This is a genomic window from Sphingomonas cellulosilytica (assembly GCF_052321755.1).
Lineage (GTDB): Bacteria > Pseudomonadota > Alphaproteobacteria > Sphingomonadales > Sphingomonadaceae > Sphingomonas.
Genome location: NZ_JBQRTT010000008.1, coordinates 57672 through 115342 on the forward strand (window position 1 = coordinate 57672; position 57671 = coordinate 115342).

41 protein-coding genes (2 of these 41 cut by a window edge) are annotated in these 57671 nt (G+C 69.3%); 19 read left to right on the plus strand and 22 right to left on the minus strand.

Going from position 1 to position 57671, the window contains the following annotated elements; all coding sequences use genetic code 11:
- Positions 1-73, minus strand: the beginning of a protein-coding gene (locus ACTZQ5_RS12385) for an enolase C-terminal domain-like protein (protein ID WP_443585493.1). Its footprint begins 1052 nt before the window's first position; 73 of the gene's 1125 nt are visible here — the first part of the coding sequence; the start codon lies at positions 71-73; its stop codon lies beyond the left edge, outside the window.
- Positions 74-129: 56 nt separating this feature from the next.
- Positions 130-858, minus strand: a complete 729-nt coding sequence (locus tag ACTZQ5_RS12390; protein WP_443585494.1) for a FadR/GntR family transcriptional regulator — start codon at positions 856-858, stop codon at positions 130-132.
- Between the two features lie 182 nt (positions 859-1040).
- Here ACTZQ5_RS12390 and ACTZQ5_RS12395 point away from each other — a divergent pair, with 182 nt between their 5' ends.
- The 4 genes from ACTZQ5_RS12395 to uxaC are packed head-to-tail and all read left to right on the plus strand — an operon-like array spanning position 1041 to position 5253.
- A complete protein-coding gene (locus ACTZQ5_RS12395; protein ID WP_443585495.1) occupies positions 1041-2384 on the plus strand; it encodes an MFS transporter in 1344 nt (447 codons plus the stop codon).
- The gene (locus ACTZQ5_RS12400; protein WP_443585496.1) at positions 2381-3034 is read left to right on the plus strand and encodes an RraA family protein; all 654 of its coding nucleotides are present in this window, start codon (positions 2381-2383) and stop codon (positions 3032-3034) included. Before ACTZQ5_RS12395 ends, ACTZQ5_RS12400 begins: the two co-directional genes overlap by 4 nt.
- Before the next feature lie 15 nt (positions 3035-3049).
- Positions 3050-3829 carry an SDR family NAD(P)-dependent oxidoreductase gene (locus tag ACTZQ5_RS12405; protein WP_443585497.1) on the plus strand — a complete coding sequence of 260 codons (780 nt, stop codon included), beginning with the start codon at positions 3050-3052 and terminating at the stop codon, positions 3827-3829.
- Between the two features lie 5 nt (positions 3830-3834).
- A complete protein-coding gene (gene uxaC, locus ACTZQ5_RS12410) occupies positions 3835-5253 on the plus strand; it encodes a glucuronate isomerase (RefSeq protein WP_443585498.1) in 1419 nt (472 codons plus the stop codon).
- Positions 5254-5531: 278 nt separating this feature from the next.
- Here uxaC and ACTZQ5_RS12415 read toward each other — a convergent pair whose 3' ends face one another.
- On the minus strand, positions 5532-6899 hold the full coding sequence (locus ACTZQ5_RS12415) for a glycoside hydrolase family 28 protein (RefSeq protein WP_443585499.1): 1368 nt from the start codon (positions 6897-6899) through the stop codon (positions 5532-5534).
- Positions 6900-7030: 131 nt separating this feature from the next.
- On the opposite strand from ACTZQ5_RS12415, the gene ACTZQ5_RS12420 reads away from it, so the two are divergent.
- A complete protein-coding gene (locus tag ACTZQ5_RS12420) occupies positions 7031-9943 on the plus strand; it encodes a TonB-dependent receptor (RefSeq protein ID WP_443585500.1) in 2913 nt (970 codons plus the stop codon).
- Between the two features lie 14 nt (positions 9944-9957).
- Here the strand turns inward: ACTZQ5_RS12420 and ACTZQ5_RS12425 are convergent, their stop codons facing one another.
- From ACTZQ5_RS12425 to ACTZQ5_RS12435, 3 genes are read right to left on the minus strand one after another with little or no spacing between them, the layout of a single operon-like run.
- Positions 9958-13044 carry an alpha-L-rhamnosidase gene (locus ACTZQ5_RS12425; protein WP_443585501.1) on the minus strand — a complete coding sequence of 1029 codons (3087 nt, stop codon included), beginning with the start codon at positions 13042-13044 and terminating at the stop codon, positions 9958-9960.
- Complete coding sequence (locus tag ACTZQ5_RS12430) at positions 13041-13904, minus strand: fumarylacetoacetate hydrolase family protein (protein ID WP_443585502.1); 864 nt, start codon at positions 13902-13904, stop codon at positions 13041-13043. The genes ACTZQ5_RS12425 and ACTZQ5_RS12430 overlap by 4 nt, the downstream gene beginning before the upstream one ends.
- A 15-nt stretch (positions 13905-13919) precedes the next feature.
- Complete coding sequence (locus tag ACTZQ5_RS12435; RefSeq protein ID WP_443585503.1) at positions 13920-14903, minus strand: sugar phosphate isomerase/epimerase family protein; 984 nt, start codon at positions 14901-14903, stop codon at positions 13920-13922.
- Between the two features lie 91 nt (positions 14904-14994).
- Between ACTZQ5_RS12435 and ACTZQ5_RS12440 the strand changes: the two genes are divergently transcribed.
- Genes ACTZQ5_RS12440 through ACTZQ5_RS12450 form a run of 3 tightly spaced genes read left to right on the plus strand, consistent with a single transcriptional unit; the run spans position 14995 to position 18259 of the window.
- Positions 14995-15849 carry a transketolase gene (locus ACTZQ5_RS12440; RefSeq protein ID WP_443585504.1) on the plus strand — a complete coding sequence of 285 codons (855 nt, stop codon included), beginning with the start codon at positions 14995-14997 and terminating at the stop codon, positions 15847-15849.
- Positions 15846-16799 carry a transketolase family protein gene (locus ACTZQ5_RS12445; RefSeq protein ID WP_443585505.1) on the plus strand — a complete coding sequence of 318 codons (954 nt, stop codon included), beginning with the start codon at positions 15846-15848 and terminating at the stop codon, positions 16797-16799. The genes ACTZQ5_RS12440 and ACTZQ5_RS12445 overlap by 4 nt, the downstream gene beginning before the upstream one ends.
- Positions 16796-18259: an FGGY-family carbohydrate kinase gene (locus ACTZQ5_RS12450; protein ID WP_443585506.1), complete on the plus strand. Its 1464-nt coding sequence runs from the start codon at positions 16796-16798 to the stop codon at positions 18257-18259. The genes ACTZQ5_RS12445 and ACTZQ5_RS12450 overlap by 4 nt, the downstream gene beginning before the upstream one ends.
- On the opposite strand, the gene ACTZQ5_RS12455 is transcribed toward ACTZQ5_RS12450, so the two are convergent.
- A complete protein-coding gene (locus tag ACTZQ5_RS12455) occupies positions 18256-19521 on the minus strand; it encodes an MFS transporter (protein WP_443585507.1) in 1266 nt (421 codons plus the stop codon). The genes ACTZQ5_RS12450 and ACTZQ5_RS12455 overlap by 4 nt on opposite strands.
- 111 nt (positions 19522-19632) lie before the next feature.
- On the opposite strand from ACTZQ5_RS12455, the gene ACTZQ5_RS12460 reads away from it, so the two are divergent.
- Positions 19633-21213, plus strand: a complete 1581-nt coding sequence (locus ACTZQ5_RS12460) for a DUF5060 domain-containing protein (protein WP_443585508.1) — start codon at positions 19633-19635, stop codon at positions 21211-21213.
- A gap of 32 nt (positions 21214-21245) precedes the next feature.
- Positions 21246-23288 (plus strand): right-handed parallel beta-helix repeat-containing protein, encoded by a 2043-nt coding sequence (locus tag ACTZQ5_RS12465; RefSeq protein WP_443585509.1) that lies wholly within the window; start codon positions 21246-21248, stop codon positions 23286-23288.
- 95 nt (positions 23289-23383) lie between these two features.
- On the opposite strand, the gene ACTZQ5_RS12470 is transcribed toward ACTZQ5_RS12465, so the two are convergent.
- Positions 23384-25714 carry a glycoside hydrolase family 95 protein gene (locus ACTZQ5_RS12470; protein WP_443585510.1) on the minus strand — a complete coding sequence of 777 codons (2331 nt, stop codon included), beginning with the start codon at positions 25712-25714 and terminating at the stop codon, positions 23384-23386.
- 72 nt (positions 25715-25786) lie between these two features.
- On the opposite strand from ACTZQ5_RS12470, the gene ACTZQ5_RS12475 reads away from it, so the two are divergent.
- The 4 genes from ACTZQ5_RS12475 (at position 25787) to ACTZQ5_RS12490 (ending at position 35971) form a co-directional block, all read left to right on the plus strand.
- Positions 25787-29266, plus strand: coding sequence for a malectin domain-containing carbohydrate-binding protein (locus tag ACTZQ5_RS12475; protein ID WP_443585511.1), 3480 nt, complete (start codon positions 25787-25789; stop codon positions 29264-29266).
- A gap of 107 nt (positions 29267-29373) precedes the next feature.
- Positions 29374-32034, plus strand: coding sequence for a TonB-dependent receptor (locus ACTZQ5_RS12480; RefSeq protein ID WP_443585512.1), 2661 nt, complete (start codon positions 29374-29376; stop codon positions 32032-32034).
- Positions 32034-33305, plus strand: coding sequence for an alpha/beta hydrolase family protein (locus tag ACTZQ5_RS12485; RefSeq protein WP_443585513.1), 1272 nt, complete (start codon positions 32034-32036; stop codon positions 33303-33305). The genes ACTZQ5_RS12480 and ACTZQ5_RS12485 overlap by 1 nt, the downstream gene beginning before the upstream one ends.
- A complete protein-coding gene (locus ACTZQ5_RS12490; RefSeq protein ID WP_443585514.1) occupies positions 33305-35971 on the plus strand; it encodes a glycoside hydrolase family 2 TIM barrel-domain containing protein in 2667 nt (888 codons plus the stop codon). Before ACTZQ5_RS12485 ends, ACTZQ5_RS12490 begins: the two co-directional genes overlap by 1 nt.
- Positions 35972-36023: 52 nt before the next feature.
- Here the strand turns inward: ACTZQ5_RS12490 and ACTZQ5_RS12495 are convergent, their stop codons facing one another.
- A complete protein-coding gene (locus ACTZQ5_RS12495; RefSeq protein WP_443585515.1) occupies positions 36024-36857 on the minus strand; it encodes an amidohydrolase family protein in 834 nt (277 codons plus the stop codon).
- A 4-nt stretch (positions 36858-36861) separates the two neighbouring features.
- Positions 36862-37575, minus strand: a complete 714-nt coding sequence (locus tag ACTZQ5_RS12500) for a GntR family transcriptional regulator (RefSeq protein WP_443585516.1) — start codon at positions 37573-37575, stop codon at positions 36862-36864.
- A 58-nt stretch (positions 37576-37633) separates the two neighbouring features.
- Here ACTZQ5_RS12500 and ACTZQ5_RS12505 point away from each other — a divergent pair, with 58 nt between their 5' ends.
- Positions 37634-38770, plus strand: a complete 1137-nt coding sequence (locus tag ACTZQ5_RS12505; RefSeq protein ID WP_443585517.1) for a mandelate racemase/muconate lactonizing enzyme family protein — start codon at positions 37634-37636, stop codon at positions 38768-38770.
- A 13-nt stretch (positions 38771-38783) separates the two neighbouring features.
- Positions 38784-40076, plus strand: coding sequence for an MFS transporter (locus ACTZQ5_RS12510; RefSeq protein ID WP_443585518.1), 1293 nt, complete (start codon positions 38784-38786; stop codon positions 40074-40076).
- 87 nt (positions 40077-40163) lie between these two features.
- On the opposite strand, the gene ACTZQ5_RS12515 is transcribed toward ACTZQ5_RS12510, so the two are convergent.
- From ACTZQ5_RS12515 to ACTZQ5_RS12550, 8 genes are all read right to left on the minus strand, one after another.
- A complete protein-coding gene (locus ACTZQ5_RS12515) occupies positions 40164-40934 on the minus strand; it encodes an enoyl-CoA hydratase/isomerase family protein (protein WP_443585519.1) in 771 nt (256 codons plus the stop codon).
- Between the two features lie 11 nt (positions 40935-40945).
- Positions 40946-42049, minus strand: coding sequence for a carbohydrate ABC transporter substrate-binding protein (locus tag ACTZQ5_RS12520; protein WP_443585520.1), 1104 nt, complete (start codon positions 42047-42049; stop codon positions 40946-40948).
- Positions 42049-43236, minus strand: coding sequence for a CaiB/BaiF CoA transferase family protein (locus ACTZQ5_RS12525; protein WP_443585521.1), 1188 nt, complete (start codon positions 43234-43236; stop codon positions 42049-42051). Before ACTZQ5_RS12525 ends, ACTZQ5_RS12520 begins: the two co-directional genes overlap by 1 nt.
- A 12-nt stretch (positions 43237-43248) precedes the next feature.
- A complete protein-coding gene (locus ACTZQ5_RS12530; RefSeq protein WP_443585522.1) occupies positions 43249-43995 on the minus strand; it encodes an SDR family NAD(P)-dependent oxidoreductase in 747 nt (248 codons plus the stop codon).
- A 2-nt stretch (positions 43996-43997) separates the two neighbouring features.
- Positions 43998-45173 (minus strand): aldose 1-epimerase family protein, encoded by a 1176-nt coding sequence (locus tag ACTZQ5_RS12535; protein ID WP_443585523.1) that lies wholly within the window; start codon positions 45171-45173, stop codon positions 43998-44000.
- A 70-nt stretch (positions 45174-45243) separates the two neighbouring features.
- Positions 45244-46023, minus strand: a complete 780-nt coding sequence (locus ACTZQ5_RS12540; protein ID WP_443585524.1) for a kinase — start codon at positions 46021-46023, stop codon at positions 45244-45246.
- Positions 46024-46025: 2 nt separating this feature from the next.
- Positions 46026-47000, minus strand: a complete 975-nt coding sequence (locus tag ACTZQ5_RS12545; RefSeq protein WP_443585525.1) for a 2-hydroxyacid dehydrogenase — start codon at positions 46998-47000, stop codon at positions 46026-46028.
- Positions 46997-48625 (minus strand): rhamnogalacturonidase, encoded by a 1629-nt coding sequence (locus ACTZQ5_RS12550; protein WP_443585526.1) that lies wholly within the window; start codon positions 48623-48625, stop codon positions 46997-46999. Before ACTZQ5_RS12550 ends, ACTZQ5_RS12545 begins: the two co-directional genes overlap by 4 nt.
- Positions 48626-48759: 134 nt before the next feature.
- Here ACTZQ5_RS12550 and ACTZQ5_RS12555 point away from each other — a divergent pair, with 134 nt between their 5' ends.
- Entirely contained in the window at positions 48760-51528 is a 2769-nt protein-coding gene (locus tag ACTZQ5_RS12555) for a TonB-dependent receptor (RefSeq protein WP_443585527.1), read from the plus strand.
- 64 nt (positions 51529-51592) lie between these two features.
- On the opposite strand, the gene ACTZQ5_RS12560 is transcribed toward ACTZQ5_RS12555, so the two are convergent.
- Positions 51593-51910 carry a DMT family transporter gene (locus tag ACTZQ5_RS12560; protein ID WP_443585528.1) on the minus strand — a complete coding sequence of 106 codons (318 nt, stop codon included), beginning with the start codon at positions 51908-51910 and terminating at the stop codon, positions 51593-51595.
- 73 nt (positions 51911-51983) lie between these two features.
- On the opposite strand from ACTZQ5_RS12560, the gene ACTZQ5_RS12565 reads away from it, so the two are divergent.
- The gene (locus ACTZQ5_RS12565) at positions 51984-52886 is read left to right on the plus strand and encodes a sialate O-acetylesterase (protein WP_443585529.1); all 903 of its coding nucleotides are present in this window, start codon (positions 51984-51986) and stop codon (positions 52884-52886) included.
- Between the two features lie 55 nt (positions 52887-52941).
- Here ACTZQ5_RS12565 and ACTZQ5_RS12570 read toward each other — a convergent pair whose 3' ends face one another.
- Positions 52942-53454 carry a Ros/MucR family transcriptional regulator gene (locus ACTZQ5_RS12570; protein WP_443585530.1) on the minus strand — a complete coding sequence of 171 codons (513 nt, stop codon included), beginning with the start codon at positions 53452-53454 and terminating at the stop codon, positions 52942-52944.
- A 259-nt stretch (positions 53455-53713) separates the two neighbouring features.
- Here ACTZQ5_RS12570 and nhaA point away from each other — a divergent pair, with 259 nt between their 5' ends.
- Positions 53714-55102 carry a Na+/H+ antiporter NhaA gene (gene nhaA, locus ACTZQ5_RS12575; protein WP_443585531.1) on the plus strand — a complete coding sequence of 463 codons (1389 nt, stop codon included), beginning with the start codon at positions 53714-53716 and terminating at the stop codon, positions 55100-55102.
- Here the strand turns inward: nhaA and cobA are convergent.
- Both cobA and ACTZQ5_RS12585 read right to left on the minus strand, forming a co-directional pair.
- On the minus strand, positions 55057-55845 hold the full coding sequence (gene cobA, locus ACTZQ5_RS12580; protein WP_443585532.1) for a uroporphyrinogen-III C-methyltransferase: 789 nt from the start codon (positions 55843-55845) through the stop codon (positions 55057-55059). The genes nhaA and cobA overlap by 46 nt on opposite strands.
- Positions 55835-57671 carry the 3' portion of a molybdopterin-dependent oxidoreductase gene (locus ACTZQ5_RS12585; RefSeq protein ID WP_443585533.1) on the minus strand. Its footprint extends 752 nt past the window's final position, so 1837 of the gene's 2589 nt are visible here — the last part of the coding sequence; its start codon lies off the right edge, out of view; it ends in the stop codon at positions 55835-55837. The genes cobA and ACTZQ5_RS12585 overlap by 11 nt, the downstream gene beginning before the upstream one ends.

Here is a 57671-nt window from a genome sequence, read left to right on the forward strand (position 1 = left end):
CGCCCTCGCGCGCCTCGTCGAACAGCCCCTTGGGCCGATCGCAGATCCAGGTTTCGAACGTCTCAATGCGCATGCTGCTCTCCTGGCCAACCTGTATGACAGGATTGCAGTGGAGGGCAACGGCGAATGTCAGTCGCTGTGGGGCGCCATGAGGACGGCAAGCGCATCGTCGAAGTGCCGGGTCATCGCGGCGGCGGCTTCCGGCGCGTCGCCGGCGACGACGGCATCGACGATCTGTTCGTGCAGTTCCTGCACGCGGTGGAGCTTGTCGACCTCCGACCAGCGGGTGCGGCCGGCGAGCATCGCCAGCAGGAACAGCTGGCGCAGGGCATCGACCAGCAGGGTGTAGAGCGGGTTGCCCGTCGCCTGCGCGAGCACCAGGTGGAGACGGAGATCGAGGTCGAGGTACCGTTCGCCGTCGTCGATGCATGCCGCCATCGCGACGACGATGTCCTGCAGTTCGGCGACCTGTGCCTCCGTGCGGCGTTCCGCGGCGAGCGCGACCATGGCGATCTCGACGCCGCGGCGCAGTTCCAGGATGTCGGTTTCGTCGGCCTGGCCGATCAGCACCGCATTCTCAAACACGCGCGAGATCATGTCGCCGTCGACCGGCACGATGGTCGCGCGCTTGCCCGCCGCCATCTCGATGAGGCCGGTCGCCGCGAGGGTGCGCATCGCCTCGCGCACCACCGGCCGGCTGACGCCCAGCTGCGTGCTGAGCGTCGTCTCGCTGGGCAGCCGCGCGCCCGGCCGCAGCCGCTCGGTGGCGACGTGATCGCGCAGGTGGGTGATGACCTGGTCGACGAGCCCGCCGCCTTTGAGGGGGGCGGTTACGAGGTCATCCGCAGTCACCGGCACATCATCGCTCCTCTCGCGCGGGTCGACCGACGACCCGGTCGGCCCGGATCCGACATAGCATCGACCCGTCGCACGCCCAGTAAAAACGCGCTTGCCATCGGATCGCAAGCCGCTATCAACCTGTCTTACAGGACAGGCGGACCAGAACCGTACGTCCGTAGCGTCGAGGGGAGGCGTCGGCCATGACCAGCATCATCGGTGCGCGCACCGACGCGGATGCCGCGGCTGCGGCGCCGGCCCCCGCGCCCCCGACCATCGCGCCCCCGACCATGGCGCCGCCGGCCGGGCGATACCGCTGGGTGATCGCGGCGCTGCTCTTCGCCTCCACCACCATCTGCTACATCGATCGCCAGATCTTCGGGCTGCTCAAGCCGACGCTGAGCGGCGAACTTGGCTGGTCGGAAACGGACTACGGCGACATCATCGCGGTGTTCTCGCTCACCTATGCGCTCGGCTATCTGCTGGGCGGGCGGATGATGGATGCGATCGGCGTGCGGCGCGGGCTGGGCCTCGCCGTCGCCGGCTGGAGCGTCAGCGCCGCGATCCACGGCCTGATGTCGAGCGTGATCGGCTTCAAGTTCGCCCGCGCCGCGCTGGGGCTGGCGGAGGGCGGCAATTTCCCGGCATCGATCAAGGCGGTGCGCGAATGGTTTCCGCCGCGCGAACGGGCGCTGGCGACGGGCGTGTTCAATGCGGGCAGCAACATCGGCGCGATCGTGACGCCGATCACGCTGCCGTTCGTCGTCGCCGCGTTCGGCTGGCGACCGGCGTTTCTGATCGCCGGGTCGCTGGGCCTTGCCTGGCTGGTGCTGTGGATCCGCTTCTACGAGGTGCCCGAACGGCAGCGCCGGCTGGCGGCGGAGGAGCTGGCCTATATCCGAAATGGCGAGGCGGCCGAGGCGGCGCCGGTGCGCTGGGCGTCGCTGCTGCGCTACCGCGGCACCTGGGCCTATGTGCTGGGCATGCTGATGACCAGCCCGGTGTGGTGGTTCTACCTCAACTGGGTGCCGGGTTTCCTGCACGACCGGTTCGGCACCGACATGATGGCATCGATCGCGCCGCTGGTGGCGATCTATCTGGTGGCCGACGTCGGCAGCGTCACCGGCGGCTGGATCTCGTCGCGACTGGTACGCGGCGGCATGCCCGCGGTACGGGCGCGGATCGTGGCGATGGCGTGCATGGCGTGCTGCACGCTGCCGGTCGTGCTGGTGTCGCAGGTGTCGGGGATGTGGGACGCGGTGCTGCTGATCGCGCTCGCCGCCGCCGGGCACCAGGGGCTGTCGGCCAACCTCTATACGATCGTCTCCGACACGCTGCCCGCCGGCGCGGTGAGTTCGGCGATCGGCGTCGGCGGCTTTGCGGCCGGCATCTGCGGCATGTTCGTCGCCATGGCGGTGGGCCGCATCCTCGATGCCACCGGCGGCAATTACATGCTGCTCTTCCTCGGCGCCGGCGCGGCCTATCCGCTCGCCGTGGCCCTCATGGCGCTGATCCTGCGCCGCCCCGTTGGTGTGGAACCCCGATGACCGATGCACGCCTGTTCGACCTGATCCGATCCGAGCTCTACACCTCGGTGGTCGGCGATATCCTCGACACGCTGGGGCTGGTGCACCAGTTCCTGCCGCAGCCGATCCAGCCGATGCACACCGCCATGAAGCTGGTCGGGCGAGCGATGCCGGTGCTGATGATCGACGTCTACGGCCCGCAGGCCGAACCGTTCGGCAAGCTGACGCAGGCGCTCGACCAGATCGAGCCGGGCGACGTCTATCTGGCGAGCGGCGGCGCAATGCGCTGCGCCTATTGGGGTGAGATCCTGACCGCGACCGCGCGCACCCGCGGCGGCGCGGGCGCGGTGATCGACGGCTGGCACCGCGATACGCCGATGGTGCTGGAACAGGATTGGCCGGTGTTCAGCCGCGGCCGCTACGCGCAGGATTCGGGCGTGCGCACCAAGGTGATCGACTATCGCTGCCCGATCGAGGTCGGCGCGGTGCGCGTCGCGCCGGGCGACCTCGTCTTCGGCGATCTCGACGGCGTGGTCATCGTGCCGCGCGCGCAGGAGGCGGAGGTGGTCGAGCGTGCGCTGGAGAAGGCGCGGGGCGAAAAGACGGTGCGCCAGGCGATCGAGGGCGGCATGTCGAGCACCGCCGCCTTCGCCAAATACGGCATCCTGTAGATGAAGGAACGCGGCATGACGGGCACGACGATCGATCCGGCGGCAGCCTTTCGCCTGGATGGCGAGGTGGTGCTCATCACCGGTGGCGGCTCGGGGCTGGGCCTGGGCATGGCGCGGGCGATGCATGCGGCGGGTGCGCGCGTGGTGCTGGTCGGGCGGCGTGCCGAGCTGGTCGAGGCCGCCGCCGCCGAACTGGGTGAGGGCGCCTATGGCGAGGCGGCGGACGTCACCGCCTTCGACACGATGCCGGCGCTGATCGAGCGGGTGCGGGACCGCGCCGGGCCGGTGTCGATCCTGGTCAACAATGCCGGCATCAATTTCAAGAAGCCGGCAGTCGACACCGGCGTCGAGGAATTCGCCGGCATGCTCAACACGCACGTCCTCGCCGCGCATCACCTCACCCGGTGCGTGCTGCCGGCGATGCTGGCGGCGGGGCGGGGGAGCATCCTGTTCACCGCGTCGATGACCTCGCTGATCGGCATGCCGGGGGTGGTCGCCTATTCGGCGGCGAAGTCGGCCTATCTCGGCATGGTCCGCGCGCTGTCGACCGAGGTCGCGGGGCAGGGGGTGCGCGTCAACGCGATCGCGCCGGGCTGGATCGAATCGCCGATGCTCCGGAAAGCGCTGGACGGCGACCCCGCCCGGTCGGACCGCATCCTGCAGCGCACGCCGATGCACCGCTTCGGCACGCCGGAGGATATCGGGCTTGCCGCCGTCTACCTCTCCTCACCCGCCGCGCGCTTCGTCACCGGCGTCCTGCTGCCGGTCGACGGCGGCGCCTCCCAGGGATTCTGACCGCCATGACCATCCCCTTGTCACCGCATGCCGACCGCCTGCTGCCCGCCGATCCGGTGACCCGCGATATCGCGCGTGAGCTCTACGGTTCAGTCAGGGACCTGCCGATCATCAGCCCGCACGGCCATACCGATCCCGCCTGGTTCGCCGACGACCAGCCCTTTCCCGATCCGGCGACGCTGTTCATCGTCCCCGATCACTACATCTTCCGCCTGCTCTACAGCCAGGGCGTGCCGCTGGAGGACCTGGGCGTGCCGCGGATCGACGGCGGCTGGACCGAGAGCGATCCGCGCAAGATCTGGCGGCGCTTTGCCGCGCACGTCCACCTGCTGCGCGGCACGCCGAGCCGGATGTGGCTCGACTATGCATTCCACGAGGTGCTGGGGATCACCGAGCGGCTGTCGGCGGACAATGCCGATCGCCTCTACGACCAGATCGACGCGCAGCTGCGCCGGCCGGAGTTTCGCCCGCGCGCGTTGTTCGAGCGGTTCGGGATCGAGGCGCTGGCGACGACGGAGAACCCGCTCGACGACCTTCGCCACCATCGTGCCATCCGGGCGGGCGGCTGGGGCGGCAAGGTGGTCACCGCCTTTCGCCCCGACAATGTCGTCGATCCCGATCACCCGCGGTTCCGCACCGACCTGCCCGAACTCGGGCGGATCACGGGGCAGGACGTGGGCACGTGGGAGGGTTATCTCGCCGCGCTGCGCGACCGGCGGCGCTATTTCATCGACCATGGCGGGGCGACCTCGACCGACCACGGCCATCCGACCGCGCATACCGAGAACCTGCCGCAGGAGGAGGCCGCGGCGCTCTTCGCGCGGGTGGTAACGGGTCAGGCGAGCGCGCACGATGCCGAGCGGTTCCGCGGGCAGATGCTGACCGAGATGGCGCGGATGAGCCTTGCCGACGGGCTCGTGATGCAGATCCACCCGGGCGCGCTGCGCAGCCAGAACCACGCGGTGACGGGCGTGTTCGGCGAGGCCAAGGGCGACGACTGGCCGTCGCGCACCGAATATGTCCATGCGCTCAAGCCGCTGCTCAACGCCTTCGGCAACGAACGAAACCTGACGATCATCCTCTTCACCCTCGACGAGAGCAATTACGCGCGCGAGATCGCGCCGCTCGCCGGCCATTATCCCGCGCTGAGGATCGGTCCGGCGTGGTGGTTCCACGACAGTCCGGAAGGAATGCGGCGGTTCCGCGAACAGGTGACGGAGACGGCGGGCTTCTACAACACCGTCGGGTTCAACGACGATACGCGGGCGTTCTTCTCGATCCCCGCGCGGCACGACCTCAGCCGGCGGATCGACTGCGGCTTCCTCGCGCGGCTGGTGGCGGAGCACCGGCTGGAACGCGACGAAGCGTTCGAGGTGGCGCACGACCTGGCGTACCGGCTGGCGAAGGACGCCTATCGGTTGTGAGTGGGGCTCCTTAGCGTCTTTTCCCTCCCCTGGACAGGATGGGCTGTCTAATCCGGGGTGGCCTTCGTCATGCCGAACTCGGTCCGGCATCCACCGTGCCGCACACCGATACGCTATGGATTTTGCGGCACGGTGGACCCCGGAACGAGTCCGGGGTGACGAAGGATACTGGGCTGGCATGCCCCTTCACCCGCAGCCGGCAGCCGGCAGTCATAATCGCCATATGCGATAGTCCTGCCACCTCCCCCTGGCGGGGGAGGATCGGATGGTGATGGGTTCTAGCGCACCACCTCCACCGGCGCACCGTTCACCCGCACGTTATCCAGCGTCAGCCCCGATACGCCGCGCGCGATCAGGCTGGTGCGGGTGGGGTCGGTCAGCGTCACGTCGATGTCGCCCAGCGTGATGTCGGAGATGCGCGTCGTCGCATTGCCGCTGATGTTGCCGAAGCCGCGGGTCGTGCCCTTCACGTCCTCGATCACGATGTCGCGGATCACGCCGCCGGGGGGCCTGGCAAGCACCTTGGTGCCGTGGACGAGGCGCGCGTTGACGATCAGGCCGATGGCGGGATCGTCCGCGCCGAAATTGGGCTTGTCGTAGCCGTAGAACACCTCGCCATTGTGCCAGTGGTTGAAGGGCGTCGGCGCCTCCGCCAGCCGCACGCCGCGGACGTGGAGCCGCTCGTACACCTGGCCGGGCGTGTCGGGGCGGATCTTGAAGCGGACAGTCGGGATATCGCCGACGTTGGTGATCCGCTCGACCTTGATGTCGCGCACCACCGTGGCGTTGCTGCCGAAGGTGATGCAGCCGAGGCCATGTTCGAAGATGCAATCATGGACGTGGATGCGCTCCACCGGCGGCGCTGCGGCATAGCCGGCGGCGCCGGCGCCCTGCGTGCCCTTCAAGGCGATGCAATCGTCGTCGACGGAGAAGCGGCAGCGGCGGATCGTCACGTCCTGGCAGCTGTCGATATCGATCGCGTCGCTGCTCGGCGCGCGGATGACGTGCGGCACCTCGTAACGGCAATCCTCCACCACCGCCCGCCGGCAGCGGTAGAGATGGAGGTTCCAGAAGGCGGCGTCCTTGAAGGTGACGCCGCTGATCGTCACGTCGTTGCAATCCTGGAGGAAGGCGATCTGCGGAAAGGCATATTGCACCTTCACGTCGCCGACATGCTCGGCGGGCGCGTCGAAGAACATCCGCCAGAAGGGCTCGCCATGGCCGTCGATCGTGCCGGGGCCGGTGATGCGCAGGCCGTGATTGCCGGTGGCGTTGACCAGCGCCATGCGCAGGGCCTCCGGATAGGCCTCGACGAAGCGGCGCAGGACGAGCGGGTAGTCGGCGAGACGGGGCGAACCCTTCAGCACCGCATCCTTCTGCAGTTCGAGGCCGACACCGGGTGTCAGCACGATCGATCCGCTGACGAAGACGCCCTTCGGCACGACGATGGTACCGCCGCCGGCTGCGGCGCAGGCATCGATCGCCGCCTGGATCGCGCGCGTGTTGAGCGTCCGCCCGTCACCGCGGGCGCCGTGGCGGCGGATATCGACGCGCCGCGTGGGCGCGGCGAGGGCGGGCAGCGCCGGCAACGCGCACAGCACGCCGGCGGGTAGCAGGGTCACGAGATCGCGGCGGGTATGCAGCATGGCGGTTCACTCTCCTGTCGTGCGTTGCGCCACAGAGCAGCAACAATCGTCTTGTCTTACAGGTTATTCTGTCTTACAGGTTTGTCTACCGGGAACTCGCCCAATGCGAGTCCAAGGGGGAGGGCAAGGCTATGGTTTCGCTGGTTTCGGGGCGTTCGATGGTGTCGGCGGCAGCGCTGGTCGCGGGCATGATGATGGCCGCGCCCGCCTTTGCGCAGGCTGCTGGCCCGACCAACCCGGCGGGCACCGCCGCAGGGCAGACGGTGGATGCGGAGCCCGATCCCGGTACGCCCCAGGCAAGCGACGATCAGGACATCGTCGTCACCGGCTTTCGCGAATCGCTCAACAACGCGCTGGCGATCAAGCGCCGCGAAGTCGGCGTGGTCGATACGATCTTGGCGGAAGACGTCGGCAAGTTCCCTGACGCCAATCTCGCCGAATCGATGCAGCGCCTGCCCGGCGTCGCGATCACCCGCGGTGACGGCGGCGAGGGCAAGACGATCTCGGTCCGCGGCCTGGGCGCGCAGTTCACGCGCGTGCGGCTCAACGGCATGGAGGGGGCGAGTTCGACCGGATCGTCCGACATCCGTTCGGGCTATGTCTCGTCGCGCTCGTTCGATTTCAGCACCTTCGCCTCCGAACTGTTCAGCTCGCTGTCCGTCAGGAAGACCAGCCAGGCCGACGTGGAGGAAGGATCGCTCGGCGCGACCGTCGATCTCCAGACGCCGCGGCCGCTCTCCTACAAGGAGGATTTCACGCTCGCGGTGAGCGGACAGGAAACCTACGACGATCTGCGCGACAAGTTCAGCCCGCGCTTCACCGGCCTCGTCGCCAAGCGCTTCCTAGACGGCACATTCGGCGTCGCCGCCTCCGCCGCCTATACGCGTCGCTACACGCGCGAGGAGGGCTGGGCCGCGATCGATATCCTGCAAGGCAGCCTCAACCGCTTTTGCTCGCCGGTCGGCTATACGCCGCAAAGCCCGGCGAACAGCGCGACGAACGGCACCAATGCCGCCAATTGCTCGACCGGCAACCCGCGCCTGCCCAACACGCCGACCAACGCCGCCAATTACGCGGCGGTGGACAGCGCCACCACCTTCGTGCCGCGCAGCCCGCGGCTGATCCGGTCCGACCAGGATTATTCGCGGTTCGGCGCGACGCTGACCTTGCAGGCAGAGCCGACCGATCGCACCCGCTTCGCGCTCGACGGCCTCTATTCGCGCTATGACGTGACGCGCAGCGACCAGTCGATCACCGCCATCTCCTTCTCGCGCAACGCCGGCCAGCACGGCAGCGCGGAAAGCTCGGTGGTGGACGCGGTGCGCGCCAGCGACGGCACGCTCACCTACGGGCTGTTCAACGGCGTCGACCTGACCAACGACCTGACGCTGACAAAATATACCACGACGTTCAGCCAGGTGAACTTCACCGGATCGCAGGATTTCGGCGCGCTGAAGCTCGACGGCTACATCGGCGTCTCGCGCACGCAGATCAATCGGCCGGTCCGCACGCAGATCGGCATCTTCGCCAACAACGTGAACAACTTCTCGTTCGACTTCCGCAACAACGATCGCTTTCCGACGCTGGGCTGGGGGATCGACGTCAACAATCCGGCCAATTACGTCTTCGCGCCGCCGTCTGCCGATGCGACCACCAACGGCACGCTGGCGCTCGCCCGCGCCCGCGACGAATTCAACAACACGACCGCCGAGCTGAACGCCGCCTGGGAGCTGATGCGCGGCATCACCGTCCGCGCCGGCGGCCAGTATCGCGACGCCAAGTACGAGACGTACAGCACCAGCCGCGTGACCCAGAACCTCGCGCCGACGCTGCCTGCCGGCACGACGCTGGCGCAGCTGACCAGCCCGCTGACCGGCTTCGGCGGGTCGCTGCCGGTGCAGACGATCAACGGCTGGGCGGCGCCGGACTATGACAAGTTCGCCTCGGCACTCGGCTTCACCAGCGAGACTGGCATCTATGCGATGACGCCGACGACCTCGGCGAGCCTGACCGAACGCGTCAAGTCCGCCTATGGCATGTTCGATCTCGATACCGACGCACTGCCGTTCCGCCTGCGCGCCAATGCCGGCGTGCGCTACGTGCATACCGACCAGATCGGGCAGAACCGGATCGGCAACCCGCTGACGCTGCGGCGCAGCTACGACGACTGGCTGCCCTCGGCGACGGTGACCGCGGACCTGACGCAGAACCTGCTGCTGCGCTTCGCTGCGGCCAAGGTGATGGCGCGCGCCGAACTCTCCGACCTGCTGCCCGGCACCGTCTCGATCGCGGCCAACACGCGGACGCTGTCGACCAGCAACTTCCTGCTCGAACCGATCCGGGCGAAGACGGCGGACGTGTCGCTGGAATATTACTTCGGCAAGAGCGGGACGATCGCGATCGGCGGCTTCTACAAGGACATCGACAGCTTCATCCAGACGCTCCAGCGCAACATTCCCTACAGCGAAACGGGGCTGCCGCTGTCGCTGCTCAACGGCGCGCAGGGGGTCGACGGCAGCACGATCTTCACCGTGTCCAACAAGACCAACACGCCGGGCGGGCCGCTGAAGGGGATCGAGGTGAATTTCCAGGCGGGGCTCACCTTCCTGCCCGGTTTCCTGCGCAACCTCGGCGTCCTCGCCAACTACACGTTCGTCGACAGCAAGATCGTCTATTGCACCAACGCGACCTGCACGGCGACGGTGCGCAACGACCTCATCAACCTCTCCAAGAACACGCTGAACGGCACGCTCTATTACGAGGACAGCCGGTTCAGCATCCGCGGCAGCGCCAATTATCGCGACAAGTTCCTGCTGCGCGTGCCGTCGGGTCGGGCGGGCAGCGACGTGCAGGGCAATATCTCGGCGGTGTTCGTCGATGCGGCCGCCTCCTACCAGCTGACGCCCGCGGTGCGGCTGACGCTGGAGGCGCAGAACCTGACCAACCAGGAGCTGGGCTTCTTCGTCGACTCGGTGCGGGAGGATTCGCTCTACAGCTCGTACAGCGGGCGCAAGTTCAGCGCGGGCGTGGCGTTCAAGTTCTGAAGGTGGCGGCGCCGCTACCGCGTGAAGCGGTAGCGGCCTGATCCGACGGTGAAGCGCACGGCGATGCCGTCGTCCGCGATATCGCGCACGTCGGGATGGTCGCCGAGCAAGCGGCCGTCTTCCCGCCAGCCGGCATCGGGGGGTAGCTCGACCTCGGCGACCGCATTGGCGGGCACGTCCAGCTCCAGCAGCGACAGGCCGCGCGCGTCGCCGTCGACGACGGTGGCGATCGGGCCGAGGATCGACCGGTAGCGCGCCTCGACCCGGCCGACCTCCATCAGCCAGCGCGGCCGCACGGCGATGCGGCGGAAGCCGGGCGCTGCCGGCGCGATGCCGGCGAGGCGGCGGTAGAAGAATCCGACCACCGCACCGAAGGCGTAATGGTTGTAGCTGTTCATCGACAGGTCGCCGACGTCGCCGTTCCAGCGTTCCCAGATCGTCGTCGCCCCGACCGAGGGCATGTAGCCCCACGAGGGGTAGCGGGTCTGGAGCAGCAACCCGACGACCTCTCCCCACAGCCCGGCATCGGCGAGCACGTCGAGCAGATAGGGCGTGCCGAGAAAGCCGGTCGACAAGGTCATGCCCCGCGCGCGGATGTCCGCGGCGAGGATTTGCGCAGCGGCGTCGCGGCGGTCGGCGGGGACGAGCCCCATGTGCAGTGCCAGGACCTGGCTGGTCTGGCTGCCGTTGCCGGCGCGCCCGTCCGCATCGACTAGTTCGGCGGCGAACGCCTGGCCGATCGCCTCGCGCAGCGCCGCGTACCGGACGGCATCGGCATCGCGGCCGGTGGCGCGGGCCATCTCGGCCATCAGCCGGGCGCTCAACGCCCAGTACGCCGTGGCGCAGAGGATGCGCGGCGTCGTCTCGTCGTCGGGCTTGATCGCGTCGACCGACAGCCAGTCGCCGAGGTCGAGCCCGCGATCGTGTCGCCAGATATGGTCGGGATTGCGCCGTGCGACGAACCCCATCCAGCGCTCCATCGCCGCCCAGTTCTCATCGATCACCGCGGTGTCGCCGTAGCGCTGCCAAAGGCCGTGGGGCAGGATGATGCCCGCCTCGCTCCAGCCGGCGGTGACCACGTCGGGGAAGGAAAGCGGCTGCGGCACGACGATCGGATAGGCCCCATCGGCACGCTGCGCGGCGCGCGCCTCCAGCAGGAAGCGGCGAAGGAAGGCATCGACGTCCATGTTGAACGCGGCGGCATCGAGGAAGACCTGGATATCCCCCATCCAGCCCATCCGCTCGTCGCGCTGCGGGCAATCGGTGGGGACGGCGAAGACGTTCGACCGCTGGCTCCACAGCGTGTTGTCCCAGATGCGCTGGAGGAGCGGGTGGGCGATGCGCATCGTCCCCGTCTCCTCGCAGGCGCTGTGGACGACGATCGCCTGCACGGTGCCGGACGTGGGGGTGCCGGGGAAGCCCTCCAGCTGGACGTAGCGGAAGCCGTGATAGGTGAAGCGCGGTTCCCACGTCTCGCCGCCCGGGTCGCCGGACAGCGTATAGCGGTCGGTGGCCTCGGCATGGCGGAGGTTGGCCTGATCGACGTGGCCGTTCGCGTCGAGCAGCTCGGCGAAGCGCAACGTGACCGTCTGCCCGGCCGGTCCGTGGACGGACAGGCGGACATGGCCGGAGACATTCTGCCCGAAATCCAGCACGAATCGGCCGGGGGAGGGTTCGGTGACGGACTGCGGCGCGAGCACCTGGCGCGGCAGCAGCGGCGGCGCGACCTGCGCGATCAGTGCGGCGTCGGGGGCCGCGCCGATCGGGGCCGGGCGCCAGTCGCGATCGTCGAAGCCGGCCCTGTCCCAGCCCGCCGGGTGCAGGCGGGCATCGCAGCGCTCGCCGCCATAGATGTCGGCCGCGAGCACCGCACCGGTCGCCGCGCGCCATCCCGGACCGGTCGTCACCCATTGCGTGCTGCCGTCGGCGAGGTCGAGGCGCAGTTGCGCCAGCAGGCGGCGCGGCGCGGGACCGAAGCCGTAGCGCTCCATCCGCCAGCCGAACGCACCGGCGTAGAAGCCGTCGGCCACCGTGAAGCCGAGGACGTTCTCGCCCGCCTGCACCATCTCGGTGACGTCATGGCATTGGTAGAGCAGATGATCGCGGGCGACGGTGATCTCGGGCGCGAGCAGTGCGTCGCCGATGCGGCGGCCGTTGATCCGCGCCTCATAGGCGCCGAGTGCCGTGGCATAGAGCCGTGCGCCGACCACGGCGGCGGCGGGCGTGAACGCGTGGCGCAGGTGGATGGCGGGTTCGGGCGGGCGCGGATCGCCAGCCGCCGCCGAGCCCGACCGCTGCGCCGCCGGCCAGTGTGCGGCGTCGAAGCCCCTGTCGGTCCAGCCGGCGGGCGGCTCGGCCCATACGCGCCAGCCAGGACCGCTGGCGAGGCGGACGGTGCTGCCCTCGGCGCGATGCAGGCGGATGAGTGCGGCGACCGCGCCGCCGTCGACGGGAAAGAAGCCGCTGGTGTCGGCCTCTGCAGCGAGGGCGAGGCTGTTGGCGCCGGGGCGGATGGTGCCGGCGAGCGGGATCAGCGTGCCCCAGGCGACCCGTTCGGGCAGCGGAGCCGCCTCGCCGTTGATCCAGGCGCCGCGCAGATGATCCTTGGCAGCGACCAGCACGTCTGCGCCGATGCAATCGTCGGGCGCCGTGAAGTCGAGCCGGAAAGCGTGGACGCCGGGCGCGAGCGGATCGGCCGCCCAGATCCAGGTGACGCCCGCGGCACGGTCGGCGGCGGCGTGGGCGTCCTCTGCCTCGATCCATTGTGCGTGCCATTCGGCGACGCCGCTCTCGAACCAACTCGGCGCGGAGCGGGCCTGGCGGCCGGCGGTATCGGTGACCTCGACGTCCCAGCATACGCGCTGCATCGCGCCCGGCGCCGGGCCATCATAGGGGATGTCGATGCTGGCGTCGTCGTGCCGCACGCCGCTATCCCACAGCGGCGCGCCGTCGGCGGTCGTCGCGCGGATGCGGTAGCTCGCCTGGGCGAGATTGCGGCCGCCGCCCTCGATTTGCCACGACAGCCGCGGGCGAGCGGCGGCGATGCCGATCGGCTCGCGCAGACATTCGGTGCGCAGATCGAGGACGGCGAGCGCGGTCATGCGGCGGGGTTCGCGGACCAGGCGCGGAACTCCTGGCGCTGTTCACCCAGCTTCTCGATGCCGAGCGTCACCACGTCGCCGGCCTTGAGGTACCAGGGTTCCGGCTTCTGGCCGAGGCCGACGCCCGGCGGCGTGCCGGTGGTGATGATGTCGCCGGGCTCCAGCGTCATGAAGCGCGAGCAGTAAGCGACGATCTGCGCGACGGTGAAGATCATCGTTTCCGTGCTGCCGTCCTGCAGGCGCGTGCCGTTGACCGCCAGCCACATGCGCAGCGCCTGCGGATCGCCGACCTCGTCGGCGGTCACCAGCCACGGACCGACGGGGCCGAAGGTCGGGAAGCCCTTGCCCTTGTCCCACGTTGCGCCGCGTTCGGTCTGCCAGTGGCGTTCCGACACGTCGTTGATGACGCAATAGCCGGCGACGTGGGCGAGCGCGTCCGCCTCTTCGACATAGGAGGCGCGGGTGCCGATGACGACGCCCAGCTCGACTTCCCAGTCGGTCTTGGTCGAATCGCGCGGGATGGTGACGGGGTCGTTCGGCCCCTGGATGCAGCTCACCCATTTGTTGAACACCACCGGCTCTTCGGGGATCGGCAGGTTCGATTCGGCGGCGTGATCGGCATAGTTGAGGCCGATCGCGACGAACTGGCGCGTGCCGGTGACGGGCGTGCCGTAGCGGGGGCTGCCCTCGACCAGCGGCAGCGATGCCGGGTCGAGCCCCTTCAACCGGTCGAGCGCGTCGGGGCCGAGCTGGTCGGGCGTCAGGTCCGCGATCACGCCCGACAGGTCGCGCAGCGCGCCGTCGGCATCGACGAGCGCGGGCTTTTCGGCACCGGGAGCACCGTAGCGGCAGAGTTTCATGAAGGAACCGTCCGATCAATAGGAGGAAAAGAGCGCCTTGCGGGCGAGGTCGAGCGCAGCGACCGCGTCGTGGCGATCCTGCGCCGCCTGCATGGCCTCGAAATCGAGCGTGTCCAGTGCGCGTTCGATATGCTTGAGAAAGCCGATCGCCGAGTTGGCCACCGCCACCGGGTCTTCGCGAAAGGGGAATTGGTCGAGTTGCCAAACCCCTTCCCAGCCGTTCTTGCGAAGCGTGTAGAAGAATTCGAACAATTCGATCGGATGGACCGAACCGGCCAGCATGTCATCGTCCCAGCCGCGCAGGTTGTCGTTGACGTCCATGCCGAACAGGCGGCCGTGATCGATCGCCAGCTGCGCCGCATCGGCGGGGCTTTCGCCGCCGAACAGCGAATGGCCGAAGTCGAGCAGGATGCCGACATTGGGCAGCCCCATCTTCTCGATACCCAGCAGGGTCCGCGCCACGCTGTCGTAGCTCATGTGCACGCGCGGCTCGCGCGGCTTGTATTCGATGACGAACTTGAGGTCGGGATTGGCCGCGGCCAGTTCGGCGATACCGTCGATGCTGTGCCGCCACAGCTTGCCGTGATCGACCTGGAAGGGATAGTCCCAGCCGTCCTGCCCCGGCCATAGCTTGACGTAATCGGCGCCGAAGCGGCGGACGACGTCGGCGGCGTCGGTCACCATCGCGTTGGCGAGGCGGCGGATGCCCGGATCGGGGTTGGTGAACGCGCCCTTGGCGAAGCGTCGGGTGTAGATCTCCGGCGTGATGCCGATCACCGACAGGCCGTTGCGGGCGAGCGCCGCCTCCACCGCGTCGAGCGACAGCGAGGGATCGACGAAGGGATAGTTGATGTCGACGACCGACAGGTCCTCGACCGATCCCGCCATGTCGATCATCTCGAGAAGCGAACGCTGCGGGCCATAGCCATCGGTGGCATAGCGATCGACATAGGTCGCGAAGTGCCAGATGCCGGCACCATATTTCTGTTGGCTGGCCATGATCGTCCTCTTGCATGAGCGCAGGGCTGCATCGTGGCTAGAATCGGCTAATATGCTTGTCAACCGATCTGATATCTCACATAGCAAGGCCATGGAGACGATGACGAAGCGGGATCGGGGCCGGCGCGTGGCCCATGTGCGCGAGCGGGCGAACTGGATGCGGCGGCGTTTGCTGCGCATGATCGTCGAGGCGGGGCAGGGGCATCCAGGCGGTGACCTCTCGGCGAGCGACATCCTGGCGGCACTGTATTTCGACGTGCTGCGCATCGACCCGGCGCGGCCGGATGCGCCGGACCGCGACCGGTTCGTGCTGAGCAAGGGGCACTGCACGGGCGCGCTCTATACCGCGCTCGCCGGGGCCGGGTTCTTCCCGGAAGAGGAACTGGCGACCTATTGCGCGCCGCGTTCGCGGCTGAACGGCCATCCCGTGCGCACCTATCTGCCCGGTGTCGAGACCAACACCGGGCCGCTCGGCCACGGCTTTCCGGTCGCGGTCGGCATAGCGGTGGCCGGGCAGATCGACGGCGCCGGCTATCGCGTCTTCGCGCTGACCGGCGATGGCGAATTGCAGGAAGGCAGCATGTGGGAGGCGGCGATGTTCGCCGGGCACCGCGGCCTCGGCAACCTGACCGTCATCGTCGACCGCAACGGCCTGCAACAGGGGGCGCGGACCGAGGATACCAACGCGCTGGAACCGCTCGCCGACAAGTGGCGCGCCTTCGGCTGGGAGGCGGTGGAGATCGACGGCCACGATCACGGCGCGCTGCTCGACGCGCTGGACGATGCCGCGGCGCCGCGCCGCCGGCCGCGCTGCATCATCGCCCGCACGTCGAAGGGCCGGGGGGTGAGCTTCATGCAGGATCAGGCCGGCTGGCATCACGGCGTGCCCGATGCCGCGCAATATGCGCAGGCGCTCGCCGAACTCGACGCGGAGCAGGCGGCATGAGCGCGCCCGCACCGGCCGCCGGCACGTTCGACTGCCGCGACGCCTTCGTCGCCACGCTGGAGCGGCTGGCGGCGGCGGACGAGCGCATCGTCGCCGTGGTCAACGATTCCGTGGGATCGTCGAAGCTCGGCGCCTTCCGCACCCGCTTTCCCGATCGGCTCATCAACGTCGGCATCGCCGAACAGAATATGGTCAGCGTCGGCGCCGGTCTCGCCAACGGCGGCAAGGTGCCGTTCGTCAGCGGCGCCGCCTGCTTCCTCACCGCGCGGGCGATGGAGCAGATCAAGGTCGATTGCGGCTATTCGCGCGCCAACGTCAAGCTGTGCGGCATCTCGGCCGGCGTCGCTTATGGCGAACTCGGCGCGACGCACCACAGCATCGAGGATGTCGCCTGGTTGCGCGCGATCGATGGGTTGACGGTGATCGTCCCGGCCGACCCGTGGCAGACGGGCGCGGCGGTGGAAGCGGCGCTGGCGCATGACGGGCCGGTGTTCCTGCGCCTGAGCCGCATGCCGGTGCCGGCGCTCAAACGCACGCAAGAGCGCTTCGCGATCGGCGAGGCGGAGGTGCTGCGCGAGGGCGGGGATATCGCGCTGATCGTCAACGGCACGCTCGTCCACCATGCGCTCGCCGCCGCCGAGACGCTGGCGGCGGAGGGCATCGCCGCGCGCGTCGTCAACATGGCGTGCGTGTCGCCGATCGACGAAGCCACGGTGCTGCGCGCCGCTGCGACCGGTGCGATCGTCACCGCGGAGGAAGGGCTGGCGCATGGCGGCCTCGGCGGCGCGGTGGCGGAGATCTGCGCGCGGCATGCGCCGACGCGGATGCGGATGCTCGGCTTTCCCGGCTTCCTGCCGACCGGGTCGGCGGCGTGGCTGATGGAGCAATACGGCCTGACCGCGCGCGGCATCGCCGATGCGGCGCGCGACCTGCTGTCGGCCGGCGGATGAGCGCTGCGCCGTCGATCCTGGCGATCGACCAGGGCACCAGCAATACCAAGGTGCTGCTGATCGATGCGGCGAGTGGCGCGGTGACGGCGCGGGCATCGCGGCCGATGACGGTGTCGCACCCGCAGCCCGGCTGGGCCGAACAGTCGGCCGAGGCGATCTGGCAGGCGGTACGGGAGGCGATCGCCGAGGTGATCGCGGCGGTGCCGGCCGGGGAGGTCGTGGCCGTCGGAATCGCCAACCAGCGCGAAACGGTGGTGCTGTGGGATGCGGCCACCGGCGTATCGATCGCGCCCGCGCCGATCTGGCAATGCCGGCGCACCCAGCCGCAATGCGAGGCGCTGGCCACGGCGGGGCTGGGCGAGGAGGTGGCGGCGATCAGCGGCCTGGGCCTCGATCCATTGTTTCCCGCGGCGAAGATCGCCTGGCTGCTCGATACGGTTCCCGGAGCACGCGATCGGGCCGCGCGCGGCGAACTGCGCTGCGGCACCATCGACAGTTGGCTGCTGTGGCGGCTTACCGCCGGTGCGGTGCATGCCACCGACGCGAGCAATGCCAGCCGCACCCAGTTGCTGCGGCTCGCGACGCGCGACTGGGATGCGCGGCTGGCGGAGGTGTTCGCGGTGCCGCTTGGGCTGATGCCGCAGGTGCGCGCCTCCGACGCCCGGTTCGGCCCGGTCGCGGCGGGCGTATGCGCCCTGCCGCCCGGCGTGCCGATCCGCGCGATGATGGGCGACAGCCATGCGGCGCTCTACGGCCACGGCATCCACGCCCCCGGCCGTGCCAAGGTGACGATCGGCACCGGCAGCTCGGTGATGACGCCGACCGCCGCGCGGGTGCGATCCGGTCACGGTCTGTCGGAAACGATCGCCTGGATGCGCGGCGACGCGGTGCTGCATGCGCTGGAGGGCAATATCTCGGTATCCGGGCAGGCGGCGGCGTTTGCGGTGCGATTGCTCGGCCTGCCTGACGAGGCGGCGCTGACCGCGCTGGCGGCGGAGGTTCCCGACAGCGGCGGGGTCAGCTTCGTTCCCGCACTCGCCGGCTTGGGCGCGCCGCACTGGCGCAGCGATGCGCGCGGCCTGATCGCCGGAATGACGCTCGGCACGCGGCCGGCGCATGTCGCACGCGCCGCGCTGGAGGCGATCGCCCTGCAGATCGGCGATGTGCTGGATGCGATGGCCGCCGACCTCGATGCGCCGATCGCAGCGATCTCCGTGGGCGGCGGAGCGACGTGCAATGCGCTGCTGATGCAGTTGCTCGCCGATCTGACGCAGCGCGACGTGCTGCGGCCGGCGTCGATCGAGGCGAGCGCGCTCGGCGCGGCGCGGATGGCGGCGGACGCGCTGGGCTATGCGGCGTGGGATGAGGCTGCGATCGATCGGTTCACGCCGTCGCTTTCTGCCGGCGCTGCCGATCGGCGCCGCGCGGAATGGCGCCGGGCGGTGGAGCGCGCCGTCTAGCCCCGCGCCGCTGCGATCTCCTCCAGCGACTTGCCCTCGTTGCGCGGCGCGCCGAGGAAGCCGATCAGGCCGCTCAGGAACAGGAAGCCGGTCAGGATCCACGCGAGCGTGGTGAAGCCCGTGGCGGTCAGCGCGGGCACGAAGAAGCTGAACACGCCCAGCGACACGCGCACCACCGCGAACATCACGCCCTGCGCGGTCGAGCGGAGCAGCGTCGGAAACATCTCCGCGCTCCACAGCTGGAAGAAGCTCTGCGCGCCGAAGCCTTGGCCGAACGCCATCAGGAAGACGTGGAGGATGGCGAGCGGCAGCGTCAGCGGAAAGAGGGCGAGCAGCGCCATGCCGATGACCTGGATCACCGCGGAGGCGAGGAACAGCAGCCGCTGGTTGACCCGGTCGGCCAGCCGCATGAACACGAAGGCGATCGAACCCATGCCGATCAGGAAGCTGAGGCACTGCACCGCCACCGCCGTCGCCTGCGTCTGGTTTCCGACCGTGCGTAATATGTATGGAAAGAAGAAGCCGTTCACGCCTGCCCACAGGTTCCAGAACACGTACATGCCGGCGAGGAACGCCATGGATTTCAGATGCTGCCGCGTGAAGAGGTCGCGCAGGCGGGCGCGGGCGGCGGGGCGTTCCTGCGCCTCCAGCCAGCGTTCCGATTCATGCATCTTCGCCCGCAGGAAGGTGAGCGCGACGGCGAGGATGGCGAGATGCGCGAAGACGATGCGCGCGCCGAGCAGCCCCAGCGGCGACAGGACGAGGAACAGCAGCAGCACGACCGTCGGCCCCATGTACCACAGCACCTGCGCGACGCCGCTGTGCTTGCCGCGCTCCGTGTCGGGCGCCTGTTCGGCGATCAGCGACCAGGAGGCGGGAATGTCCGCGCCGACGGCGAGGCCGACCAAAAAGAAGCCGAGCACCACCATCCACGCCGATGCCGCGAACACCAGCCACAGCATGCCGAAGGCGTAGAAGAGCATGTCGTACTGGTAGATCCTCTTGCGGCCGAGCAGGTCGCACAGCCGGCCGCCGATCAGCGCGCCGACCCCCGCCGAGATCGCATTGGGGCCGAACGCGCCGAGCACGCCGACGAGCGTGTTGCTGAGGCGATAGGTCTCCATCCACAGCGCCAATGCCGCCGCGCCTGCGACGATCGAACCGGCGTCGATGTAGTTGGCGAGGCCGGCGAGGATGGTATTCTTCCACGCCGACGCATCCGTCGTGGTCGGCGCCTCTAGGGTCGCGGCTCGGCTGCTCATCGGGTCCTCTCCGGGCGCGGACGGCGCCTCTTATTGATATCTCACCACAGGACATTGATATTGTAAATGGTGCTGCTAAGCTGAAAGCCTGAGAAGAGAGGAGCTTGGGCCTTGGCAATCACGCGGCGGCATGTGCTGGCGGGATCGGTCGCGATGGGTGTCGCCGCCGGTGGCACCGCGATGGCGGCGACGCGCGCCGGCGGCAGCGTCGAACGCTGGGGCGTGCACGAGATCGTGCTGCACGGACCGGCAAGCGGCAACCCCTTCGTCGACGTAGAGGTCGCGGCGACCTATCGCCGCGGCGATACCGAGGTCGAGGTGCCGGGCTTCTACGATGGCGACGGCGTGTACCGCATCCGCTTCAGCCCGCCCGATCTCGGCCGCTGGACCTGGACGACACGCGGCAACGCACCGGGCCTGTCGGAGGCCAAGGGTGCGTTCGACTGCGTCGCGCCGGCGAAGGGCAACCATGGGCCGGTGCGGGTGACCGACGACGGCTATCACTTCGTCCATGCCGACGGCACGCCGTTCCGGCAGATCGGCACAACCTGCTATTCCTGGGCGCTGCAATCGGAGGCGCGCTGTGCCGAGACGCTGGCGACGCTGGCCAAGGCGCCGTTCAACAAGATGCGGATGTGCGTGTTTCCGAACGTCGCGTCGATCGCGACCGATCCGTTCGTGCGCACCGGCGCAGGCTTGCGCGATTGGGATCCGGCGCGCTTCGATCCCGCCTATTTCCGCCGCTTCGAGGATCGCATCCGCAAGCTCGGCGCCCTCGGAATCGAGGCGGATGTCATCCTCTTCCAACCCTATGACGCCAAGCGCGGCTATTCGGACATGACCCGCGCCGACGACGAACGCTACCTGCGCTACGTCGCGGCGCGCTGGGGGGCGTATCGCAACCTTTGGTGGTCGATGGCCAACGAATACGACCTCATCAAGACCAAGACGGTCGCCGATTGGGATCACCTGTTCCAGGTATTGCAAGCCGCCGACCCGCACGACCGGCTGCGCTCGATCCACAACATCCACGTCTATTACGACAATCGCAAACCGTGGATCACGCACGCCAGCATCCAGAACGGCGCCGCGGTGACCGGCGACATTCCGGCGCAGCTGCACCGCAGCTTTGCCGGCAAGGCGGTGATCTTCGACGAGGTCTGCTACGAGGGCGATATCGATGCGCGCTGGGGCCGGCTGACGGGCGAGCAGATGGTCGCCGCCTTCTGGTGGGGGACGATCGGCGGCACCTATGTGGGGCATAGCGAGACGTTCGCGGCGGGGCGCAATGCGGACGGATCGTGGCTGGGGCAGGGGGGCAGGCTGGTCGGCACCAGCGCGCCCCGCCTCGCCTTCCTGCGCCGGGTGCTGGAGGAAGGGCCGCGCCCCGGCATCGAGCCGATCCAGACGTGGTGGCAATATCACATGGCCGGCAAGCCGCAGGAATATTACCTGCATTATTTCGGCGACGCGCAGCCGAACGAATGGCGGGTCGCCATCCCCGGGAAGCCCGGCGAGCCGCTGCACCGCTATCGCGCCGAGATCCTCGACACCTGGAACATGACGGTGACGCCGGTCGAGGGCGAGTTCGCGATGGCGCAGGCGGGCGCCTACGACCAGCAGGACCCGAACCGGCCGACGCTGGCGCTCCCCGGCAAGCCGTGGCTCGCCGTCCGGCTGCGCCGCGTCTGATCCCCCCTTCACCCTATCCGCACGGAGTCGCCATGCGTCCGATCACCGCCGCCAGCCTGCTGGCCCTCACCCTCTCCGCATCGGTCGCCGCGCAGAAGCAGCCTTGGGACGAGCGCAAGCCCGCAGCCCACGTCGACCTGTTCGTCGCGCCGGACGGCAGCGACAGCGCCGATGGCTCCGCGGCGCATCCGTTCCGCACGCTCGCCCGTGCGCAGGCCGCGGTCCGCACGCGCAATGCCGGTGCCGACGTCACCGTCACCTTGGCCGATGGCGTCTATCGCCTCGACCGCCCGCTCGCCTTCGCACCCGAGGACGGCGGGCAAGAGGGGCTGAGCGTCACTTGGCAGGCAGCGAAGGGCGCGCATCCGGTAATCGCCGGCAGCGTCGCGGTGACCGAATGGCGGCTGCACGACAAGGCGCGCGGGCTCTATGTGGCGCAGGTGCCGGCGGGAACCGACACGCGGCAGCTGTGGGTCAACGACCAGCTGGCACCGCGCGGCCGGATCGCGATCGATCGCAATGCCGTGCGCTTCGATACCGCAGGGTTGACGCTGGACGCGGCGACGCTCGCCAGCCTCAAAGGGGTCGACCAGATCGATCGCCTGGAGGTGGAAGGCACCGGCTTCTTCACCAATCGCATCGCCGTCGCCGAACGGCTCGACGGCGCCCGGCTGCGGATGCGGCAACCGGGCTGGGCGAACAACATCTGGGGCTATGACACGCTGGCGAAGCCGGTCAGCCCGCAGCATGCGCGGCTGTACCTCGGCAATGCGCTGGGCTTCGTGCGGCAGCCGGGCGAATGGTACCTCGATCCGCGCGGCGGCCGGCTCTACCTGCGCCCGCCCGCCGATGCCGATCCGGCGCGGCTCAAGGTCGAATTGCCGCGGTTGCCCTATCTGGTCGCGATCGCCGGCACGCCCGACCGGCCGGTGCGCGACCTTGCGTTCAAGGGGCTGCGCTTTTCCTACACCAGCTGGCTGGGGCCATCCTCGGCGGAGGGCTATGCCAACCAGCAGAGCGGCGCCTATCTGACCGGCGCCACCGCGGGCTATCCCGCCGACCCGATCGGCACGTGCAGCTGGGGGTGCCGCGCGTTCGAGACGCGGCGCAACGACTGGTCGCAGATCCCCGCCGCGGTGCAGGTGTCGGCGGCGGAGCGGGTCAGCTTCGACGGCAACGTCTTCGCGCATCTGGGGCAGGTGGGCCTGGGCATCGGCAACGATGCGGCGACGCATGCGAGCGGCACCGGCCTTGGCGCGCGGTCGATCGTCGTCGAGCGCAACGTCTTCACCGATCTTGCCGCCGGAGCGATCGTCGCGGGCGGCATCGGCCGATCGGCGCATCACCCGGCCGATCCGCGGCTCGCCGATCGCAACATCACGATCCGCAACAACCGCATCGCCGGGGTCAGCAAGGTGTTCAAGGACAATAGCGCGGTGCTGAGCACCTATGTCGACAATGCGCTGATCCTGCACAACGACGTGTCCGACGTGCCGTACGACGCGATCGACATCGGCTGGGGCTGGGGCCTCAACGACCAGGGCGGCAACCCGATCTATCGCATGGCCGAGCGCGGCTATTACGATCACCCCGCCAACCTCGTCTACGACACGCCGACGCTGCACCGGAACACGATCGTCGCCTACAACCGCATCCACGGTGCCAAGCGCCTGTTCGAGGACGGCGGCGCGATCTACAATCTCTCGGCGAGCCCCGGCACGATCATCGCCGAAAACTACGTGTCCGACATTCCGGGCAAGATCGCGCTGTACCTGGACGAGGGATCGAAGGGGATCACGGTCCGCGACAATGTCGTCGACGGTGCGGGCAAGTGGCTCAACGACAATACGGTCAAGGCGAGCTATCCGCTGCGCGTCACCTACGGCAACCGCGCGACCGGCAACTGGCACAATAGCGAGGGCATCGGCGGGGTGTGGGATGCCTATGGCGACAATCTGATCCTCGACGATCATCCGGTGCAGGGGAGCGCGTGGCCGGCGGCGGCGCGCAAGGTGATGGATGCGGCCGGGATCGAACCGGCGGCGGGGCCGGTGGCCTATGGCGAGGCGCGATAGCCATTCTGTCGATAGCCGTCATTGCGAGCGTAGCGAAGCAATCCAGGGCGTCACGCGGGGCTCTGGATTGCTTCGCTGCGCTCGCAATGACGGGGCTATATCAGGCTAGCAGGATCGAGGCGTAGCGGCCGGCCCGCAGTGAGCCGCACTGCCGCCTGCCGCGTGCCGAAGCGCACCACCCGCCGCCCGGTGACCTCCGGGTGCAGCACCACCTCCGTTGGCTGCCCCTGCGCCCACGTCAGGTCCACCACGCAGCCGCCGCGCACGCGCACGCCGGCGAGGCGCCCCGCGCCCCAAGCCTCGGGCAGGGCAGGCAGCAGGTCGATCCGCTCGCCGCGGCTCTGCACCAGCATCTCCAGCACACCGGCGGTGCCGCCGAAGAAGCAGTCGATCTGGAACGGCGGCTGCAATCCCAGCCAGCCGGGCGCGTTGGGCGCGCTCTGGAGCAGGCGGCGCACCATGAGGTGCGCGTTCCCGGCATCGCGCAGCCGCGCCCACAGGTTCATCCGCCAGGCGAGCGCCCAGCCGGTCGCCTCCGTGCCGCGCAGCTCCAGCGATCGGCGCGCCGCCGCCGCCAGCACCGGCGTCGCCTCCACGTCGATCTGCTGGCTGGGGTAGAGCGCATAGAGGTGCGAGGTGTGGCGGTGCGTCGGCTCGGGCGCGTCGGCATCCCAGTCGAGCAGCCATTCCTGCAGCTGGCCCGCCTTGCCGATCCGGTCGGGTGCCAGCCGCGCCCGCACGGCGCCGATCTGGCGGCGGAGGGCGGCGTCCTTGCGCAGCAGCGTCGCGGCGGCGATCGTGCGGTCGAACAGGTCGCGCAGGATCTGGCGATCCATCGCCGGGCCGGCGCACAGCGTGCTGCCATGGCCGTGATCGTTCTCCGGCGACAGCGACGGATTGGTGACGAGCGTGCCGCTCGCCGCATCGGGTTGCAGCGTGTCGAGGTGGAACAGCGCAGCACCGCGCAGCAGCGGGTAGATGCGGCGCAGATACGCAAGGTCGCGATGCATGTCCCAATGGTCCCACAGCTGGCAGCTGAGCCAGGCCGCGCCCATCGGCCACAGCCCGGTACGGGCATGGTCGACGGGTCCCGACGCGCGCCACAGGTCGGTATTGTGATGCGCCACCCAGCCGCGCGCGCCGTACATCGCCTGCGCGGTGCGCGCGCCCGACAGCGCCAGCTCCTCGACCATCCGCGTCAGCGGCTCGACGCATTCGGCGAGATTGCCCGTGTCGGCGGGCCAGTAATTCATCTCGGTATTGATGTTGATCGTGTATTTGGATCCCCAGGGCGGGCGGTTGAGGTCGTTCCACTTGCCTTGCAGGTTGGCGGGTTCGCCGCCGCGCGACGCGGCGATCAGCAGGTAGCGGCCGAACTGGACGAACAGTGCCGCGAGCGCCGGATCGTCGCGGTCGAGTGCGTGGCCGGCGCGTTGATCGGTCGGCCGTGCGTTTGCCGCGGGATCGCCGAGGGTGATCGACAGGCGGCGGAACAGCGCGCGGTGATCGGCGACATGCGCGTCGCGCAGCGCCTGCCAGCCCCTGGCGCGGGCGGCGGCGAGGCGGGTGGCGACGCGGCCTTCCGGATCGCCACCGACGTCGACCGGCGAGCGGAAGCTGGTCGCCGCGGCCACCAGCACGACGATCGCGCGCGCGCCGCGGATGCGCAGGAGCGGCCCGTCCCGATCGATACGGCCTTCGCTAGCAAGCACCGTCGCACCGGCGGCGAAGCGCAGGCGCCCCGCAATGCCGTAATCCGCGTTATTGACGCCGTAGAGGCGGATCGTGTCGCCGTCCGCGCGGGCCGTCGCACGCTGGCCACTCACCAGCTGGCAATCCATGTCGAAGGGGGCGTCGGCGGTGATCCGCACCGCGATCACGTCGTCCACCGCCGAGGCGAAGGCCTCGCGCCGGTAGCGCACGCCATCGGAGGTGAAGCTGGTGGTGGCGATGGCGGCGTCGAGGTCGAGTTCGCGGCGGTAGTCGGCAAAGGCGGTGTCGTTGACCCCGCCGAAGTCGAGCAGCAGGTCGCCGATCGACTGATAGGACATCTCGCGCATCGGCTTTGCCTGGACCGAGGCTTCGGCGATCGCCTCCGCCTCGGCATAGCGGCCGGCGACGATAGCGGCGCGGACGCGGGGCAGCGCGGCGCGGGCGTCCGGGTTGACGTTGTCATAGGGGCCGCCGGAAAAGAGCGTGCCGTCGTTCAGCTGGATACGCTCGCGCTTGGGCTGGCCGGCAATCGTCGCGGCGAGGCGGCCGTTGCCGATCGGATAGCCCTCCTGCCATTGCGCCGCGGGCTTGGCATGCCATAGCTTCGGGGCATCGGCGGCCGGTGCCGGATCGGCCGGTGGCGCGCCCCGCGCGCTGCCGCCGACCATGGTCGCGGCGCCCGCCGCCAGCACGCTGCGCCGCGTGATCTCCATCTGCCTCTCTCCCGATTTGCCAAGGGCTTAACGCCGTTGCCATATCAAAGGCAACCTGCGAGATATCAGTGCATGAGAGGATTCATCACGCTGCTCGCCCTGCTGTCGGTCTGGACGGGAGCCGCGTCGGCAGCACCGCGTGACGATCGGATCATCGCCGGGACGTGGCGATCGACGCTGTTCGAACGCGATGCGCCCGCCGGGCTGGAACGGCGGGACATCGACGACAGCCGCTGGGCGAGCGTGCGCGTGCCGCACAACTGGCAGGGGTATGCCTATGACCGGCAGGTGGTGAAGGGCGCGCGGCACGGCACCGCCTGGTATCGCACGCACCTGACGCTGGCCGCCCGCCGCGGCGACGAACGGGTGGCGCTGCGGTTCGAAGGGGTGAACAGCTATGCGATCGTGTGGCTCAACGGCCGGCCGGTCGGGCGGCACGGCGGCGGCCTGACCAGCTTCGAGGTCGACGTGACCGACGCGATGCGGGGCGGCGACAATCTGCTCGCGGTGCGCGTCGACAACCCGGCGGGGATCACCGACCTGCCGTGGGTGTCGGGCGACGACCAGGCGGACGGCGGCTGCTGCGAAGGCTCGCAGCCCTTCGGTATCTTTCGCCCCGTCCACGTGGTGCGCAGCGCCGCGGTGCGGGTGCGGCCGTTCGGCGTCTACGCCTGGGGGCGGCTCGGCGCGGTGACCGCCGATGCCGCGCGGCTGACGCTGCGGATGGAGGTGGAGAACCGCGCCGCTGCGCCGCGACAGGTAACCGTCGTCGGGCAGATGGTCGATCCCGCCGGTCGTGTCGTCGCCGAACAGCGCGCCGACGTCACGCTCGCGCCCGGTACGGCGCAAACGCTGGAGAGCGCGCTGCCGCCGATCGTCCGGCCGCGATTGTGGTCGCCGGCCAGCCCGACGCTCTATACGCTGCGCGCGCGGATCATCGCGGAAGGGCGCGTGATCGACGAGCAATCGACACCCTATGGCATCCGCGAGGTCGAGGTGCGCAAGGATGCCGCGGGCGAGCGGCGCCTGTTCGTCAACGGCCAGCCCTTCGCAGTGCGCGGCGTCGGCGAATATGAGCATCTGCTCGGCAGCTCGCACGCCTTCTCGCCCGCACAGATCGCCGCGCGGCTGGGGCAGGTGAAGGCGGCAGGCTTCAACGCCTTCCGCGACGCGCACTACCCGCACAACCTGCGCTACGGCGAACGGATCGCACAGGACGGCCTGTTGTGGTGGCCGCAGTTCAGCTCGCACCTGTGGATGGACAATCCCGCATTCCGCGCCAACTTCAAGGCGCTGGTCGCCGACTGGGTGCGCGAGCGGCGCAACAATCCGGCAGTGTTCCTCTGGGGCCTCCAGAACGAAAGCCGCTTGCCCGCCGCCTTTGCCGCCGAGGCGATGGCGGTGATCCGCGCGCTCGATCCGACCGCATCGGTGCAGCGGCTGGTGACGACCTGCAACGGCGGCGAGGGCACCGACTGGAACGTGCCGCAGAACTGGTCCGGCACCTATGGCGGCGACCCCAACCTCTATGCCGACGAGGTGGTGAAGCAGGCGCTGGTCGGCGAATATGGCGCGTGGCGCACGCTGGAACTGCACGCCGAGGCCGATGCCAAGGACCCCGGCTTCACCGAGGACCGCATGGCTGCGCTGATGCAGACGAAGGCCCGCCTTGCCGACAGCGTCGCCGATCGCAGCGTCGGCCAGTTCCACTGGCTGCTCGCGACGCACGAGAATCCCGGCCGGCCGATGCGCGGCGACGGCACGCAGATCTGGGATGGCCTGCGCGAACTCGACCATGTCGGCCCCGCCAACAACAAGGGGCTGATGACCCTGTGGGGCGAGCCGCTCGACGTCTATTACATGTTCCGCGCGCGGCAGGTGCCGGCGCGTGTCGCGCCGATGGCCTATATCGTCTCGCACACCTGGCCGGACCGCTGGGCGACGCCCGGCGTGCGATCGGGGATCGAGGTCTATTCGAACTGCGACACGGTCGAACTGTTCAACGACGCGGCGCGCCGCCTTTCGCTCGGGCGGCGGCAGCGGGATCGCGAACAGCGCTTCCGCTGGGACGGCGTGCCGGTCCGCTACGACACGCTGGCGGCGACCTGCCTGATCCATGGCAAGGTCGCGGCGAGCGACAGCATCACCCTGCCGCTGCTGCCGCCGGCACCGGACGCCAAGACGGCGAGCGGCCCGGCGCTGACCGGGGGGGCGGCCGGGCTCACCTACCTCTACCGCGTCAATGCCGGCGGCCCGGCGCTGACCGATGCCGCCGGCCAGCATTGGGCGGCCGATCGACATTGGACACAGGGCGCGCGCTGGGGCTGGACCAGCTGGGCGGATGCCTATCCGGAGCTCGATCCCGCGCTCGGCAGCCGCCGCAAGACCTTCGACGCGATCGCCGGCACCGACAGCCCGGCGCTGTTCCAGACCTATCGCTACGGACGTGAGGCGCTGCGCTACCGCTTCACGGTGCCCAAGGGGCGCTACCGGGTCGAACTGTATTTCGTCGAGCCCTGGTACGGCCGCGCCGGGATCGACGCGCGCGGCTGGCGCCGGTTCGACGTGGCGATCGACGGGCGGACGGTGCTGCGCGATCTCGACATCTTCGCCGAGGCGGGCTTCGACACCGCGCTTCGCAAGGTGGTGAGCGTGACGTCGACCGGCGGCGAGATGGAGGTGAGCTTCCCGCGGATCGACGCCGGGCAGGCGGTGCTTGCCGCCATCGCCATCGCCGCGGAGCCGGGCTCGGGTGCGCAGGCGATCCCCGCCGATGCCGCCAGCGATCTGGTCGCGCCGCTCGCCGGCGCGGTCGTGATCCGCACGTACATCGACAATGGCGATGCGGTGCCGGTGCGCGGGGCAGCGCGGTGGACCCGGTTGCCGCATGCCTGGCTGGATGCCGACATGCTGACGAGCGCTGCCGCCGGTAGCGTCCGCGCGCGGGTGCCGGTGATCGCCGCACTGATGCTGGATGCGGGTGCCGCGGTGCCGGCCGGCTGGCATGACGCCGGGGACGCGGCGGCGCTGGCGGCGAACGGCGGCGTGACGCCGGTCCGCCTCGCGACGCGCAGCATCGCCGCCGGTGCCACGCTGGCGATACCGGCGGGCGCCGCGATGCTGGTCAGGCGTGACCTCGTCTCGCCCTATGCGCCTGGCCAGTTCAGCTTCGCCCGCGATGCCGGGCTGAAGGAGGCCGAGGCGGCGACGCTGACCGGGGCGACGGTGGCCACCCAGCTGAAGGGCTATGGCGGGCAGGGCTATGTCGCCACCGGGCAGGGGCCGGCGACGATCGGCTGGAGCGTCCAGACCGATGTCGCCGGGCAGCACCGCTTCCGCCTGCGCTATTGGGCGATGGCGGCGGGCAAGGCGGAGCTGCGCCTGCAGGATGCCAGCGGCTTCGTCACCGCACGCCTGCCCGTCGCCTTCGTTGGGGCAAGCGGGTGGCAGGAGGTGACGGTCGCAACCCCTGGCATGATCAACGCCGGCACCTATCGCCTGACGCTGGCGACCGACGCGCCCGTCGCCATCGACTCGCTGCGTGTGGACTGACCGGAAACGCCGGTTGGCCTGACATTATCGTTGACTGAGATATCAAGAATGTTCATTGATATCCCGATAATCGGCCGGCCGTACGGGTCGTGTCAGGAGAGAGGTCGATGACGAGCAAGTTGCAGCTTCTGGTGTCGGTGGGCGCGGTGGCGCTGTTCGCGAGCACCGCGCAGGCGCAGGACACCCCGGCGTCCAGCACCGCGGCCCAGACCGATCCGGCGCAGAAGGCGCTGGCCGGCGGCGCGGCGGGAACGCAGGCTGCGGCGGGCGATCCGGAGCCCGATGGCGATATCGTCGTCACCGGCCTGCGCGCGACCTTGCAAAATGCCGCCAACCTCAAGCGCAATTCCAACCAGATCCAGGATTCGATCGTCGCCGAGGATATCGGCAAGCTGCCCGACACCAACATCGCCGAGACGCTGCAGCGCATTCCCGGCGTGCAGATCTCCCGCAACACCCGCGGCGAGGGCAACAGCTATGTCGTCCACGGATTGAAGCAGGTGCTGACCACGGTCAACGGCCGCCAGCTGTTCACCACCACCAACCGCAGCGCCAATCTGCTCGATTTCTCGTCGGACATCCTGTCCGGCCTGGATGTCTACAAGACCGCCACCTCCGACCAGATAGAGGGCGGGCTGGGCGGCCTCATCAACATCCACACCGCGCGCCCGTTCGACTTCAAGGGGCCGCATTTCGCGCTCACCGCGTCGGGCAATTACAGCGACTTCCAGGATCGCGCCTCGCCGCGCATCTCGGGCGTGGTCAGCAATCGCTGGGATACGCCGGTGGGCGAGGTCGGCCTGCTGTTCGGCGGCCAGTTCGAACGCGTCTATTCGGCGGGCTATCAGGTGTCGACCAACGCCTATGCCGACAATCGCAATCTCTACGACCGCGATGGCGACGGCGTGTTCCCCAACGACGCCGGCGACACGGTGACGCTGCCGAGCCAGGTGCGCCCGCGCTACGAAACGGGCAACCGGGTCCGCTCGACCGCCTATGGCGCGGTGCAGTGGAAGCCCTCGTCGAACCTGGAGGTCCACGGCGACCTGACCTACAGCTATTCGGGCGGCCGCAGCTATACGCAGCAACTGTCGGTGCAGACCGACGGCGCGACGGGCGTCGGGCCGTTCACCTTCAAACAGGCGCCCAACAGCAACATCCCGGACCAATATACGCTCGCCAATGCGCTGGTCCGCTCCTCGACCGGCGCGTCGGACAACCCCTATCACAACCTCTCCGCGTCGCTCGGCTTCAACTGGTCGGCGGGCGCCTTCTCGCTCGCTGGCGAGGCGGCCTATATGAAGAGCGAAGGGCCGTTCTATTCGCGCAGCGTCGTGATCCAGACGCGGGCGCCGCGCGCGACGGTCGACCTGTCGGGCTCGACGCCGATCGTCGGGGTAACCGGCGTCGATCTCGCCAACCCCGCCTCCTATACCGGCGCGGTCAGCTATTCCGACCTCGGCCAGCAGAGCCTCGGGCGCGAACCCTCGTTCCGGCTCGACGGCAAGTACGAACTGACCGGCGGGCCGATCACCGCGCTGCTGGTCGGCGCGCGCTATGCGCATCACACCGTCATCAACGACGTCTACAGCATCAGCCGCACGGTGACGCTGGCGCAGCCGCTCGGTGCGGTGACGCAGCTGACGCCCGACGACCTGTTCACCAACAAGGACGTGCCGATCAACCAGTGGGTGCAGATCCAGAACAGCTTTTTGGAGGACATGCATCGCACCCGCTACCTCGTCGGCGCGACCTATGGCGATCCCGCCTATCCGCTGAACAACCATTACGAATATCGCGAAGCGGTGTGGGCGGGCTATGCGCAGGCGCAATTCGCCTTCGATCTTGGCCTGCCGATCGACGGCAACGTCGGCCTGCGCTACGTCTCCACGCGCAACAGGCAGGCGGTCTATGCGCAGACCGGCTCCACCTTCACGCCGGTGCAGGGCAGCACGACCTACGACAACTGGCTCCCCAGCGTGAACGTCCGTGCCAAGCTGACGCCCGACCTGTTCCTGCGCCTCGCCTATTCGAAGGCGATCACCCGGCCGGAATTCGGCAACCTGTCACCCGCGCTGGTGCTCAACGTCCAGTCGCAGACCGGCAGCGGCGGCAACCCGAACCTGTCGCCGACCAGGGCGGATCAGTATGACGCCTCGCTGGAATATTATTACGGCCGATCGAATTACGCGGCGGTCGCGGCGTTCCAGAAGGACGTCACCGGCTTTACGCAGAAGTTCGCGGTGACCGAGCAGATCGACGGCCTGCCGTACCAGATCACCCGGCCGCGCAACACCGGCGCGGGCACGATCAAGGGCGTGGAGGTCACGCTGCAACAGTTCTTCGACTTCCTGCCCGGCCTGCTCAGCGGGTTCGGCGTGCAGGGCAATTACACCCACGTCTACAGCTCGTTGCCGGTCGTCGGACAGCCGGTGCAGGTGCCGGCCGATCTCCTGTCGAAGGACGCCTACAACATCACCGGCATCTACGAAAAGGGACCGGTATCGCTGCACGCCTCGTACAACTGGCGCTCGCGCAGCGTGCAGACCAACTTCGCCGATACGGCCGGGCGGACCTTGTGGAACGCGCCGCAGGAATCGCTCGATTTCTCGGCGACGTACAATCTCAACGAGCATGTCGCGATCAAGTTCGATGCGGTGAACCTGTCGTCGGCCTATCAGGTGCAATATTACGGCACGCCCGATATTCCGACGCTGTCGAACCAGCTCGATCGCAGCTACCAGCTCGGCTTCCACCTCAACTTCTGATGCGGATCGGCGCCGCGCTTCTCGCTTTCGTGCTCGCGCTCGCCGCCCCGGCGGCGGCGCAGCTCGACGGCAATCGCGACGAGGCGAAGGTACCGGCCTATACGCTGCCCGATCCGCTGGTGATGGCGGACGGGCGGCGGGTGACGAGTGCCGCGATGTGGCGGCAGGAGCGGCGGCCGGAACTGCTCGCCGCCTTCACGCACGCGATCTACGGGGTCAGCCCGCCGCCGCCGCGGCACATGCGGTTCCGCGTCACCGACGAGGATCGCGCCGCGCTCGGCGGCCTGGCGGTCCGCCGCCAGGTGAGGGTGCTGCTCGACGGGACCGAACAGGGGCCGCAAATCGCCGTGCTGCTCTACCTGCCGGCGCAGGCCAGGGGGCGGGTGCCGGTGTTCGTCGCTCCCAATTTCCACGGCAACCAGGCGGTGAACGCCGACCCTGCGATCCGCATCACCCACAATTGGGTGACGCCGGCGACCGGCATCGCCAAGGGCAGCGCCTCGGCGGCCTCGCGCGGCATCGACGCGGCCGAATGGCCGGTGGCGACGCTGCTCCGCGCAGGCTATGGCGTCGCCACCTATTTCACCGGCGACCTCTATGCCGACGAGCGCGGCAAGTTCGCCGAAAGCATCCAGCCCTGGTACCGCACCGCCTTCGGCGCGCCCGACCGCTGGGGCGCGATCGCCACCTGGGCTTGGGGGCTGAGCCGCGTCGCCGACTATCTCGCCACCGATCCACACGTCGACGCGCGGCGGATGATCGTCATCGGCCATTCGCGCTACGGCAAGGCGGCATTGTGGGCGGGGGCGAACGACACCCGCTTCGCCGCGGTGATCGCCAACGATTCGGGCGAGGGCGGCGCCTCGCTGTACCGCCGCCGCTTCGGCGAGACGATCCGGGTGATGAACGATTACTGGTTCGCCCCCGTCTTCAAGACCTATGCCGAGCGTGAGGCGGAGTTGCCGGTCGATGCGCACGAACTGGTCGCGCTGATCGCGCCGCGCCCGGTCTTCATCGCCAGCGCCAGCGACGACTGGTGGTCCGATCCCCGCGGCGAATTCCTTGCCGCCAAATGCGCCGACCCGGTCTATCGCCTGCTCGGCGTCGGCGGCCTCGATGCCGCGGCGATGCCGCCGCCCGACCGGCCGGTGCTCTCGCGCATCGCCTATCACCTGCGCACCGGCCCGCACGGCATCACCGATCGGGATTGGGCGAGCTACATCGCCTTTGCCGACCGCTACCTCCCGCATCATCCCGAAGGAACGCCGTGATGGCCCACAACCGCAACCGGATCGCAGGCGTGGCGCTGGCGCTCGCATCGCTGCTGGCGAGCACGGCGGGCGCCGACCGGCGCGAGACGGCGCTGGCGGGCGGCTGGCGCTTCCACCTCGGCGATCCAGGCCCGGCGACCGCCGAGCCGCGCTTCGACGACGAGGGCTGGCAACGGGTGGCGGTGCCGCATACCTGGAACAGGCTGGGCAATTACGGCGTCACCCGCCGCAAGGATGCCAACACCGTGCGCGGCATCGGCTGGTACCGCCTGCGCTTCGCCGCGCCTCAGATGGCCGCGGGCGAGCGGCTCTATCTCCAGTTCGACGCGGCGAGCATCGTCGCCGACGTGTGGCTCAACGGCGTCCGGCTCGGGCGGCACGAAGGCGCCTTTTCCCGCTTCCGCTTCGATGCGACCGAGGCGCTGAAGGCCGGCGGCGACAACGTGCTCGCCGTGCGCGTCGACAATTCCAAGCCCGACGCGGGCAGCGCGACGCGCTACGTCGTGCCGATCTCCGGCGACTTCTTCATGTATGGCGGCCTCTACCGGCCGGCGAGCATGATCGTCGTCGGGCCGCAGCATATCGACCTCGCCGACATGGGCAGCGCCGGCATCTACGAACGCACGATAGCGCTCGATGCCGCCCGCGCGAGCGTGAGCGCGCGGACCTTGCTGCGCAACGATGCCGCGCGGCCTGCGCCGGTGACGCTGCGCACCACCATCGCCGATGCGAGCGGGCGACAGGTCGCGCGCGACGAGCGCCGAGTGTCGCTGCCCGCATCGGGCGGCGCCGAGGCGACCGCCAGCCTGACGATCGCCAATCCGCGCCGCTGGAACGGCCGCGCCGATCCCTACCTCTATCGCACCACGGTGGAGGTGATCGGCGCCGACGGCCGGCTGCTCGACCGGGCCAGCGAACCGCTCGGCCTGCGCGAGATGGCGTTCGACGCGGCGCGCGGTTTCCTGCTCAACGGCAAGCCGCTGCCGCTGCACGGCGTCACCCGCCACCAGGATCGGCAGGACAAGGGCTGGGCGCTCGCCGATGCCGATCACGCGCAGGACATGGCGATCATCGAAGAGATGGGCGCCAATGCCGTGCGCCTGTCGCACTACAACCATGCCAAGCCCTTCTACGACCTCGCCGATCGCGACGGCATGGTGCTGTGGGCGGAACTGGGGCTGGTCAATCTCGCCGCGCTGCCCGGCGAGCGCGACGCGCGGCCGGAGATGGTCGCCAGCGCGAAGCAGCAATTGTCCGAACTGATCCGCCAGAACTACAACCACCCGTCGGTGGCGGTCTGGTCGATCGGCAACGAAATCACCAACTGGACGAGCAAGGGGCTCACCCCCTCCAACGCCCGCCCGTTGATGACCACGCTCGACCGGCTGGCGCATGCCGAGGATCCGACCCGCGCGACGACGATCGCGGTCTGCTGCGAGCCGCTGCCCGGCCAGCCCGACACGGGCGTCGACCGCACCTCCGGCACCGCCGACACCGTCGCCTACAATCTGTACTTGGGCTGGTACGGATCGGGCCATGCCGAGGAGGCGGCGACGCTCGGCACTGTGTTGAGCGGGCTGCATCGCGAACGCCCGAAGCTGCCGATTGCGGTCGGCGAATATGGCGCGGGCGGCGCCACCTCGCAGCACACCGACAATCCCTTCGGCGGCCGGATCGAAAGCATCTACCGCCCGCAGCCCGAAGAGGTGCAGAGCGCCGTCCACGCACTGTCGTGGCGCGGCATCGCGCCGCTCGGCTTCCTGTGGGGCAGCTTCATCTGGCAGATGTTTGACGCCACCAGCGACCTGCGCGAGGAGGGCGACAGCAGCGATATCAACACCAAGGGCCTCGTCACCTTCGACCGCGCGACGCGCAAGGACGCCTTCTACTTCTACAAGGCGGCGTGGAACCCGGCGCCGATGATCCACCTCACCGGCAAGCGCTACGTCGACCGCGCCTATCCGGTGATCGACGTGACCGCCTACAGCAATGCCGCCGCCGCCGACCTGTCGCTCGACGGCCGTCGGATCGGCAGCGCCGCCTGCGTCGACCGGATCTGCCGCTGGCCGGGCGTGCGCCTGCACCGCGGCAGCAACCGCCTGTCGGTCAGCGCCACCGTCAACGGCAAGGCGATCGGCGATGCGGCGACCGTGGCCTATGCCGGCCCGGCGCGGGCGCTGCACGTCCGCACCGGTTCGCTGACCGGCGTCACGCTGGCGGACGGCACGCGCTATGGCTCCGACACCTTCTTCGACGGCGGCACCGGATCGACGCTCAATCCGTTCCAGCGCGAATTGTATGCGGCGGGCGGCGGCACCGCCAAGGCGCGCAAGATCGTGACCGGCACCGACCGCGCCGACCTCTACGCCAGCTGGCGCGCCGGTGCTGCCTTCTCCTACGCGCTGCCGTTGCCCGACGGGCGCTATCGCGTGCGGCTGCACCTGTTCGAGCCGGACAAGGCCGGCGCGCATCGCTTTGCGGCCGGTATCGCCGGCGGCACGCAGCGCGACGGCATCGACGTGGCTTCACTGGCCGGAGGCGTGCTGAAGGCGACCACCGTCGATCTCACCGGTCCGGCGCGGAACGGCGTGCTGCGGCTCGATTTCCGCGGGCAGGGGGGCGAGGCGATCGTCTCGGCGATCGACGTCGAGCCTCTGCGCGACTGACAGCCACGCCGTTGGTGTGCAGCCTTTCGGGCTGCGCGTTCAACTCACCGGATCATGCTGCGTCGACGTCATAGAAGCGCCGCGCGGCGCCTTCGAACAGGCTGGCCGCAGCATCGCCGGTCAGGCCGGTCAGCGCCTGCGCCGTCGCGATCCAGTCGGTGTAGCGATCGCCGGCATGCCGCAGCACCGGCCAGTCGCTGCCCCACATCAGCCGGTCGCCGAAACAGCTGACGAGGTGCGCGACATAGGGGGCGAGTTCGTCTGCCGCCTGTCCCTGCGCCTGCTCGGTGCGCAGACCCGAAAGCTTGCAATGCACCTGCGGCAGCGCCGCCACCGCCGCCATATCGTTGCGCCACGGATCGAGCGTCCCGTCCGCCGCGGCGGGCTTGGCGCCATGATCGATGACGATCGGCAGGTCGGGCCAGCGCGTCGCGAAGGCGTGCAGGACCGGAAGGTGCCGCGGCTGGATCAGCGCATCGAAACGCAGGCCATGCTCGATCATCGCGGCGATGACCGGATCGAGCGCCCGGTCGAGGATCCAGTCGGTATCCGCGATCCCCTGCAACATCGGCCTGAGCCCACGCAGCCGTGGATTGCGCGCCAGCGTGGCGATGCGGTCGGGCGCCTGCGGACTGGTGAAGTCGACCCAGCCGACGACACCAGCGACCAGCGCGTCGTTCGCCGCGTCGGCGAGCAGCCAGTCGGTATCGCGATCGTCGGGCTGCGACTGCACCAGGATCACGCCGGCAAGGTCGACGTCGCGCGCCTCCGCCCGCAGGTCGTCGAGCGCGAAGTCGCAGTGGATCAGCGGCCAATCGGCGTCCGGCCATTGGTGCCCCGGCGCATCGATCCGCCAGACGTGGACATGCGAATCGAATACCCGCATCGCGTCAGAACATCCCCAGGATGCGCTGTAGCGCGTTCTGGAAATGCGTCACGATCGCCGCCTCGGTAGCGTCGGCATCGCGCGCCGCCGCCGCTTCGAGGATGTCGAGATGCTCGCGCAGCGTGCGCAGCGCCAGCGGTTGCGTCATCAGCCGATCGAGGCGGATCAGCGTCAGGTAATTGTTGAGGCGCCGCGCCGTCGTCTCGACCAGTGGGTTGCGCAGGCTGGCGATCATGCCGGCGTGCAGCCGCTCCTCCAGCCGGCCGAGCTGCGCCTGGATCTCGGCATCGAAGCTCCCCTGCTCGATGCGGGTCATCAGCGTGCGATGCTCGTCGATCATCGCCGCGACATCGGCCGCGTCGCCGGTCTCGGCAAAGGCGCGCGCGGCGGGCCGTTCGATGAAGGCGCGAAACTGATAGGTGCTGCGGGCAAGCTCCAGATCCGGCTTCAGGAACTGGATGCCCGAGCGCGGGTGGATGGTCAGCACCCCCTCCGCCTCCAGCACGCGAAGCGCATCGCGCAGCGGCTGCACGGGAATGTCGAGCAGGTTGACCAGCTCGTTCTGCGACACGAACGCGCCCGCGGGGACGGTGCGGTCGAACAATCCCTCCAGGACCTTGCGATACGCGATATCGCTCAGCCGGACCGTTTCGGGGACGGTGCCGCTGCGGGTATCGACGGCCGAAGATTGCGCTTGCACCACTTTTCCACCTGCCATATCTACAAATTTGACTGATATATCAAATTCGTCATCTGGGAAGAGTGTACCGCCGATCATGCGTATAGTCGACTTCCGAATCACGCGCTTCCAGTTCCTGCGCGACCGCGTGATCGGCGATAGCCAGGTCCGCGCCGACGACGTCCACGTCGCCGCGCTCGAACTGGTCGGAGAGGATGGCAGCACGGGATTGGGCTTCGTCCAGAGCCTGTTCCATCCGCTGCCCGCCGAGGCGGAGATGATGCACTGCTTCGCCACCGAAGTATGGCCGGGGCTGGAGGGCGATCTCGCCGGTGCGGCGGCGCATCGCGTGTCGCGGCCGCGCGGCGGCAATATCCGCCGGCTGTCGATGCCGTTCGAGGAGGCGCTGCAACAGGCGGTGTGGGATCTGTTCGCCAAGTCGGTCGGCCAGCCGCTGTGGCGTCTGCTCGGCGCGCGACGGGAGCGGGTGCGCGCCTATGCGAGCGGGCTCGACTTCCATCTCAGCGATCACGATTTCGGCGAATTGTTCGGCATCGCGGCATCGCAGGGCTTCACCGCGTTCAAGATCAAGGTCGGGCATCCCGACCTCGATCGCGACATCCACCGGCTCGATCTGCTGAAACAGGCAGTCGGCGACACGGCGCTGGTGATGGTCGATGCCAACGAGGCGTGGAGCCCCAAGCAGACGATCGCCAACCTCGATGCCTTCCGCCGCGCCGGGCACCCGATCTTCTGGGTCGAGGACCCGGTGCTGCGCCACGATTTCGACGGCCTGCGCATCCTGCGGGAGACGGCGGGGCCGACGCTCGTCAACTCGGGCGAATATCTCGACGCCTCGGGCAAGCGCTCGCTGATGCAGGCCGGCGCGACCGACATGCTGAACGTCCACGGCCATGTCACCGACGTGATGCGGATCGGCTGGCTGGCCGCCGACATGGGCGTGCCGGTGTCGCTGGGCAACAGCTTCCTCGAGATCGGCGTCAACATGGCACTCGCCCTGCCGGAGGTCGACTGGCTGGAATACAGCTATCAGAATTTCGACCATCTGGTGGAGACGACCTATCGCATGGAGGATGGCTTCATCTGGGGTTCGGACACGCCCGGCCATGGCCTGGTGCTGGCGGACACGGCGCGGCGCGATTGGCACCAGCCGACGCTCGTCGCGCGCGACGCCCTCGGCGCGGCGCCGCAGCCGCCGCGGCTGACCCGCTGACATGGACGAGGCGATGGCGATCCACGCCGACGATGCCGCCGCGCTGATCGCGGGCGAGGGGCATGCCGTCGGCCGCGCCAAATGGCTGCTGCTGGGATCGCTGACCGCGGTCTTCTTCGTGCTGCTGGCGCTTTATTGCGGCGTGCTGTCGGTGCTGCTGCCCAACCAGATCGCCGCGCTCGATCCGGCGCACAAGGCGCGCGACCTCGCCATCGTCTTTGCCGTCACCTCCGTGTTCAGCACGCTGGCGACGCCGATCGCGGGTGCGCTGTCGGACGGGACGCGGACGCGCTGGGGCCGGCGGACGCCGTGGATCGTGCTGGGCTCGCTCGCCGGCGCCGCCTGCCTGTTCGCGGTGTCGCAGGTCGAGGACCTATGGCTCATCACCACCTTGTGGGTCGGCGCGGCGATCGCGCTCAATGCCATGCAGGCGGCGATCACCACCGTCGTCGCCGATCGCTTCCGCGTCGAGGAACGCGGCACGGCGTCGGGCTTCGTCGGCGCTGGGATGACCGCGGGCGGCACCGTCGGCATCGTGCTGGCGGGATCGATCGCGGCGCACCTGACGCTCGCCTATGCGCTGTTCGCCGGCGGCATCGCGCTGGTCTGCATCGCCTTCGTGATCCTCAACCCCGAACCGCCCGTGCATGCACCCGTGGTGCGCCGCCGGTTCTCCCTGCGCGGTTTCCTGTCCTCCTTCTGGATTTCGCCGCGCGATCATCCCGATTTCGCCTGGGCGTTCCTCGGCCGCTTCACCATCTACATGGGCTATCAGGGGATCGTCACCTACCTGCTCTACATCCTGCAGGACCATATCCACCTCAGCACCGCCGATGCCAACCGGACGATCGCGACGCTGTCGTCGATCACCTTCGTCGCGCTGGTGATCTCGGCGTTCGGATCGGGGCTGATCTCCGACCGGATCGGGCGGCGCAAGCCCTTGGTGTTCCTCTCCAGCCTGACGATGGGCGTCGCATTGGTCGTGCCGCTGCTGCTGCCGACGATGGAGGGGATGTACGGCTATGCCGTGCTGATCGGCCTCGGCTACGGCGCCTTCATGTCGGTCGACATGGCGCTGATGACGCAGGTGCTGCCCAAGCGCACCGGCAAGCACGCCGCGGAGGCGACCGGCAAGGACCTCGGCATCCTGACGACCGCGGTCAACATCCCGCAGATCCTCAGCCCGGTGATGGCGGCGTGGCTGCTCGGCATCTCCGGCAACGACTATCGCGTGCTGTTCGTCGCGGCGATCGCCTTCGTCTTCGCCGGATCGCTGTTCGTGCTGCCGATCCGCTCCGTGCGATAAACAGACACCGCTCGCCCTGAGCTTGTCGAAGGGCCTCAAGCCTCACCTGTGCTTCGACAGGCTCAGCACGAACGATTTAGTGTTAGATCAGCGCCGCCGGAACACCGGCGCGCGCTTCTCGGCGAAGGCGGCGCGGCCTTCGCGGGCGTCCTCGGTGGCGAAGCAGATCGCCTGGAGGTCGCGCTCATATTCCATCGCCTTGTCGAGCGGCATCGACACCGCGGCGCGCAGGTTGAGCTTGGCCGTCTCGGCCGCGATCGGCGCGCGCGATGCGATGGCGGTGGCGATGGCGCGGGCGCGCTCCATCAACCCGTCTGCCGCGACGACTTCGCTGACGAGGCCCCAGTGCAGCGCGGTCTGCGCATCGATCGCATCGCCCGTCATCACCATCAGCGCCGCATTCGACATGCCGATCGAATGGGCGAGCATCGCCGCCATGCCGCCGCCGCCGATCCAGCCGAGCTTGATCTCCGGCGCGGCGAACTTCGCGGTGTCGGACGCGATGCGGATGTCGCACGACAGCGCCGTCTCCAGTCCGCCGCCCAGCGCATAGCCGTTGACCGCGGCGATGCTCGGCTTGGACAGCGCATGGATCGCGTCGCAATAATCGTCGCGGTTGCGGAAGTCCCACGCCGTCGCATAGCTGTCGAGCGTCGCGATGTCCGATCCGGCGCAGAACGCCTTCGGCCCGGCGCCGGTGATGATGACGCAGCGGATCGTCGTGCTGCGGTTGCATTCCTCCACCGCGGCGACGATCGCCTTGGACATGGCGGGGGTGGCGGCGTTGAGCTTCTCGGGCCGGTTGAGCGTGATCGTGGCGACCGCTCCGTCGACGGCGAACAGCAGGGTGTCGGTCATGGAAGGTCCTTCTACAGTTCGGCGCCGGCCGGGCGGTGGCGGCGCCAGGCGTCCTCCAGTCCGGCTAGGATCGCGGCATGGGCGGTGCCGGCGCCAAGGCCGTCGCGGATCAACGCCGACGCGTCCGTCTGGAAGGCGATGGCGCCGTCGAACCGCGGGCGCACATAAGCGTGCTCGATCGTGGCGGCGGTGTTGCGGTAGAAATCGCCCGCTGCGGCGTTCACGCGCGTGTCCGCCCAGGCATCGCGGCGGCTCGGCTGGCCGGCATGATCGGGGATGAAGCCGGACTGCGCCTGCGGACCCATCAGCCAGCGCAGGTGATCGAGCAGGTCGGGCGTCAGCGCCGCGCGCCGGGACAGGCCGATGCCGGTGCCGCCGAGCGTCGATCCCCGGCGACCGCCGGTGTGCGCAGCCGGCGCGTCGGCGAAGCGGATCGGCCGCCTCGCCGTGGCATAATTCACATAGCCGTAGACCAGCGGACACAGCGCGACCGCATCGCCCTGCGTCATCGCCTCCAGCAGCCCGATCGGGTTGAGCGCACGCACCGGCTCCGGCGTACCTGCGGCGAGCGGCGCCATGATCGCCAGCACGGCACGCCCGGTATCCGCATCGACGAACCGCTCCGGATCGCGCGGCGCACCGGCGTCGATCGCCGCGGCGATCGACTGGAACGACAAGGCGGCATGCGGCCCGGCCAGCGACAGGGCCACCGGTTCGCGCAATGCCAGCACCGCGTCCCACGTATCGGGCAGCGGCCCGTCGATCAGGTCGGCCCGTGCCGCCATCACCTGCGTCGCGGCATCGAGCGGCAGCGCCCAATGCCGGCCGCCGTACCGATAGCTCGCCAGCGACGGCCCGATCGCCGCCTCGCCCCAGGCGGCGATCTCCTGCGGCGCGAACACCTCCTCCAGCGCCAGCAGGCAATCGCCCGCCACCGCTTCGCCGACATGCGGATGATCGAGCACCACCAGGTCGTAGCGGGCGGTGAGGTCGGCGATCGGATGCGCCTCGAACCCTTCGAGCGGCTGGCGATCCCAGGCGATCAGCTCGCCCGCCGCCGCAGTCAGCGCCGCATAGCCGCGCGGATGATCCCAGGTCAGGCCACGATAGCGCATCAGTCCTGCCGCACCGCGCCCGACGCGATCAGCCGGTCGATCGCTTCGGCATCCATCCCCGCCTCGCCCAGGATTTCGCGGCTGTGCTCGCCGATCTGCGGTGCGCCGCGCGTCACGCCTGCCGGGGTCGCGGCGAAGCGGATCGGGAAGCCGGGCGTCTTGACCCGGCCTTCGCTGGGGTGGTCGTATTCGACGAAGGTGCCGTTATGCGCGATCTGCGGATCGGCGACGACGTCGGCATAGCCGTAGACCGGGCCGGACCAGACATCGTGCGTGCGGAACAGGTCGAGCCATTCCGCACTCGTCCGCGTCGCCAGCCGCTCGCGCGTCGCGGCGAAGATCGCGTCGCGATGCACCCAGCTGTCCGCCTCGTCATCCATGTCGGCGAAGCTCGGTTCGCCGATCAGCTCGCCGAACGTCTTGAGGTTGGCAAAGGCGACGACGATGAACCCGTCCGCCGTCGCGAACACCCCATAAGGCGAGCGGATGTAGCTGTGCGCATGCGGCTCGGCCGAGCGCGTCTGCGGCTTGCCGCCGGCGGTGAAGACCGACATCTCCTGCATCTGGAACGCGACCACCGCGTCGAGCATGTTGACCTCGACCAATTGTCCCTCGCCGGTGCGCTCGCGGTGCAGCAAGGCGGCGAGCGCGCCTTCGAACGCGGAATAGGCGGTCACCGCATCGGCGAGGAACTGGCCCGCCGGGGCAGGGGGATCGCCCGCACGCCCTGCCGACAGCATCGCGCCCGACATCGCCTGCAGGATCAGGTCCTGCCCCGGCCGGTCGACATAGGGGCCGCTCTCACCGAACCCGGACATGGAGACATAGACCAGCCGCGGGTTGATCGCCGACAGGGTGGCGTAGTCGACACCCAGTCGCTTGGCGACGCCGGGCCGGTAATTCTGGATGAAGACGTCCGCCGTCTTCACCAGTTCGAGCAGGATCGCCTTGCCCTCGTCGCTCTTGAGGTCGATCGCCAGCGAACGCTTGTTGCGGTTCAGCGACAGGAACGAGGTGTTGATGCGGTTGCCGTTGGCCCCGCCCGCCGAGCGAAAGCGCTGCCATTCGCCCGCGGTCGGTTCCACCTTCACCACATCGGCGCCGAGATCGCCCATGCGCTGCGCCGCGAACGGCCCCGCCATCGCGATCGAACAATCGAGCACGCGATAGCCGCTCAAGATTCCCACGGGTGTATCCCTTCAGTGCATGACCCAGCCGCCATCGACGTTCAGCGTCTGGCCGGTGATGAACCCCGCATCGTCGGAGGCGAGGAAGGCGAGGGCGGTGGCGATGTCGGCGGGCGTGCCGCGCCGCTTCACCGCCTGATGATCCAGCACGAACCGGGTATAGCCCTCGGGGTCGGGATGGATCGTCTCGGCATCGGTCGGAAAGGCGCCGGGCGCGACCGCGTTGACGGTGATGCCGTCGCCGCCGAACTCGCGCGCCCAGGCCCGCGTCAGCCCGACCAGCGCGCCCTTGGACGCGACATAGGGGGAAAGCGACGCCCAGCCGCCGTAGAAGGTGACGCTGGCGATGTTGACGATACGCCCCCAGCGCTGCGCCTTCATGCCGGGCAGCGCCGCCTGCACCGCGACGATGCCGGCGTCGACATTGACGCGCTGCACCGCCTGATGCTCCTCGATCGTGTAATCCTCGAACGCGCGCGAGGGATAGATCGCGGCGTTGTTGATGACCACGTCGATCCCGCCGAGCGCATCGCGGACCTGCTCCAGATCGGCGCGGAAGCGGGGGAGGTCGGACAGGTCGGTGTCGAGCGCGACCAGCCGCTCGCGATGCTCCGCGGACGTGCCGTCGATCAGCGCCGCCAGCCGGTCGCTGCCGCGATCGGCGGCGATCACCTGCGCGCCGAGGCTGAGAAAGTGTCGCGTCGTCGGCGCGCCGAGGCCGCCCGCGGCACCGGTGAGCAGGATGCGCTTGCCCGCCATGCTCATCGCACGATCGCCGGATAGTCGCCGCTCGGCTCCGGAAAGGGATCGGCGGGCTGCTCCGCGATGCCGCGGATGCGCGCCTCCGCCGCAGCAAGAGCGTCGCGGCCATCGAGTACGGTGAAGATCGTGTCGTAGCGCCGCTCCTCGCCATGCTCCAGTTCGATCAACTCGCCCCGCTCGCGCGCGAAGCTTTTGCCGAGCACGTGGTTGGTCGAGGGCTCGATTCCCAGCGCATATTGCCCAGCCTGCAACGCCTGCCATTCGTATTGGCAGGGGAATTGCGCCTTCGCCGTCTCGACCTGGAAGCCGAAGCCGAGCGCGTCGTTGACCAGCGCCACCGGCACACGGCCGTCGGCATCGGCCGCCATCTCGTGCTGCCACACCTGTTCGTGGAAGGCGGCCTGCGGTGCAGGGATCGCCGCATAGCCGACGCCGCTCGCCCGATAGCCCTCGCCGGCGTGCGCCGCCCACACCACGTCGCGGATCGGCGCGAGGTAGCGTGCGCCCTCCGCCAGCACCGGGTGGCCGACGTTTATATGGTAGAGCAGCATGTGCGGCGTGCGGTAGAAGCCGTGGTTGACGACGCGGTCGTGCAGCCGGATCGCATCGCCGCCGACATCCGCCTCGATACGGCGGACGAGGTGCAGGTCCTCGCCGAACATCGTCGCCTGCTGCACCACGCCCTCGCACCACAGGATGCAGCGGTCGCCCTCCCAGCGCTCGCCATAGCCGGTCAGCCGGGCAGGGATGGTGCCGACGCGGCCGTGCAGCGACGAGGCGACGCGCTGACGCGGCCCGTAATTGTAGTGGCCGGCCTCGTCGTCGTGCATGAAGAGCGTGTGATCGAGCCCGGCGGTCACCATCAGTCCCGAAAACGAGCGCAGCCAGGCGAGCCCCCCTTCGCCCTCATATTCGTGCAGGCCGGGGTGGCGGAAGCCGGTCGGCGAATGCCAGCCGATCGCGCGGCCGCGGTGTTCGCAATCGGCGATGTCCATGCAGCGATCGACCAGCACGGTGAAGCGCAAGCCCGTGCCGGTGCGGAATTCGAGGCAGCGGATGCCGCGTTCCACGCCATCGCCCAGCGTCATCAGCCGGACGCCCGCGAACTGGCTCAGGCTGCCGGCATGTTCGGCCAGCGCGCGCGGCGAATAGCTGCGGTCGTACAGCGCGACCATGGCTGCGGCTCCTCTCGATCGACGGTTGGCGAGGATGTACGTCGATAGATCAGTAGTGGCAACAGAAATATCAGATGATGGTGCGGTTCGGGTCGAGCGCGATCGTTGCGTCCGCCCGGCCCGGCATCTCCTTCAGGATATGGCGGGTCAGCCGCTCGTAATGCCGGATGAAGCGGTCGATGCCCGCATCGCTCATCCCGCCTCCGGTAGCGCGGCGCAGCGCCTGTTCCTGTTCGATCCGCCAGCCGCGCACGACGCCGAAATCGGGCGCGCGGAGCAGCACCAGCCGGTCGAGCCGCGCGAACAGCGCCCGATACGGCCCGGCGAGTTGATCGTTGACGTAACGCCGCCAGCGGCCGTCACCGTCCTCGTCCGCCTCCAGCGCATTGACCGGTTCGACAAGCGCGGCATCGGCCTGAGGCACCGCGCCGACGCACCAGCCCTCGAACAGCAGCACGCGCAGGTCCGGCGGGGTCAGCGGCCACGCGTCGGTCGGCGCACGATCGTCCACCGCCTTGTCGAAGCGGGGAAGGCGCACCGTCCCGCCCCGTGCGAGTCCGTCGAGCAGCGCGATGCCGAGGCCCACATCATGTGTCCCCGGCACGCCGCGCGTGCGGAGCAGCGGGTGCACCGTCGCGGCGAGGCTCACCCGCTCGGCGAGCGTCAGATACAGGTCGTCGAGCGACAGGACCGCGGTCGCCAGCCCCTCCGCCGTCAGCCGTTCGGCGGCGCGGGCGGCGGCGGTGCTCTTGCCGCTGCCCTGCGCGCCGCACAGGCCGATCACGACGGGCCGCGCCGATCCGGCAGCAGCGTCGCGCGCCACCGCCGACAGGATCGCCGCGGCCTCCACGCTCAGGCGACCCGGTCGGGCAGCGGCTCGCCGGCGAAAAAGGCATCGAGGTTCGCCAGCACGCGCATGCCCATGGCGGTCCGCGCCTCGATCGTCGCGCTGCCCAGGTGTGGCAGCAGCACCGCATTCTCGCAGGCGAGCAGGGCCGGCGCGACGGCCGGCTCGCCTTCGTAGACGTCGAGCCCCGCCGCCCCGATCCGGCCCTCGGTCAGGGCCGCGGCCAGCGCCGCTTCGTCGATCACCGATCCGCGCGCGGTGTTGACCAGCACCGCATCGCGCCGCATCCGCCGCAGCAACGCCGCATCGACCAGGTGATGCGTCGCCGCGCCGCCCGGCACATGCAGCGACAGCACGTCGCACCGCTCCGCCAGGTCCTCTGCCGACGCCACCCAGGTCGCGGCATGCCGCGCCTCCACCTCGGGCGCGGCGCGGGTGCGGCTGGTGTAGAGGATCGTCATGCCGAAGCCGCCCCGTGCACGGTCGGCGGTCGCCTGCGCGATCCGGCCGAAGCCGATCAGGCCCAGCGTCTTGCCGGTGATGCTGCGCCCGACGAGGTGCGTCGGGTGCCAGCCCGGCCAGCCGCCGGCGCGCAGCTGCCGTTCGCCCTCGCCGGCGCGGCGGGCGGCGGCGAGCATCAGCAGGATCGCAAGCTCCGCCGTCGCATCGGTCAGCACGTCCGGCGTGTTGGTGACCGCGATCCGCGCCGCCGCGGCGGCGTCGCGGTCGATATGTTCGAAGCCCGCGCCGTAATTGGCGATGATGCGCGTGCGCGGCGCCTCATGCGCCAGCACGGTGGCGTCGATGCGATCGGTGATCGTCGTCGCGACGGCGTCGTATTCGGCCAGCGCCGCGTGCAGCACGTCGCCCGACAGCGCGCGGTCGTCGCGGTTGAACGTGGCGTCGTAGCGCTCCGCCATCATCTGCTCGACAGCATCGGGCAGGCGGCGGGTGACGAGCAGGCGCGGGCGCGCGCTCATGCGATCCGCTCGACGCGGCCGACGCTGATGCCGCTGCTGTCGCGCGTCACCACCGCGCTCGACCGGTCGCGCTGCGTCGCGAGTCCGTCGACGATCGCCCCGCGCACGTCCTCCAGCACCACCGCCGGCCGCGCATCCGCGGCATCGGTGGTGACCGTCACGTCGCGCAAGGCAAGCCCGCGCGCATGTCGCCCGAAGAAGCCGAAGGCGGGCAGCGTCCCCATGAAGCTCACCTCCAGGCTAGTCTCGCGCCGGTCCTCCGGCACGCGCGCCGCATCGGCCGCGGTGCCGCCGCCGCGATGCTGGACGTGGATGCCATCGAAGCTGATATCCTCCACCGGCGCATCGGCGATGCCGGCGACGCCGCACGGGTAGCGCGGATCGGCGCCGGAGACGGTGATATCGCTGAACCGCACCCGGCGGCAGCGGCCGACCGGCGTACCGGCCGGCGCGCGCAGCCGCGCCGCCTGGTGCACGAACAGCGGATGGTTGACCGGATCGCGCAGCACGATGCCCGATATGCTGACATCCTCCAGCGTGCCGCCGTCGACGGTGCCGATCAGGATGCCGCGGCTGTTGGTGCAGGTGCAGTCGCTGATCCGGATGTTGCGAAAGCCGCCGTTGCTCTCGGTGCCGAGCTTGATCCGCCCCAGCGGCCCGGTGCGATCCGGCCCGACATAGTCGGATGGCTGGTAGCTGCCGTCGAGCAGGCTGCCCATGCGATAACCGCTGGTCTTGCAGCCGATGATCGTCACGTCCTCGCAACCCACGTTGCGGCCCAGCGCATAGCTGCTCTTCAGCACGATGGCGTCGTCCTTGGGGGCGTTGACCAGGCAGTTGGTGATGCGCACGTCGCGGCTGCAATCGACGTCGATGCCGTCGCGATCGGTGTCGATCGTCAGATTGTCGATGGCAAGGTTGGTCACGCCGTGCACGATCACGCAGAAATGCCCGCCCTGCAACACGGTGAAATCGCGGAGCAGCACATTGCGGCAGTTGCGCATGCCGATCGTCTTGTTGGCGCGGCCGTTCTGCGCGCGTTCCTTGGGATCGCGCAGCCGCAGTTCGCGGGCGCTGACGCCGAGCGCGGCCGGGGATTGCCAGCCCTCGCGCTTGTGCCAGCGATCGCCCGGCCCCTCGCGATCGAGCCCCAGGCCGTGGAACATGCCCGGCCCCAGGATCGCGATGTTGGTGGCGCCATCGGCATAGACCAGGCTGTTGTGGATGTGGGTGATGCCGAAATCCTGGAACTGCTCGTCCAGGTCGTTCTCCGGCAGGTCGTAGCGCGCGCCGTGCGTCGCCGGATCGGCCGCCTCGACCACCGCGCCCGCGCCCAGGTACAAGGTGACACGGTCGAGCAGGCGGATCGAGAAGCACAGATAGCGTCCGGCGGGCACGACGACGGTGCCGCCGCCCGCCGCATGCGCCGCCTTGATGGCCCGATTGATCGCCGCGCTGTCGATCGTCCTGCCGTCGCCACGCGCACCATAGGTCCGCACATCGTACAGCAGGGGCGAGGCACGCTGCGCCCAGGCGGGCAGGGGCGTCAGCAACCCGAACAGCCCGGCCGTCACCAGCCGCCGGTCAACGCCGTCCGCCTGCATTTCACGCGTGATTCCAGACACTCCCGAACTCCTCTCGCGCCCTCGGTTCAACAGGGCTCTTGACCATAAATCTCACAAGTCTATGATGAGATATCAGATAGTGCTTTTGGCATTTCTTGGTCAAGTCAAAGACGGCCGCTACGAGGGGATAGACGATGAAGGCGAGGACGCTCCACATCCTGGCGGGGATCGCGACCGGGGTTCTGGCCCAGGCGCTGGCGATGCCGGCAGCGGCGCAGACCAGCCCGGCCAATCAGGAGGTGCCGGCCACCACCACGCCGCCCGCCGCCGACCCCACCTCGCCGCCATCCTCGATCGACACGGCGGCGCAAGAGGGCGAGGACATCGTCGTCACGGGCATCCGCCGCACCATCCAGCAGTCGATCGATATCAAGCGCAACAGTATCAACTCGGTCGATTCGATCACCACCGAGGATATCGGCAAGCTGCCCGACCAGAATGTCGCGGAATCCTTGCAACGCGTGCCGGGCGTGACGATCGAGCGCAACCGCGGCGACGGCCAGTTCGTCTCGGTCCGCGGCCTCGGCCCCGATTTCAATGCGGTGACCGTCAACGGCCGCGTCATCGCCACGGACAATCCCGGCCGCCGCTTCAGCTTCGATATCATCCCCTCCGAACTGATCGTCGGCGCCGACGTCTACAAGAGCCCGACCGCGGCGATCAACGGCGCCAGCATCGGCGCCACCGTCAACATCCGCACCATCCGCCCGCTCGACCAGAAGCCGCTGGTGATCGCCGGCAGCGCGCGCGGCTTCTACAACGAAATGTCGGGCAATGTCGGGCCGGAACTCTCGGGGCTGGCCAGCTATCACAATGCCGCCGGCACCTTCGGCCTGGCGCTCGTCGCCTCCTACGAGAACCGCAAGCAGCGCAGCGACGAATTCACCATCGGCGCCGGCCATGTGAAGCGCAGCAGCATCAACCCGGGCGACTATTTCTACAATCGCACCGGCCCCAATGTCGCGCCCTTTTCCAACGTCGACATGCCGTCCAACCTCTCGCCGTTCTTCGTCTTCCGGGACCGCGAGCGCCTCGGCCTCAACGGCACCGCGCAATATCGCCCGGTCGAGAACCTGACGCTGACCGTCGACGGCCTCTATTCGCGGCTGCGGCAGGTCGATCGCTACGTCGGCCTCGCCTATGATTTCAGCGGCGGCCGCATCGTCGACCAGGTCGTGCAGAACGGCTCGGCGGTCTATCAGAAGATCGAGGGCGGCTTCGTCGACGAGATCATCCAGCAGACGCCGCGCCGTTCCGACACCTATCAGATCGGCTCCAACCTCGAATGGAAGACGGGCGATTTCCGCATCGCCTTCGACGCCTCCTATTCGGCGGCGAAGACCAACGTGCGCGACGACAATTACTTCACGACGATCCGCCGCACCGGCATGACCATGTCCTATGACCGGCGCTCGGGCAGCCCGCTCTACGATTACGATTTCTCCAGCCCCGCCTATCCCAACGCACCGGTCGATACGACGCATATCGGCGCGCATTACTTCATCGTCGGCGGCGACAAGCGCAAGGACGATACGCTCGAATACAAGCTGGACGGCAAGTGGGACAATGGCGGCCCGGTCGCGATCAGCGTCGGCGCATCGCGCCAGCGCCGCATCAAGACGGTGGATACCACCGCGCAATCCTTCGCGGGGCAATGCGCCTTCTGCGGCGGCACGATCTACTACCCGCTGCCCTCGTCGCTGTTCCGTCCGACCAGCCTCGGCTTCTTCGCCAAGCAGGAGGCGAACATCGTGCGCGACTGGATCGACTACGATCCCGCCGCGCTGGTGCAGGCGCTGCGCGACTATCGCACCGCCGACGGCCGCTCGCTGTTCGTCGATCCGACCTACGATCCCTCGCAAAGCTCGCGGGTCAGCGAGCGGGTGTGGCTGGGCTATGCGATGCTCGACATGAAGGGTGAATTCCTCGGCCTGCCGATCGCCGCCAACGCCGGGCTGCGGGTGGAGGACACGCGCTTCACCTCATCGGGCGCCGCGCGCACGATCATCAGCGCACGGCCCAATGGCCTCGGGCAGAACATCATCCAGGTCAGCCCGGTCGTCCCGGTCAGCTTCGCCGGCCATTACACCGATTTCCTGCCCTCGGTGAACATCCGGCTCGACCTCACCGCCAAGCTCGTCGCCCGTTTCGCCGCCTCGCGCGTGATGACGCGGCCGACGCTCACCGATTTGTCGCCGGCGCAGAGCATCCAGACCAATCCGGGCAACGAGACGATCCGCCGCGGCAATCCCGACCTGCTGCCGTTCCGCGCCTCGCAGGCGGAATTCGGCCTCGAATATTATTTTTCGCGTCTCGGCCTGCTGTCAGCGACCGCCTTCTACAAGTCGATCGACTCCTTCGTCAGCCTGCGCACCACGCCGCAACGGGTCGATCAGGTCACCTTCCAGGTGACGCAGCCGACCAACGGGCAGGGCGCGACGGTGAAGGGCGTCGAGGTCGGCTATCGCCAGGTGTTCGACTTCCTGCCCGGCCTGCTCAGCGGCTTCGGCACGGAAGCGAGCTATACCCGCACCGAAAGCAGCGCCAATTACACCAACGCGGTGACCGGCGTCAGCTACGGCCTCGAAGGGCTGTCGAAGAACAGCTACACGATCGTCGGCTTCTACGAAAAGGGGCCGTTGCAGGCGCGGCTCGCCTATACCTGGCGCGACCGGTTCCTGCAGGTGGCGAGCGGGCGCAACGGCGACCCCGAATATTTCGCCCCTTATGGCCAGCTCGACGGCAGCATCTCCTTCGCGCTCACCGACAATATCTCGCTGATGGCGGAGGCGCTCAACCTCACCGACACCAACGAGTTCATCTATTCGACGGTCGAAAGCCGGACCAAGGAATATCGCACCACCGGACGCCGCTACGCGTTCGGCGCCCGCGTCCGCTTCTGATCTCCTGACCCCTTCCTCCCACCTGGGGGCGGCCTCGCGTGCGCGGGAGGCCGCCCCTTCTTTTTCAGGGGGTGGCGAGCTTCATCAGCACCAGGCCGCCGACGATCAGCAGCGCCGCGACCAGCCGCAGCGGCGTCATCGCCTCGCCCAGTATCAGCACGCCGACGGTAAAGGCACCGACCGCGCCGACGCCGGTCCAGACGGTATAGGCGGTGCCGAGCGGCAACGCGCGCATCGCCCAGGATAACAGGCCGAAGCTCACCAGCATGCCGGCGATGGTGATGACGCTCGGCCAGAGCCGGGTGAAGCCGTGCGATTGTTTCATCGCGGTCGCCCAGACGATTTCGAACAGGCCGGCGATGATGAGAACGATCCATGCCATGACGGCAGCCTCCACGGATTGCGAGTGCCGCCGGGCCGTCCCGGTCTTGATGCTCCCCAGGGGAGGCGGGAACGTGGTCGCCGCAGCGGCCCGTTACCCCAGGCGCCGGTCGCTCGGCAAGCATGGCTTCCCGATCGATCCCCGTTATGGAATGATCGTACGGGTGACGCACCTGCCATTCCCGTTCGCGCTCGGCGCTGCCGTGCTGCTCGCCGGCGCCGCGCCGGTCCCCGCCGGACCGCCGGTCGACGTCTACATCCTCGCCGGCCAATCCAACATGTCGGGCCGCGGCGCGCTGGCCGACCTGACGCAGGCAGAGCGCGCGGTCGACCCCGCCATCCTGCTCTACGGCAACGACGGCCGGTGGAGACCGGCACGCGAGCCGCTCGACGATGCGGCCGGCCAGAACGATCCCGTGTCGGCGGACGCGAAGGCGGCGGTCGGCCCCGGCCTGTTCTTCGCTCGCGCCCTGCCGCGCGCGCCGGGACGGCGCATCGCGCTGCTGCCCTGCGCCAAGGGCGGATCGTCCATGGCGCAATGGACGCCGGCGCCGGGCCGCGACACGCTGTACGGCTCCTGCATGCAGCGCGTCCGGCAGGCCGGCGGCCGGGTGGCCGGCCTGCTCTGGTATCAGGGGGAAACGGATGCGCAGGATATGGCGCAGGCGGCCAGATGGTCGGGCCGGATGCGGACGCTGATCGCCGCATTCCGCCGCGACCTGCGCGCTGCACGGCTGCCGGCGGTCGTCGTCACGCTGGCCGATCGGCCCGATCGCAACGCGGCGCGGTTTCCTGCCTGGGCGGCAGTGCAGGGCCAGCAGGCCAGCCTCGATCTGCCGGGGGTCGCGCTCGTGCCCGCCGCGGGGCTGCCGCTATTGGCGGACGGACTGCACCTCGACACCGCGGCACAGCGTGCGCTCGGCCGGCGCATCGCGGCGGCGATGACCCGCCTGCAACATCGCGCCGCCGACCGCTGAACGAAGGGGGGGAAGGGCGGCGCGCACCGTCGGATGCGCGCGCCGCCCTCCGTAATTACTCGGCCGAGCCGAGCGTGTCCTTGGCGGCCTGCAATGCGGCCTTGCCGCCCTTGCGCGCCGTCTTGGCGGCGTCGCCGGCCGCGCGCTCGACCTTCTGCCCGGCCTTGCGGCCGAGGCCGATCGTCTTGGCCATCGCGCTGCGGCTCTCGCTGTAGGACGGCGCCACCATCGGATAGTCCGGGCGCAGGCCGTAGCGCTGGCGATAGTCGTCGGGGGTCAGGCCGTGCGTCGACAGGTGGCGACGCAGCGTGCGGTAGGGCTTGCCGTCGATCAGCGAGATGATGTGATCGCGCGACGCCAGCGACTTGCGCACCGACACGGCGGGCGTGTGCTCCTGCGTGCCCTGGTCGGGCTCCGCGGCATCGGGGCTCGCCAGCTTGCCGACCGCGGCATGCATCGACTGGAGGAAGGCCGGCACGTCGTCGGCCGAGGTACGTGTATTGGGGTTGCTCAACCAGGCAATGGTGAGTTCGGTGGCAAGCTCGACCGTATTGATCTCGGTATTCATGGGCACTCGCTTTATCGTACGGGGGTTCTGCCAACCATAGTCGGACCGGCCGGCCCCACAATAAAAGATTGCATGGGCGAGAAAGTCAAAGCACTATTTCGAAACGCAGTGATCGAGAACGTGATCGTTCTATAGTGAAGAACGGCCGCGGCTGTGGCGTCCCGTCCGATGCTGACATAGTTATCGATGATCTTCAGCCCCGCGGAACGTCGTGCCCGCTCGACCGTATGCTGATCGAATCGCAGGAGAATGCACGATCATGGCGCTCACCCCCCGCCTGTCCGGGCGTGTTGCGGCGCGGGCGCACCATTCCCCGGCGGCGAAGCTGTTGCAGAAGATCGAGCCGTTCTTCGCCATCGGCCAGGTGTCGGGCGGTCCGCTGCTTATCGCCACGGTGATCGCGCTGGTCATCGTCAATTCGCCCTGGGGCGCCGACTATATCCGCCTGTGGGATCGGCCCGTGCGGGTGAGCTACGGCGCGTGGGCGATCGCACGACCGGCCGCGGAATGGATCAACGATGCGCTGATGCCGCTGTTCTTCCTCATCATCGGTACGGAGGTGAAGCGCGAATTCGTCAAGGGCTCGCTCGCCTCGCTGCGCACCGCCGTGTTCCCGGTGGCCGGCGCGATCGGCGGGCTGGTGGTGCCGGTCGGCATCTATCTCGCCTTCAACTACGGCACGTCGACGCAGCATGGCTGGGGCGTCGTCGCGGCGATGGATACCGCGTTCAGTCTGGCGATCGTCGCGATGTTCACCACGCGCCTGCCCGCCGCGGTGCGGGCGGTGCTGCTCGCCTTCGCCGCGATCGACGATGTCTTCGGCCTGCTCGTCATCGCCGTCGCCTATACGGCGGAAATCCACCTGTGGTTTCTGCTCGCGGCGGGGGTCGCCTATGCCTGTATCCTCGCGCTGCTGCGGGTGCATTGGGTGGCGCCGATCCCCTATGTGCTGCTGGGGGTGATCGTGTGGATCGGCGTGTTCGGATCGGGCATCCACCCGACCATCGCCGGCGTCGCCGTCGGCCTGCTGCTGCCGACCAGCTCGCGCCTGTCGGAAGGGCGGTTCGCCGAGCGCGTCCAGCGCCCGGTCGACGAGTTCAAGGCCGCGCACGCTGCCGCCGAAGATGCGCCCGATCCGACCGCGGCCGAAGAGGCGCGCGAGGAGGCGCAGGTCCGGCTCGGCTATATCCACGAAATGGCGGCGGCGACCGACGAGGCGGCGGAGCGGCTGGTCCGCGTCCTGACGCCCTGGGTATCCTATGTGGTGCTGCCGCTGTTCGCGCTGTCCAACGTGCGCATCCATTTCTCGGCGGACCTGATCGGCGAGGCGGTGCATTCGCCGCTCGCGCTCGGCGTGGTCGCCGGCCTGGCGCTCGGCAAGCCGCTGGGGTTCCTCGGCGCGACCTGGGCGGCGACGCGGCTCGGCCATGCCGAATTGCCCGAAGGCGTCACCTGGCGGATGGTGCTCGGCATCGGCGGCGTCGCCGGCATCGGCTTCACCATCTCGCTGTTCATCGCCGAACTTGCCTTCGCCGACCCGGTCCAGACCGAGCAGGCGGGGCTCGCCATCCTCGTCGCCTCGCTGATCTCCGGCCTGTTCGGCTATGCGATCTTCTGGAGGGCGGCGGCGCCGGCGGAGCGGTCGTAGGCGGGCGGGCGCTGCCCCATCGCCGCGCCGATCAGCAGCAGCGCCGGATCGCGCTCGCCGATCGCCCGGACGAGGAAGGCGAGCGCATCCAGCCGCCCATGGATCAGCCGCTCGTCGGGCAGCGACACGTTGACCGCCACCACCACCGGCGTATCCGCCGCCAGGCCGGCGCGGATCAGCTGGCCCGACACCTCGCCCGCCGCCGCGCGGCCCATGTAGACCGCCAGCGTCGCGTCGGGCCGCGCCAGCGCCTGCCAGTCGAGATCGAGCGGCTCCGCCCCCCGCGCATGCGCGGTCACCAGCGTCAGGGTACGGGCAAGGCCGCGCAGCGTCAGCGACAGCGTGCCCGACGCCGCCGCCGCGCTCGCCGCGGTGATGCCGGGGCAGACGTGCACCGGAATGCCCTGCGCCGCACAGGCGTGGATCTCCTCGGTCGCGCGGCCGAACACCGCAGGGTCGCCGCCCTTCAGCCGCACGACGCGCTTGCCCGCCAGCGCGGCCGCGACGATCAGCCGGTCGATCGTGCCCTGGTCCTTCGAATGGCGGCCCGACCGCTTGCCGACCCCGACCCGCTCGGCACGGTCCGGGATCAGCGCCAGCACGCCCGGCCCGACCAGAGCGTCGTAGAAGACGATATCGGCGGCGGCGATCAGCCGTTCCGCCTTGCGGGTCAGCAGGTCGGGATCGCCCGGCCCGGCGCCGACCAGCCAGACCGTACCGGGTGCGATGACGTCATGCGGCATGGGTGCGTCCTTCCTGCAGGATGCGGGCGAGTGCCGGCCGGCACGACCCGCAGTTGGTGCCGGCCTTCAGCGCGCCGCCGATCGCGGCGACATCGGTCAGCCGCTGTTCGGCGATCGCGGCGAGGATCGTCGTCAGTCCGACATCGAAACAGGCGCAGACGATCGGCCCGCGATCCACCTGCACCCCCGGCGCGCGCCCGGCGAGCAGCGTCGGCGCCGCCCGTGCCTCGACAAGCTGCGCCACCAGCCAGTCGCGCGGCGGCAGGCTGCCGTCGCGGGTGACGAACAGCGCGGCGGCGAGGCGACCGTCGCGCAAGGTCGCGATCCGCCGCGTGCCACGAGCGGCGTCGATCGCCTCCAGCCGCTCGCCCGCCGGCAGCAGCGCATCGAGCGCCGCCGGATCGCCGTCGCCCGCCACGTCCCACAGCGTTCCGCACGGCACCGCGATGCGCGTCGCCCACAGGCAGTCGGGCGGCGCCGCCACCTCGTCCGCCAGCACGGCAAAGCCGCGCCACGTCGTCGTCACCGCCGCGATCCGCGCCGGCGTCGCCTTGAAGCCGGGCTGGCCGGAGATCGGGTCGGCCAGCGGGCGCGGCAGCAGGCCGGTGCGTCCGCCGGTCGACGTCCGATCGGTCCAGTGGATCGGCGTGAACAGTTCGCCGCGCCGCTGTGCCTCGGTCACCCGCACCCGGAACAGGCTGTCGCCCTGCGGCGTCGCCACCCGCGCCAGGCCGCCGTCGACCAGCGCCAGCGCGGCGGCATCGTCGGGATGCACCTCGACCAGCGGTTCCTCGCGATGACGCGCGAGCTTGGGCGACAGGCCGGTCCGCGTCATGCTGTGCCACTGGTCGCGATAGCGGCCGGTGTTGAGCGTCATCGGCCAGTCGGACAGGGGCGGGGCCAGCGGCTTCTGCGCCACCGCCACCAGCCGCGCGCGGCCATCGGGCGTCGCGAAGCGCCCGTCGGCGAACGGCGTGCCACCCCAGCGGAACGGCGGCATCGCATCGTAGAAGGCATTGCCGATCGCGGCCTGGCCCGGCAACGCAAACAGGCGCGTACCCTCGTTCTCATAGGTCGACAGCCGGCAATGCTCGCGCCACACGTCGGCGGCCCGCCCATAAGGAAAGGCGGTCTTCCACCCCATCCGCCGGCCGACCTCGCTGACGATCCACCAGTCGGGCTTCGCCTCGCCGGGCAGCGCCAGAAAGGCACGCTGGCGGCTGATCGTGCGATCGGAATTGGTGACGGTCCCGTCCTTTTCCCCCCAGGCGGCGGCGGGCAGCCGGACGTGCGCGTGGACGCTGGTGTCGGTCGTCTCCATCACGTCGCTGACCACGACGAACGGGCAGGCGGCCAGCGCCTCGCGCACCCGGCCGGCATCGGGCATCGACACGGCGGGATTGGTCGCCATCACCCACAAAGCCTTGATCCGGCCGCGGCCCAGTTCGCGGAACAGGTCGACCGCCTTCAGCCCCGGCTTCGTCGCCATGTTCGGCGCCGCCCAGAACCGGCCGACGCGCGCCACGTTCTCCGGCGCGAAATCCATATGCGCCGCCAGCGACGAGGCGAGCCCGCCGACCTCGCGCCCGCCCATCGCATTGGGCTGGCCGGTGATCGAGAAGGGCGCCGCCCCCGGCGTGCCGATCCGCGCGGTCGCGAGATGGACGTTGAGGATCGCATTGACCTGATCGGTGCCGGCCAGCGACTGGTTCACCCCCTGGCTGAACAGCGTCACCGTCCGTGGATTGGCGACGAACAGGTCGAAGAAACGGCGCAGGTCGTCCGCCGCCACGTCGCAGGCGCGCGCCGTCGACCACAGGTCGCTG

What these genes read in the sequence shown, in the direction of transcription:
- ACTZQ5_RS12395 (WP_443585495.1), top strand. Translation starts at nt 1,041, where the DNA reads ATGACCAGCATCATCGGTGCGCGCACCGACGCGGATGCCGCGGCTGCG.
- ACTZQ5_RS12400 (WP_443585496.1), top strand. Translation starts at nt 2,381, where the DNA reads ATGACCGATGCACGCCTGTTCGACCTGATCCGATCCGAGCTCTACACC.
- ACTZQ5_RS12405 (WP_443585497.1), top strand. Translation starts at nt 3,050, where the DNA reads ATGACGGGCACGACGATCGATCCGGCGGCAGCCTTTCGCCTGGATGGC.
- uxaC (WP_443585498.1), top strand. Translation starts at nt 3,835, where the DNA reads ATGACCATCCCCTTGTCACCGCATGCCGACCGCCTGCTGCCCGCCGAT.
- ACTZQ5_RS12415 (WP_443585499.1), bottom strand. Translation starts at nt 6,899, where the DNA reads ATGCTGCATACCCGCCGCGATCTCGTGACCCTGCTACCCGCCGGCGTG.
- ACTZQ5_RS12420 (WP_443585500.1), top strand. Translation starts at nt 7,031, where the DNA reads ATGGTTTCGCTGGTTTCGGGGCGTTCGATGGTGTCGGCGGCAGCGCTG.
- ACTZQ5_RS12425 (WP_443585501.1), bottom strand. Translation starts at nt 13,044, where the DNA reads ATGACCGCGCTCGCCGTCCTCGATCTGCGCACCGAATGTCTGCGCGAG.
- ACTZQ5_RS12430 (WP_443585502.1), bottom strand. Translation starts at nt 13,904, where the DNA reads ATGAAACTCTGCCGCTACGGTGCTCCCGGTGCCGAAAAGCCCGCGCTC.
- ACTZQ5_RS12435 (WP_443585503.1), bottom strand. Translation starts at nt 14,903, where the DNA reads ATGGCCAGCCAACAGAAATATGGTGCCGGCATCTGGCACTTCGCGACC.
- ACTZQ5_RS12440 (WP_443585504.1), top strand. Translation starts at nt 14,995, where the DNA reads ATGGAGACGATGACGAAGCGGGATCGGGGCCGGCGCGTGGCCCATGTG.
- ACTZQ5_RS12445 (WP_443585505.1), top strand. Translation starts at nt 15,846, where the DNA reads ATGAGCGCGCCCGCACCGGCCGCCGGCACGTTCGACTGCCGCGACGCC.
- ACTZQ5_RS12450 (WP_443585506.1), top strand. Translation starts at nt 16,796, where the DNA reads ATGAGCGCTGCGCCGTCGATCCTGGCGATCGACCAGGGCACCAGCAAT.
- ACTZQ5_RS12455 (WP_443585507.1), bottom strand. Translation starts at nt 19,521, where the DNA reads ATGAGCAGCCGAGCCGCGACCCTAGAGGCGCCGACCACGACGGATGCG.
- ACTZQ5_RS12465 (WP_443585509.1), top strand. Translation starts at nt 21,246, where the DNA reads ATGCGTCCGATCACCGCCGCCAGCCTGCTGGCCCTCACCCTCTCCGCA.
- ACTZQ5_RS12470 (WP_443585510.1), bottom strand. Translation starts at nt 25,714, where the DNA reads ATGGAGATCACGCGGCGCAGCGTGCTGGCGGCGGGCGCCGCGACCATG.
- ACTZQ5_RS12475 (WP_443585511.1), top strand. Translation starts at nt 25,787, where the DNA reads ATGAGAGGATTCATCACGCTGCTCGCCCTGCTGTCGGTCTGGACGGGA.
- ACTZQ5_RS12480 (WP_443585512.1), top strand. Translation starts at nt 29,374, where the DNA reads ATGACGAGCAAGTTGCAGCTTCTGGTGTCGGTGGGCGCGGTGGCGCTG.
- ACTZQ5_RS12485 (WP_443585513.1), top strand. Translation starts at nt 32,034, where the DNA reads ATGCGGATCGGCGCCGCGCTTCTCGCTTTCGTGCTCGCGCTCGCCGCC.
- ACTZQ5_RS12490 (WP_443585514.1), top strand. Translation starts at nt 33,305, where the DNA reads ATGGCCCACAACCGCAACCGGATCGCAGGCGTGGCGCTGGCGCTCGCA.
- ACTZQ5_RS12495 (WP_443585515.1), bottom strand. Translation starts at nt 36,857, where the DNA reads ATGCGGGTATTCGATTCGCATGTCCACGTCTGGCGGATCGATGCGCCG.
- ACTZQ5_RS12500 (WP_443585516.1), bottom strand. Translation starts at nt 37,575, where the DNA reads ATGGCAGGTGGAAAAGTGGTGCAAGCGCAATCTTCGGCCGTCGATACC.
- ACTZQ5_RS12505 (WP_443585517.1), top strand. Translation starts at nt 37,634, where the DNA reads ATGCGTATAGTCGACTTCCGAATCACGCGCTTCCAGTTCCTGCGCGAC.
- ACTZQ5_RS12510 (WP_443585518.1), top strand. Translation starts at nt 38,784, where the DNA reads ATGGCGATCCACGCCGACGATGCCGCCGCGCTGATCGCGGGCGAGGGG.
- ACTZQ5_RS12515 (WP_443585519.1), bottom strand. Translation starts at nt 40,934, where the DNA reads ATGACCGACACCCTGCTGTTCGCCGTCGACGGAGCGGTCGCCACGATC.
- ACTZQ5_RS12520 (WP_443585520.1), bottom strand. Translation starts at nt 42,049, where the DNA reads ATGCGCTATCGTGGCCTGACCTGGGATCATCCGCGCGGCTATGCGGCG.
- ACTZQ5_RS12530 (WP_443585522.1), bottom strand. Translation starts at nt 43,995, where the DNA reads ATGGCGGGCAAGCGCATCCTGCTCACCGGTGCCGCGGGCGGCCTCGGC.
- ACTZQ5_RS12535 (WP_443585523.1), bottom strand. Translation starts at nt 45,173, where the DNA reads ATGGTCGCGCTGTACGACCGCAGCTATTCGCCGCGCGCGCTGGCCGAA.
- ACTZQ5_RS12545 (WP_443585525.1), bottom strand. Translation starts at nt 47,000, where the DNA reads ATGAGCGCGCGCCCGCGCCTGCTCGTCACCCGCCGCCTGCCCGATGCT.
- ACTZQ5_RS12555 (WP_443585527.1), top strand. Translation starts at nt 48,760, where the DNA reads ATGAAGGCGAGGACGCTCCACATCCTGGCGGGGATCGCGACCGGGGTT.
- ACTZQ5_RS12560 (WP_443585528.1), bottom strand. Translation starts at nt 51,910, where the DNA reads ATGGCATGGATCGTTCTCATCATCGCCGGCCTGTTCGAAATCGTCTGG.
- ACTZQ5_RS12570 (WP_443585530.1), bottom strand. Translation starts at nt 53,454, where the DNA reads ATGAATACCGAGATCAATACGGTCGAGCTTGCCACCGAACTCACCATT.
- nhaA (WP_443585531.1), top strand. Translation starts at nt 53,714, where the DNA reads ATGGCGCTCACCCCCCGCCTGTCCGGGCGTGTTGCGGCGCGGGCGCAC.
- cobA (WP_443585532.1), bottom strand. Translation starts at nt 55,845, where the DNA reads ATGCCGCATGACGTCATCGCACCCGGTACGGTCTGGCTGGTCGGCGCC.